The sequence below is a fragment of the Actinacidiphila guanduensis genome, assembly GCF_900103985.1.
GTDB classification, from domain to species: Bacteria; Actinomycetota; Actinomycetes; order Streptomycetales; family Streptomycetaceae; genus Actinacidiphila; species Actinacidiphila guanduensis.
In genome coordinates, this window is record NZ_FNIE01000005.1 from 517,043 (window position 1) to 574,713 (window position 57,671).

General features: G+C 75.5%; 46 protein-coding genes, 1 pseudogene and 1 riboswitch (1 of these 48 cut by a window edge). Of the genes and pseudogenes, 24 read left to right on the forward strand and 23 right to left on the reverse strand.

Annotated elements, in window-relative coordinates:
• The first annotated feature begins 23 nt into the window (after window positions 1–23).
• Window positions 24–548, forward strand: coding sequence for a hypothetical protein (locus tag BLR33_RS13815; protein WP_407639671.1), 525 nt, complete (start codon window positions 24–26; stop codon window positions 546–548).
• A 98-nt stretch (window positions 549–646) separates the two neighbouring features.
• Here BLR33_RS13815 and BLR33_RS13820 read toward each other — a convergent pair whose 3' ends face one another.
• On the reverse strand, window positions 647–1,570 hold the full coding sequence (locus BLR33_RS13820) for a DUF4231 domain-containing protein (RefSeq protein WP_093784690.1): 924 nt from the start codon (window positions 1,568–1,570) through the stop codon (window positions 647–649).
• A gap of 443 nt (window positions 1,571–2,013) precedes the next feature.
• Between BLR33_RS13820 and BLR33_RS13825 the strand changes: the two genes are divergently transcribed.
• Together BLR33_RS13825 and dapD are read left to right on the forward strand one after the other, a co-directional pair.
• Window positions 2,014–3,786, forward strand: coding sequence for a DUF2264 domain-containing protein (locus tag BLR33_RS13825; RefSeq protein ID WP_245771384.1), 1,773 nt, complete (start codon window positions 2,014–2,016; stop codon window positions 3,784–3,786).
• Window positions 3,787–4,136: 350 nt separating this feature from the next.
• Window positions 4,137–5,120 (forward strand): 2,3,4,5-tetrahydropyridine-2,6-dicarboxylate N-succinyltransferase, encoded by a 984-nt coding sequence (gene dapD, locus BLR33_RS13830; RefSeq protein ID WP_093784692.1) that lies wholly within the window; start codon window positions 4,137–4,139, stop codon window positions 5,118–5,120.
• Window positions 5,121–5,322: 202 nt separating this feature from the next.
• Here the strand turns inward: dapD and BLR33_RS13835 are convergent, their stop codons facing one another.
• A complete protein-coding gene (locus tag BLR33_RS13835; protein WP_245771385.1) occupies window positions 5,323–6,609 on the reverse strand; it encodes a hypothetical protein in 1,287 nt (428 codons plus the stop codon).
• Between the two features lie 575 nt (window positions 6,610–7,184).
• On the opposite strand from BLR33_RS13835, the gene BLR33_RS13840 reads away from it, so the two are divergent.
• Complete coding sequence (locus BLR33_RS13840) at window positions 7,185–8,804, forward strand: hypothetical protein (RefSeq protein ID WP_093784694.1); 1,620 nt, start codon at window positions 7,185–7,187, stop codon at window positions 8,802–8,804.
• 660 nt (window positions 8,805–9,464) lie between these two features.
• Window positions 9,465–10,928, forward strand: a complete 1,464-nt coding sequence (locus tag BLR33_RS13845) for an alkaline phosphatase PhoX (protein ID WP_093784695.1) — start codon at window positions 9,465–9,467, stop codon at window positions 10,926–10,928.
• A gap of 84 nt (window positions 10,929–11,012) precedes the next feature.
• Here the strand turns inward: BLR33_RS13845 and BLR33_RS13850 are convergent, their stop codons facing one another.
• The 3 genes from BLR33_RS13850 to BLR33_RS13860 form a co-directional block, all read right to left on the reverse strand.
• A complete protein-coding gene (locus tag BLR33_RS13850; protein ID WP_093784696.1) occupies window positions 11,013–11,657 on the reverse strand; it encodes an HNH endonuclease family protein in 645 nt (214 codons plus the stop codon).
• A 311-nt stretch (window positions 11,658–11,968) separates the two neighbouring features.
• On the reverse strand, window positions 11,969–13,213 hold the full coding sequence (locus tag BLR33_RS13855) for a TerD family protein (RefSeq protein WP_176930257.1): 1,245 nt from the start codon (window positions 13,211–13,213) through the stop codon (window positions 11,969–11,971).
• Between the two features lie 142 nt (window positions 13,214–13,355).
• Window positions 13,356–14,219 carry an NAD-dependent epimerase/dehydratase family protein gene (locus BLR33_RS13860; protein WP_093784698.1) on the reverse strand — a complete coding sequence of 288 codons (864 nt, stop codon included), beginning with the start codon at window positions 14,217–14,219 and terminating at the stop codon, window positions 13,356–13,358.
• Between the two features lie 282 nt (window positions 14,220–14,501).
• On the opposite strand from BLR33_RS13860, the gene BLR33_RS13865 reads away from it, so the two are divergent.
• Together BLR33_RS13865 and BLR33_RS13870 are read left to right on the forward strand one after the other, a co-directional pair.
• Window positions 14,502–15,434: a 5-dehydro-4-deoxyglucarate dehydratase gene (locus BLR33_RS13865; RefSeq protein ID WP_093784699.1), complete on the forward strand. Its 933-nt coding sequence runs from the start codon at window positions 14,502–14,504 to the stop codon at window positions 15,432–15,434.
• Window positions 15,435–15,454: 20 nt separating this feature from the next.
• Window positions 15,455–16,651 (forward strand): hypothetical protein, encoded by a 1,197-nt coding sequence (locus tag BLR33_RS13870; RefSeq protein ID WP_093784700.1) that lies wholly within the window; start codon window positions 15,455–15,457, stop codon window positions 16,649–16,651.
• A gap of 275 nt (window positions 16,652–16,926) precedes the next feature.
• On the opposite strand, the gene BLR33_RS13875 is transcribed toward BLR33_RS13870, so the two are convergent.
• From BLR33_RS13875 to BLR33_RS13890, 4 genes and pseudogenes are all read right to left on the reverse strand, one after another.
• On the reverse strand, window positions 16,927–17,793 hold the full coding sequence (locus BLR33_RS13875) for a hypothetical protein (protein WP_093784701.1): 867 nt from the start codon (window positions 17,791–17,793) through the stop codon (window positions 16,927–16,929).
• Window positions 17,794–18,131: 338 nt separating this feature from the next.
• A pseudogene (locus BLR33_RS13880) lies at window positions 18,132–18,668 on the reverse strand (SigE family RNA polymerase sigma factor); the annotation flags it as partial.
• 94 nt (window positions 18,669–18,762) lie between these two features.
• Window positions 18,763–19,572 carry a class I SAM-dependent methyltransferase gene (locus tag BLR33_RS13885; protein WP_093784702.1) on the reverse strand — a complete coding sequence of 270 codons (810 nt, stop codon included), beginning with the start codon at window positions 19,570–19,572 and terminating at the stop codon, window positions 18,763–18,765.
• Window positions 19,573–19,704: 132 nt separating this feature from the next.
• Complete coding sequence (locus tag BLR33_RS13890; protein WP_093784703.1) at window positions 19,705–20,475, reverse strand: IclR family transcriptional regulator; 771 nt, start codon at window positions 20,473–20,475, stop codon at window positions 19,705–19,707.
• A 129-nt stretch (window positions 20,476–20,604) separates the two neighbouring features.
• On the opposite strand from BLR33_RS13890, the gene BLR33_RS13895 reads away from it, so the two are divergent.
• Window positions 20,605–22,110 (forward strand): aldehyde dehydrogenase (NADP(+)), encoded by a 1,506-nt coding sequence (locus tag BLR33_RS13895; RefSeq protein WP_093784704.1) that lies wholly within the window; start codon window positions 20,605–20,607, stop codon window positions 22,108–22,110.
• A 133-nt stretch (window positions 22,111–22,243) separates the two neighbouring features.
• Here the strand turns inward: BLR33_RS13895 and BLR33_RS13900 are convergent, their stop codons facing one another.
• Complete coding sequence (locus BLR33_RS13900) at window positions 22,244–22,609, reverse strand: DUF488 domain-containing protein (RefSeq protein WP_093784705.1); 366 nt, start codon at window positions 22,607–22,609, stop codon at window positions 22,244–22,246.
• A 349-nt stretch (window positions 22,610–22,958) separates the two neighbouring features.
• Window positions 22,959–24,524 (reverse strand): MFS transporter, encoded by a 1,566-nt coding sequence (locus BLR33_RS13905; RefSeq protein ID WP_093784706.1) that lies wholly within the window; start codon window positions 24,522–24,524, stop codon window positions 22,959–22,961.
• A 256-nt stretch (window positions 24,525–24,780) separates the two neighbouring features.
• Between BLR33_RS13905 and BLR33_RS13910 the strand changes: the two genes are divergently transcribed.
• From BLR33_RS13910 to BLR33_RS36735, 5 genes are all read left to right on the forward strand, one after another.
• A complete protein-coding gene (locus BLR33_RS13910; protein WP_093784811.1) occupies window positions 24,781–25,692 on the forward strand; it encodes a GlxA family transcriptional regulator in 912 nt (303 codons plus the stop codon).
• A gap of 296 nt (window positions 25,693–25,988) precedes the next feature.
• Window positions 25,989–27,341 carry an SGNH/GDSL hydrolase family protein gene (locus BLR33_RS13915; RefSeq protein ID WP_093784707.1) on the forward strand — a complete coding sequence of 451 codons (1,353 nt, stop codon included), beginning with the start codon at window positions 25,989–25,991 and terminating at the stop codon, window positions 27,339–27,341.
• Window positions 27,342–27,498: 157 nt separating this feature from the next.
• A complete protein-coding gene (locus tag BLR33_RS13920; RefSeq protein WP_093784708.1) occupies window positions 27,499–28,581 on the forward strand; it encodes an amidohydrolase family protein in 1,083 nt (360 codons plus the stop codon).
• Window positions 28,582–28,859: 278 nt separating this feature from the next.
• The gene (locus tag BLR33_RS13925; RefSeq protein ID WP_245771386.1) at window positions 28,860–30,035 is read left to right on the forward strand and encodes an SCO1860 family LAETG-anchored protein; all 1,176 of its coding nucleotides are present in this window, start codon (window positions 28,860–28,862) and stop codon (window positions 30,033–30,035) included.
• A 193-nt stretch (window positions 30,036–30,228) separates the two neighbouring features.
• Window positions 30,229–33,327, forward strand: a complete 3,099-nt coding sequence (locus tag BLR33_RS36735; protein WP_093784709.1) for an ABC transporter substrate-binding protein — start codon at window positions 30,229–30,231, stop codon at window positions 33,325–33,327.
• A gap of 147 nt (window positions 33,328–33,474) precedes the next feature.
• Here BLR33_RS36735 and cobC read toward each other — a convergent pair whose 3' ends face one another.
• The 9 genes from cobC to BLR33_RS13970 form a co-directional block, all read right to left on the reverse strand.
• Window positions 33,475–34,527 carry an Rv2231c family pyridoxal phosphate-dependent protein CobC gene (cobC, locus tag BLR33_RS36925; protein WP_176930258.1) on the reverse strand — a complete coding sequence of 351 codons (1,053 nt, stop codon included), beginning with the start codon at window positions 34,525–34,527 and terminating at the stop codon, window positions 33,475–33,477.
• Window positions 34,528–34,761: 234 nt separating this feature from the next.
• A complete protein-coding gene (locus BLR33_RS36930; protein WP_176930259.1) occupies window positions 34,762–35,172 on the reverse strand; it encodes a cobalamin biosynthesis protein in 411 nt (136 codons plus the stop codon).
• Window positions 35,169–36,671 (reverse strand): cobyrinate a,c-diamide synthase, encoded by a 1,503-nt coding sequence (locus tag BLR33_RS13940; protein WP_176930260.1) that lies wholly within the window; start codon window positions 36,669–36,671, stop codon window positions 35,169–35,171. The genes BLR33_RS36930 and BLR33_RS13940 overlap by 4 nt, the downstream gene beginning before the upstream one ends.
• A complete protein-coding gene (gene cobO, locus BLR33_RS13945; RefSeq protein ID WP_093784711.1) occupies window positions 36,665–37,261 on the reverse strand; it encodes a cob(I)yrinic acid a,c-diamide adenosyltransferase in 597 nt (198 codons plus the stop codon). Before cobO ends, BLR33_RS13940 begins: the two co-directional genes overlap by 7 nt.
• Window positions 37,261–39,378, reverse strand: coding sequence for a putative cobaltochelatase (locus tag BLR33_RS13950; RefSeq protein WP_093784712.1), 2,118 nt, complete (start codon window positions 39,376–39,378; stop codon window positions 37,261–37,263). Before BLR33_RS13950 ends, cobO begins: the two co-directional genes overlap by 1 nt.
• A 124-nt stretch (window positions 39,379–39,502) precedes the next feature.
• Entirely contained in the window at window positions 39,503–41,008 is a 1,506-nt protein-coding gene (locus BLR33_RS13955) for a cobyric acid synthase (protein ID WP_093784713.1), read from the reverse strand.
• Window positions 41,005–41,955 (reverse strand): cobalamin biosynthesis protein, encoded by a 951-nt coding sequence (locus BLR33_RS13960; RefSeq protein ID WP_093784714.1) that lies wholly within the window; start codon window positions 41,953–41,955, stop codon window positions 41,005–41,007. Before BLR33_RS13960 ends, BLR33_RS13955 begins: the two co-directional genes overlap by 4 nt.
• Window positions 41,956–42,037: 82 nt before the next feature.
• A riboswitch (cobalamin riboswitch) is annotated at window positions 42,038–42,236 on the reverse strand.
• 139 nt (window positions 42,237–42,375) lie between these two features.
• The gene (locus tag BLR33_RS13965; RefSeq protein ID WP_093784715.1) at window positions 42,376–42,609 is read right to left on the reverse strand and encodes a hypothetical protein; all 234 of its coding nucleotides are present in this window, start codon (window positions 42,607–42,609) and stop codon (window positions 42,376–42,378) included.
• An 11-nt stretch (window positions 42,610–42,620) separates the two neighbouring features.
• The gene (locus tag BLR33_RS13970; RefSeq protein WP_093784716.1) at window positions 42,621–44,033 is read right to left on the reverse strand and encodes an inorganic phosphate transporter; all 1,413 of its coding nucleotides are present in this window, start codon (window positions 44,031–44,033) and stop codon (window positions 42,621–42,623) included.
• 350 nt (window positions 44,034–44,383) lie between these two features.
• On the opposite strand from BLR33_RS13970, the gene BLR33_RS13975 reads away from it, so the two are divergent.
• The 3 genes from BLR33_RS13975 to BLR33_RS13985 all read left to right on the forward strand — a co-directional run bounded on the left by BLR33_RS13975 (window position 44,384) and on the right by BLR33_RS13985 (window position 47,925).
• Window positions 44,384–45,028, forward strand: coding sequence for a class II aldolase/adducin family protein (locus tag BLR33_RS13975; RefSeq protein WP_093784717.1), 645 nt, complete (start codon window positions 44,384–44,386; stop codon window positions 45,026–45,028).
• Window positions 45,029–45,382: 354 nt separating this feature from the next.
• A complete protein-coding gene (locus tag BLR33_RS13980) occupies window positions 45,383–46,498 on the forward strand; it encodes an alpha/beta hydrolase (RefSeq protein WP_093784718.1) in 1,116 nt (371 codons plus the stop codon).
• 53 nt (window positions 46,499–46,551) lie between these two features.
• Entirely contained in the window at window positions 46,552–47,925 is a 1,374-nt protein-coding gene (locus tag BLR33_RS13985) for a hypothetical protein (protein WP_176930261.1), read from the forward strand.
• Between the two features lie 19 nt (window positions 47,926–47,944).
• On the opposite strand, the gene BLR33_RS13990 is transcribed toward BLR33_RS13985, so the two are convergent.
• A complete protein-coding gene (locus tag BLR33_RS13990; protein ID WP_245771387.1) occupies window positions 47,945–48,352 on the reverse strand; it encodes a VOC family protein in 408 nt (135 codons plus the stop codon).
• 386 nt (window positions 48,353–48,738) lie between these two features.
• Between BLR33_RS13990 and BLR33_RS13995 the strand changes: the two genes are divergently transcribed.
• From BLR33_RS13995 to BLR33_RS14005, 3 genes are all read left to right on the forward strand, one after another.
• On the forward strand, window positions 48,739–50,337 hold the full coding sequence (locus tag BLR33_RS13995; RefSeq protein ID WP_093784720.1) for an ABC-F family ATP-binding cassette domain-containing protein: 1,599 nt from the start codon (window positions 48,739–48,741) through the stop codon (window positions 50,335–50,337).
• A 386-nt stretch (window positions 50,338–50,723) separates the two neighbouring features.
• Complete coding sequence (locus tag BLR33_RS14000) at window positions 50,724–50,945, forward strand: helix-turn-helix domain-containing protein (protein WP_037905890.1); 222 nt, start codon at window positions 50,724–50,726, stop codon at window positions 50,943–50,945.
• Between the two features lie 118 nt (window positions 50,946–51,063).
• Window positions 51,064–51,861, forward strand: a complete 798-nt coding sequence (locus BLR33_RS14005) for an enoyl-CoA hydratase/isomerase family protein (RefSeq protein ID WP_093784721.1) — start codon at window positions 51,064–51,066, stop codon at window positions 51,859–51,861.
• Window positions 51,862–52,262: 401 nt separating this feature from the next.
• Here BLR33_RS14005 and BLR33_RS14010 read toward each other — a convergent pair whose 3' ends face one another.
• Window positions 52,263–53,114 (reverse strand): hypothetical protein, encoded by an 852-nt coding sequence (locus tag BLR33_RS14010; protein WP_093784722.1) that lies wholly within the window; start codon window positions 53,112–53,114, stop codon window positions 52,263–52,265.
• Between the two features lie 133 nt (window positions 53,115–53,247).
• Between BLR33_RS14010 and BLR33_RS14015 the strand changes: the two genes are divergently transcribed.
• From BLR33_RS14015 to amaP, 5 genes are all read left to right on the forward strand, one after another.
• A complete protein-coding gene (locus tag BLR33_RS14015; RefSeq protein WP_093784723.1) occupies window positions 53,248–53,742 on the forward strand; it encodes an Asp23/Gls24 family envelope stress response protein in 495 nt (164 codons plus the stop codon).
• A 108-nt stretch (window positions 53,743–53,850) separates the two neighbouring features.
• Entirely contained in the window at window positions 53,851–54,045 is a 195-nt protein-coding gene (locus BLR33_RS14020) for a hypothetical protein (RefSeq protein WP_093784724.1), read from the forward strand.
• Window positions 54,045–54,419: an Asp23/Gls24 family envelope stress response protein gene (locus BLR33_RS14025; protein WP_093784725.1), complete on the forward strand. Its 375-nt coding sequence runs from the start codon at window positions 54,045–54,047 to the stop codon at window positions 54,417–54,419. Before BLR33_RS14020 ends, BLR33_RS14025 begins: the two co-directional genes overlap by 1 nt.
• Window positions 54,416–55,177: a DUF6286 domain-containing protein gene (locus tag BLR33_RS14030; RefSeq protein WP_245771388.1), complete on the forward strand. Its 762-nt coding sequence runs from the start codon at window positions 54,416–54,418 to the stop codon at window positions 55,175–55,177. Before BLR33_RS14025 ends, BLR33_RS14030 begins: the two co-directional genes overlap by 4 nt.
• A gap of 25 nt (window positions 55,178–55,202) precedes the next feature.
• Complete coding sequence (amaP, locus tag BLR33_RS14035) at window positions 55,203–55,799, forward strand: alkaline shock response membrane anchor protein AmaP (protein WP_093784726.1); 597 nt, start codon at window positions 55,203–55,205, stop codon at window positions 55,797–55,799.
• A 126-nt stretch (window positions 55,800–55,925) separates the two neighbouring features.
• On the opposite strand, the gene BLR33_RS14040 is transcribed toward amaP, so the two are convergent.
• Window positions 55,926–57,671: the 3' portion of a glycoside hydrolase family 15 protein gene (locus BLR33_RS14040; RefSeq protein ID WP_093784727.1), read on the reverse strand. Its footprint extends 42 nt past the window's final position; 1,746 of the gene's 1,788 nt are visible here — the last part of the coding sequence; the start codon falls outside the window, past its right edge; the stop codon is at window positions 55,926–55,928.

Here is a 57,671-nt window from a genome sequence, read left to right on the forward strand (position 1 = left end):
CCCCGCGCTGGCAGACTGGCCGCATGTCCCGACCACCAACAGTCGCGGCACGCCGACGCGGTGTGCTGACTGTCGGTGTCACGGGCCACCGCAGCATCCCGGACGAGGCGTATCCCTTGGTGCGTGGCGAGCTCGCGGCCGAACTCGGGAACGCCGCACGGCGGTCGGACACCGTGGAGGCGCTCAGCTCCCTGGCGGTCGGCGCGGACCAGCTCTTCGCCGAACTCGCCCTGGAGTGCGGGGCCCGGCTGACCGCGGTGTCGCCGGGTGCCGACTACGAGGCCACCTTCGCGCCCGAGGAACTCGCCGGTTATCACCGTCTGTTGTGGCGCGCACACGCCCATGTCCGGCTGGACTTCCCGGTGGTGGACGACGACGCCTACTACGCGGCCGGCGCGTACATCGCCGAGCATTCGGACCTGGTGCTGGCCGTCTGGGACGGCCTGCCCGCACGCGGCCGCGGCGGCACCGGCGACATGGTCGCCTACGCCCGCTCGCTGGGTAAGACGGTCGTGGTCATCTGGCAGGCAGGAGTCCGCCGACCGTAGAACCCGGCCCCGAACTCCGCGGCTGCCCAAGGAAGTCGGACCAAGCACCGCGGCGCGCGGGCAGAGCGTGGAGTGAACCTCCGTACGGCGGAAGCGCCTCACCCGTGATGCCGGGCCACCCACGCCGTGTAGTCGGGCGAGACCCTCTCCTCCGCCGCCGCCACGTTCGCCGCCCACACCTGCTCGGTGTCCACGTGCTGCAGCGCCGCCGCCATCGCGCTCAACTCCTGCGCCACCAGCGAGTGCGCGGCCACCAGCGGCTGGTACTGCCGCACCTCGCTCCATGCCACGCTCGCCGCGGCGGCCGAGGACGCGATCCCGACCAGGTCCATCGACGTGCCCCACTCCAGCGCCTTCGCGATGGCCGCCGCCAGTGCCGCCAGAGTTCCCAGCACGGTGACGGCCTCCCACAGCCGCGCCCCGCGCCGGGACTCCACCGCGCGCCTGACGTACCAGTCGTGCTGCTCGGCGACCCGATCGCGCAGGTACACGTCCCGGCGTACGGCGAACGGCTTGGCCCGTAACTCCCGCATGCCCGTGGTGACGAGGAAGGCCGGGCCGGGCCCGCCGGTCAGCGGCGGCTCGCGCCAGCCGATGGTGGCCAGGCGGTGCAGCCCGTCGTGCACGGCGGCTTCCAGCGCGCCGTCCGGGTCGCGCACGTCACGGCCGTAGGGCGCCCCGCACACCGCGTACCGCCAGCAGTGGGACCGTACCAACTCCGCCGCGCTGCGCTGGAGTTGCCAGTCGTCCTTGGGGCGTTGCCGGGCCGTGCGCCAGGTGAACCACAGTGCGCCCACGTACGCGCAGGCGCTCAGCAGCGACAGCACGTCGGCGGGCCCGATCCGCAGCCGCCACGGCAGGCCCGAGCAGGCCGCGGCCACCACCAGCAGCAGCATCTGGCGGCGCAGCCACACCAGGGTCGCGCGCTGGCTGGACAGCGCGGCCGTGTCGGTGCGGTGGAAGAGCGCGGGCAGATCCGGATCGCCGAACAGGAAGCTCCGCTGTACCGCCGTACCGCTCATACCCGCCCCCTCCGCCGTACCCCGGCCGGACCCCCGTCCCCCGTACGGCAGGCAGCGGCCGCAGCGCACGGGAAGGGACAGGGTAACGCCGCGCGGCGCCGTGGCGTAGAGGGCCGCACCACCGGAGCACGCCGGCGCACCAGGGACAACAGCCCCTCGACCACGGGGAGTTCACCGACCGTTCCCGGGCCGTCCCGGACCGTGCCGTCGTCCGCACCTCACCCGCCTCGACGGCACCCGTGCCGCCCGGACGGACGTCCCCGGCCCGCGAAGCCCCCGGTGGGCGCGTTCTCCTTCTTCGCCGCAGTCAACGACCCGCCGGCCCCGGCGCCTTGGCGCCGTACGGAGCCGCGGGCCAGGGGCGTACGGTGCGGCGGCCGTTGACGCCCCGATGCACCGGTTGCGAGGATTCCGGCAACTTCGGAGCGGAGGCGGCAACGCGCATGGCCGGCGGCAGTGATGGCAGCAGGACCCGGATGCAGGCGCAGGTCGTGGAGCTGTGCGAGCCGCTCGTGCGGTACGCGAGCCCCGGCGGCGCGCGCATCCGGCTCGGGGTGAACACCGCGCACCACGACGACGCTGCCGCCGAACTCGAAGGCTACGCACGGCCGTTGTGGGGCCTTGCGCCACTGGCCGCGGGCGGTGGGGAGTTCGCCCACTGGGACCTGTGGGCGCGCGGGCTCGCCGCGGGCACCGACCCCGGACACCCCGAGTTCTGGGGGGAGATCGGCGGCTTCGACCAGCGCCAGGTGGAGACCGCCGCCATCGGCTTCGCCCTCGCGCTGGCGCCCGAACGGTTCTGGGACCCGCTCAGCGGCCGCGAACGCGACCGCGTCGGCCGCTGGCTGGCCTCCTCGCTGGACCGCGAGACGCCCGGCAACAACTGGAACTTCTTCCCCGTCCTGGTCGGCCTCGGCCTGGACCGGGTCGGCTACGCGCACGACCGCGAGGCCCGCCACGCCCGGCTGGACCGCCTGGAGGGCTACGCGCTCGGCGACGGCTGGTACGCCGACGGCGACACCGAGCAGCGCGACTACTACATCCCCTGGGCCATGCACTTCTACGGCCTCATCTACGCGGCCCTCGCCGGTGGGCAGGACCCGCGGCGGGCCGAGCGGTTCCGCGAGCGGGCCGCGCGGTTCGCCATGGACTTCCGCCACTGGTTCGCCGACGACGGCTCCGCCGTGCCCTTCGGCCGCAGCCTCACCTACCGCTTCGCGCAAGGCGCCTTCTGGGGCGCGCTGCCCTACGCCGGGGTGGACGCCGTGCCCTACGGCGAGGCGAGGTCCCTGCTGGTGCGGCACCTGGAGTGGTGGCGGGCGCGGCAGGCGAGCACCGCTCCCGAGGGCGTGCTCAGCATCGGCTACGGCTACCCGCAGCCGCTCGCGGCCGAGCAGTACAACGGGCCGGCCTCGCCGTACTGGGCGCTCAAGGCGTTCCTGCCGCTGGCGCTCGGCCCCGGCCACGCGTTCTGGACCGCGCCCGAGCAGAGCCCACCGGAGCTGCCCGCGGTCAGCGTGCAGCCGCAGGCCGGGGCGGTGCTCATGCGCTCGGGCGGGGACGTCACGCTGCTGTCGGGGCGGCAGCACAATACGTGGGCGCGGGGCGGGGCGGCGAAGTACGCGAAGTTCGCCTACTCGACGCGGTTCGCCTTCAGCGTGCCCTCCGGCGACCTCGGGCTGCTGCACGGGGCCTACGACTCGATGCTCGCCGTCAGCGACGATCCCGGCGACGAGCCGCTGCACTTCCGGGTCCGCGAGACCCCGCTCGACCCGCACATCGATCAGGACGGCACGATCCGCAGCACCTGGCGGCCCTGGCCGGACGTCGAGATCACCACGTGGCTCGCCCCCGCGGGCGCCTGGCACACCCGCACCCACCGGATCACCACGGCCCGGCCTCTCTTCACCGCGGAGGGGGGCTTCGCGATCGACCGCGACGGGGGCCTGCGCGTGCAGGAGTGCGCCCCCGGCAGCGCGCTCGCCGTCTCCGCGGCCGGTGACCTCAGCGGCATCCGCGACCTCGGGGCGCCCCTGCGCGAGGCCCGCATCCTCACCCCGCTCCCCGCCACGAACCTCCTCGCCCCCCGCACCGCCCTCCCCACCCTGACCGCCCCCCTCCCCCCGGGCACCCACACCTTCCACACCGCGGTCCTCGCCGCCTCTCCCGAAACCGCCCCGTCCTGGCAAACCCCGCCACCCCTGCGAGCCCGCTGACCCCCACAGCCGGCTCCCTGTGAAGGCACGCGGGAAGCCGGGCTGCGGGCAGACGGGTGGCCGTGTGTGGGGCGCGGGGAACTGCGCGCTCGACCGATGATGGGCGGGTGGTCCGGCGGCGGCAGTCGCCGTCCCTCCCCTTCGGCGAAGGGTGCCGCAGGCGGAGGGGCCAGTGGCGCCGGGCGGTACGCCGTACAACCCAGGGGCGCGGGGAACTGCGCGCTCAGCAGGTCACCGGCCTGCGGCCGGGAACGATGCCCAACCGTCGCGGCGGGTTGCCGCGCGACCACGGGCCCGCGGCAGCGAACCGTCGCGGCGGGTTGGCGCCGTAAAGAAGATACCGTTGCCCCATGAGTGACAGCCCCAAGGGAGCCGCCGGCGTCGGCCTCGCAACCGTCGGAGACGACGGCACCGTATTGGACACGTGGTACCCCGCCCCCGAGCTGACCGAGGCGAAGCCCGGCGGGGAGGCCGGGAGCGAGCGGCTCAGCGCCGACCGTGCCGCGGAACTCCTGGGGCCGGCGGCCCCGAAGGCCCTCGGTCCGGACCCGCGCCGCGGGGTCGAGGTCGTCGCGGTCCGTACCGTGATCGCCTCGCTGGAGGACAAGCCCCTCGACGCGCACGACGCGTACCTGCGGCTCCACCTGCTCAGCCACCGGCTGGTCCGCCCCAACGGCCAGAACCTCGACGGCATCTTCGGCCTGCTCGCCAACGTCGCCTGGACCTCGCTCGGCCCGGTCCCGGTGCCGCAGCTGGAGGCGGCCCGGCTGGCCGCCCGCGCCGACGGCCAGCACCTCGTCGTGTACGGCGTCGACAAGTTCCCCCGGATGACGGACTACGTCGCCCCGGCCGGCGTCCGGATCGCCGACGCGGGACGGGTCCGGCTGGGCGCCCACCTGGCGGCGGGCACCACCGTGATGCACGAGGGCTTCTGCAACTTCAACGCGGGCACGCTGGGCACCTCCATGGTCGAGGGCCGCATCTCCCAGGGCGTCGTGATCGGCGACGGCTCCGACGTCGGCGGCGGCGCCTCCATCATGGGCACCCTCTCCGGCGGCGGCACCCAGCGGGTGTCGGTGGGCGAGCGCTGCCTGCTGGGCGCGGAGTCCGGCCTGGGCATCGCGCTGGGCGACGACTGCGTGGTGGAGGCGGGCCTCTACGTCACCGCGGGCACCCGCGTCACCCTCCCGGACGGCGAGATCGTCAAGGCCGTGGACCTCTCCGGCGCCGACAACCTCCTCTTCCGCCGCAACTCCACCACCGGCAAGGTCGAGGTACTGCCCCGCACCGGTTCGTGGGGCGGCCTCAACGCGGCTCTGCACAGCCACAACTGATCCACCCGTCACCGCGAGAACGCCACCGGCCCCGGCCCGCACACCCCAACCCCTGTGCGGCCGGGGCCTTTTCGCGTCCGGACCGCCCAAGTGCCCAAGTGCCCAAGAGCACGGGAGCGCGACGGCCCGCGTGCACGGAAGTGCGAGAGCCGAAGAGCCCGAGTGGCGCCGCGAGCCCCCAGCGCCGAGGCACTGGACCGCTTCAGTCCGCCGACCCGCCGCGCAGCGACGAGACCACCAGCCGCCCGTACGGCGTGGTGAGCGCCGCCGCGGTCGCCGCGAGCGACGCCCCGAGCGCGATGAGCAGATCAGCGCCGCTGGAATCACCCAGCACCTGCAGGATCGACAGCGCCGTGGAGACGGGGAGCCCCAGCACCGTGAGCACGCCGAGCGCGGCCGCGATCTGCCCGCTCTCCTGCGTCTGGGCGAGCCGCGCGTAATCCGCCGCCTCGGCGAGGATCTGCGCGAACCGCTCCGGCAGCCGGTGCTTGGACTGGAAGGCCAGCAGCAGGTGGTTCGCCGGGCCGTGCGCGTCCAGGTGCTGGCGCCAGTAGGTGGAGCGGAAGTACGCGATGCGCCTCTCCAGCCGGGCCACCCGCCGGGTCAGGTGCGTGCCGCCGAAGACCCCGGACAGCTCGTCGGTCAGCTCGTCGATCCGGTCCCGCTGGATGGTGCCGAGCAGCAGCGCGTCGAGATACGTGCCGCGGGCGTTGGCGGCGGCGAAGTCGTAGAAGTCGCCCGGGCCGGTGTCGGGGCGGTGGCCGAGGAACGCCGTGCCCTGCCGCAGCACCAGCGCGCTCCAGTCCGCCGAGATCCGCAGCGCGTCGGCCCGGAGGGAGGGCAGGTTCTCGGGCGGCAGCGGGATGTCGGAGGGCGCGGCACGCGACGCGAGGGAGCGCAGCAACAGGTCGGCTTCGGCGGGCAGTTCACCGCTGACGGGGTCGCGAAGCGCCTCGCGGGGCCCGGCGCCGGGCGCGAAGAAGACGACGCTGTACGGGCGGGACAGGGCGAACGGAGCGGCAGGAGCACGGGTGTCGGCGACGCCGGCCAGCAACACCGCGGGGTCCAGGGGCCCTTGCAGCGGGTCGGGCCCGGGGGCCTGCCGCCGTCCGCTCAACGCCCGCAGCAGCGGCAGCATCGGCGTCCCGTCCACGGTGAAGTGCAGGACGGCGAGGGCGCGTCGGGGCTCGCGGGTGCCGGGGGTGCGCAGCAACTCCATGGCGTCGAGCCGCAACGGGCCCTCGGCCACGGCGGTACGGGTGTGCCAGCGCCGGTCGTACAGCGCCCGCCCGGCCGCCGGAGTGAACAGCAGCCGCCGCGCCCGCCCCTCCTCGGCCCCGTCCCGCGCGCCCGTCGGCAGCGGCCCGGCCGGCCACGGCGGGTCCTCCTCCAGCACCACCGGGAGCAGCACAGCCAGCGCCTGCCGGCTGCCCGCCGCCGCGAGAAAACGGCGCGACAACTCCCCTGCGTCCCCCGCCCATCCGCTCACCCGGCCCACCCTGCCGCCCGCACCGGCACCCGCGCAATGCCGCATGCTCCCGTCCACCGCGGCGACTTGAACCCACATGCCGTGGCTCCGCCCCGACCGCGGAGGCGCACTGCTCGACGGGTCCGCCCACTGCCGCGGTTCGCACCTGCCCGCGGACCGCGCGGCAGCGTGCCCCAGGGGCGGGGGAGAGGGGAGGGGCGGGCGTCAAAGCGGCGGGGGTGAACGGTGTCACGCGTACGGATGAACACCTCGGGCGGGTCGGCCCCGCGGACACCGCTCCGGCGGGAGCTGCCGCGCGCAGGCCATACGCTGGTCCGGGTGCCGGGCAGGCGCCGCCGCAGCAGGCTCCACCGCTGCTCTTCGGTGCTTCCGACGGGCTTCCCGCGGGCTTTCCGAGGACCTGCCGGAGGCTTCGCGGGGCTTCCCGGAGGGCCGTTCCGGCGTCCCCGGAGCTTCCCGGGGCTCCTCGGGGGCGCCCTCGGGCGGCGGATCGCCGCGGCCGGTGCCGCCCTGTCCCGCTCGTGCCCGTATCCTTGCCCCTCCCTGCCCCCTCACGCCGATTGGGAGCACGCGCCATGCCCGCTCATCCCCCCGTCCTGCCGCCGGTACGGCTGCTGCCCGCGGACGTCCTGGCCCGGCAGGCGCTCGCCGCGCCCCTGCTCGACCGCGCCCTGCGGCTGGCCCGCTGGACCGGCCCGGCCCGCCGGGTGGACGGCATGGGCGAACTGCTCGGCGACGAACTCCCGCTGGCCGCCGCCGAACTGGACCTGCCGAGCGACGAGGGCCTGCTGGACACCGCGCAGGCGTGGGGCGTCGCGGTGGACATCGGCCTGGTGGCGCTGGAGATCGACGAGGAGGCCGAGGAGTCCACCCCGCCCGGCGAGCCGGCCGGCCGCGCGGTTCGCGTGCACGGGATCCCGCGGCCCCGGGACGGCGCGGACGGGCCGGTCCGGGAGAGCCAGGAAGCCGCGCAGGAAGGGGAGTTCGCCGAGTTCGGCGGCGACCCGCACGACGTGCTCGACCTGTGGCTCGGTGCCGCCGAGACCGCGCTCGCCGACGCCACCGCGCCCGACCTGGACGACCTGCCCGGTGCCTTCGACGGCGACGGCGGCGTGGTGCTGCCCGACGACGCGGACTGGGAGGCCGAGCAGGACGCCGAACTGCTCGACGCCGCCCTGGTGAACCTCTACGCGCTGACCGCCCTCGACGCCGGCCCCGAACCGGCGCCCTCCGGCGCGGGCGTGCGGGTGCCGCTGCCGGTGCTGGCCGCCTCCCTCGTCGTCCCCGACGACACCGCGCACCCGGACGACGCGATGCTGGAGGAGATCACCGCCGTCATGCTCCGGCTGGACGACGCCTTCCGGCTGCTGGAGCCGACCGGCCTGATCGCCTACGAGCCGCTGGACGAGGCGCTGGTGGAGGAGGACGAGGCGGCGCTCGGCGCGGCCGCGGGCCTGCTCGCCGACCACGGACACGAGCACGGGCACGGGGCCGCGATTCCCGCTGCCACGGGCGAACCCGGCGAGCCCGACGAGGAGGAGATCGCCCGCTACGGCGCTGTCCGGCTGACCGCGCTCGGCGTCTACGGCGTCCGCGAGCGGCTGGTGGACGCCGGCGCCCACGCCCCCGTACTCGGCGACCTCGCCGACGCCTCGGCGGCCGACCTGCTCGACGCGCTGCCGGACTACCCGGAGCACGCGCTGCGCGCCGAGGCCGAGTTGTGGACGGCGCAGCGCAAGACGGCCGAGGCCGCACGGGAGCTGCTGGCCGCGAGCCGCGGCGACGACCCTGACGCGCCGAGCCGCCGGCTCGCCTGCCAGCAGGCCCTCACGCTGCTCGGCCCCGAGGCGGAGCCCGCGGTCCGCGAGGTGCTGGACGACCTCGTGCTCGGCGGGCTCGCCCGGGTCTGGCTCAGCGAGGCGGGCGCGGCGGACATCCCCACGCCCACCCCGGAAATGGTCCTGTGGCTCACCATCGACACCCTCGCGGCCCAACTCGCCGCGGACGAGGACCCCGAGGTGCTCATCCCGCTCGTCTCCGATCTGCTCGCGCGCGACGACGCCTTCCTGGAGGCGGCCTGGCGGGTGGACCACCCCGCCACGGCCTCGGTCCTGGAGGCGATGGGCCGTCTCCACCCGGACCGCACCACCGCCAAGCAGGCCCGCAAAGCCGCCTTCAAGGCCCGCTCACGCTGACGGAGACGCCGCCGGGGCCCTCCCGCGGCGGTGCCGCCCGGCACGGGCCCCCTCGTGTACGGACCCGGCGGGCCGAGCGACGGCGCTGCCCCGGGCCCATGCCACGGTCGTTCGCCTGACGGCTGCGGCCAGGTGGGCTGCCGTGGCGCGCCCGCCCGCCGGACAGCCGTCAAAGGCACCGGCCGACGCCCTCGCGCCGCGCCCACCTGTCGCTCACCCCCGCGCCCGGCTCTGCCCCGGCCGCCTGCCCGGCGGTTGGGTCGGCGCCCGGGCATCGGGGCGGCCGTACGGTCTGCCCGTCCCGGCACCGCGTCGGCCGCCGAGCCCCGCCGGCCTCACCCCGGGCCTCGCCCCGCCATCCGGGCGGTCGCAGCCGCGTTCGGACCGGCTCGCCTGCCTCCGGGGCCCCCACGGCGCCGTCCATCCCGCGCCGGGGCAGCACCCCTCCTGCTTCCCGTGCCCGGTCGGCACTCCACCTCCTCGCGGAGCCACCGGCTTGGGTGTTCGTTGGCACGGGCTTTGCGAATTCTTGGGGTTGTGGGGGAGCGGCCGGCGTCGGGTCGCCTGCCGTTCATCCGGAGTTGGCCGCCGGGGTCGAGCGTGGCCGCATGCCGCCCGGGGACGGGCCGCGCCAAGCGTCGTGACGACAAGGAGTGCGCCGTGCCGCTCAGCCGCAGAGACTTCGTCCAGCGTTCCGCCGCCACCGGGGCCGGGGTCGCCCTGGTGGGAGCCGTGGAGGTGCTGGCCACCGCGCCCGGCGCCCTCGCCGCGAGCCCCGCAGCCAAGGACCACCCCGCCCCGCACCAGCCGCACGGGCCCCACCACGGCCCCGGCTACGGGCCGCTCGTGACCGACCCGGCCGGCCTGCTCGCGCTGCCCGCCGGCTTCTCGTACCGCGTCGTCACCCGCACCGGCGTGACCCGGCTCGACACGGGCGAGTCCACCCCCTCCAACCACGACGGCACCGCCGCCTTCGCCGGTCCCCGCGGCAGCACCGTCCTGGTCACCAACCACGAGCTGGCGGGCCCCCGTTCCAACTGGCCGCACCCCGTGCCGCTCGCCGAGCACCTCGTCTACGACCCGGCGGCCTCCGGTGGCTGCACGGTGGTGGAGATCCCCCGGCACTGGCAGCACGAGCCGCACACCGAGTGGGTCGGCATCGCCGGCACCTCCACCAACTGCGCGGGCGGCAGCACCCCTTGGGGCACCTGGCTGACCTGTGAGGAGACCGAGGACCGGGCCGGCAGCAACGGCATGACCAAGGACCACGGCTACGTCTTCGAGGTCGACCCGCACGACCGGAAGGCCAACCGCGGCCCCGAGCCCATCAAGGCGCTGGGCCGTTACGCGCACGAGGCCGTCGTGGTCGACCCCAAGCGCGGCCACCTCTACCTCACCGAGGACGCCTCCGGCCCCAACGGCCTGCTCTACCGCTGGACTCCGCCGCGCGGCTTCGCGCACGGCCGCGGCCGCCTCGCCGGCCTCGGCGCCAGCGCAGGCGTGCTGCAGGCCTTCCGCTGCTTCGACTCCGGCGGCCGGTTCGTGGACGACCTCTCGCGCGCCACCCGCATCGGCACGGTCTACGGCGTGGACTGGGTGGACGTCCCGGACCGGGACGCCCGGACCACCTCCGTGCGCAAGCAGTTCACGGGCGACGAGGTGACGCGCGCCCGCAAACTGGAGGGCATGTGGTGGGCGGACGGCGGCGCCTACGTCGTCTCCTCCTACGCCCGCGAGGAGAGCCCGGGGCGGCACGACGGTGCCATCTGGTTCTACCAGCCCTCCCGGCGCACCCTGACGCTGAAGGTGCTGCTCGGCGTCAACGCGGCGCCGGAGAAGGACGGCGCCTTCGACGGCCCCGACAACATCACCGTCTCGCCCTACGGTGGAGTGGTCGTCGCCGAGGACGGCAACGGCGTCCAGCACCTGTTCGGCGCGCTGGACGACGGCAGCACGTACCCGCTGGCGCGCAACGAGCTGAACATCGGCACCGAACAGGCCCCGGAGTACAGCGAGTTCACCGGTGTCACCTTCTCGCCTGACGGCGCCACCCTCTACGCGAACATCCAGACCCCGGGCATCATGCTGGCCATCACCGGCCCCTGGCGCCGCAACGGCTGCTGACAGGCCGTCGATTTACAGATCCACAGGTGCCGCGGCCGCCCCGGGTGAGGACACCGGGGCGGCCGGGGATCGGGAGGGAACGGTTCAGCAGCCGTTCAGGATCGAGCTGAGCGCCGACTTCTCCGCGCTGTCCACCGTGAGGCCGTAGTAGTGCTTGACCTGCACCCAGGCCCGCGCGTACGTGCAGCGGTAGGACGCCTGCGGCAGCCACTCGGCGGGGTCGTCGTCGCCCTTGGAGCGGTTCGACGAGGCGGAGACCGCGAGGAGTTGGGGCCGGGTGACGTCGTTGGCGAACGCCTGGCGCTGCGCGGTGGTCCACGCCCAGGCGCCGGAGTCCCACGCCTCGGAGAGCGGCACCAGGTGGTCGATGTCGAAGGTCGAGGGGTTCGTGGTGGTCACACCGTCGTACGGGCTGCTCCAACTGCCGGACGTCGCCTTGCACGAGCTGTCGGTGACCACGTCGGAGCCGTCGCGCTTGATGACGTACTCGCGGGTGTCGCAGGTGCCCGAGATGGTGATCCAGGTCGGGAAGAGGTCCCGGTCGTAGCTGGAGGCGTGGGTCTCGGCGGTGGCCGTCATCGAGGAGAGGTACGTGCGGGCGGTGGAGGCGGAGATCGGCGTCGGCAGCGCGGCCTGCGCGGTGCCGCTCCCGGTGAGCAGCGCGGTGGCGGCGAGGAACACGGCGCCGGCCGAGGCACAAAGGGCATGCAGGAGACGGGTTTTGGGCATGGCTGAGCGCTCCCGTGACTAGAGGGCGGGGAGGTGCGGGCTTGCCCGACCAGGGTCCCCGGCTCAGATCTATGCGGGTAGACGCGCAGCGGTAAATTTTGTGTGACCATGACATGTTGCGGATGCAGTCGGCCGCACCCCGGGTGTGTCCCCCCACGCGGTCCCACCCCGGTCCCGGGGGCGTACGCGGCCACAGGCGTACGACATCCGCACACCGGTACGACAGGACTGTGCGGGTGCGGGTACGTACGCGTGCCCGGCCCCGCCGGCACGGGCGGGACCGGGCACGCGCCGGCCGGAGCCGGCGGGAACTACAGGGCCTGGGCGGCCGGCTGGACCATCGCCCGGGCGGTCTTGCCGTCCACGAAGGTGCCCAGGGCCGTCATCTCCCATTCGCCCGAGGGCATCTTGACCATCTTGGCCATCAGGACCCCGGTGCGGGCCTCGCCGTTGGTGAGGTCGAAGCGGACCAGTTCCTCGTCGGTGCCGGCGTCGAAGAGGCGGCAGTACGCCTTGGCGACCTGGTTGAACTTCTGCCCGGAGTAGGAGTTGACGGTGAAGACCAGGCCCGTCGCGTTCGCCGGGAGGGCGCCGAGGTCGATGGAGATCACCTCGTCGTCACCGGCGCCGGCGCCCGTCAGGTTGTCGCCGGAGTGCTTGATCGCGCCCTTGAGGATCTTCAGCTTGCCGAAGTAGCAGGTGGCGATGTGGTCCCGCCGCGGGCCGTAGACCAGCACCGAGGCGTCGAGGTCGATGTCGCGGCCGCCGTAGGCCGGCTCCCAGCCCAGGCCCATGCGGACCAGCGACAGCAGCGGGCGGCCGGCCTTGACCAGGGAGACCGACTCGTTCTTGCGCAGGCTGACCCGGCCCTTGTCCAGGCTGATCTTCCCGGGCGCGGCCGCGGGCGTCGGCGGGGCCGGGGGAGCGGCCGGGGGCGGCGGCAGGTGGGTGGCCGCAGGACCCGAGGGCGGCGGCGCCGCGGTGAAGGGAGCCGTGGGGGGCGCGGGGGGAGCCGGCGGCTGCGGCGGGGCCGGAGGTTGCGCGGCCGGTGCCGCGGGCGCGGCGGACTCCTCCTCCACGCTCACCCCGAAGTCGGTGGCGATGCCCGCCAGCCCGTCGGCATACCCCTGGCCGACCGCGCGCACCTTCCAGGCGCCGCCGCGCCGGTAGATCTCGACGACGACCAGCGCCGTCTCCGGGCCGAGGCCGGTGGGTGCGAAGGTGGCGATCTCCGAGCCGTCGGCGCCGCGGACGGTGGCCGCGGGCGTGGTGCCGGCGAAGGCGCCGCCGCCGTCGATGCTCGCGGTGACCACGATCTTGTCGATCTCCGCGGGCACCGCGGCGGTGTCGACCTCGATCGCGTCGGGCCCGGCCCCGCCGCCGGAGCGGTGGGTCACCCCGGGGCCCTGCGGCTGGTTGTAGAAGACGAAGTCGTCGTCGGAGCGCACCTTGCCGTCGGCGGTCAGGAGCAGACCCGACACGTCGAGCCGCACGGGGGCGGAGACGTCCACCACCACTCGGGGCACGGGGAGCGGCACATTCGAGCCAGGCGTCATTGCGGTCATGCTCTAGGTAACGACAGATCCGGCTTTACGGTTCCATTAACCGCATGCCGGGGCGGCCCGGGGTCCGGGTCGCGCCCGGACGGCGGTACGGCCCCCCGCCGCTCCTTCCGGCTCCTTCCGGTCGCCTCAGTGCTCAGTACGGCCACATCGGCGGATCCGTGCAGAACCGCCCGCCGAGGTTCGACTGCGCCGGGTCCGCCGGGTCCGGCTCGCCGTGGGCGGCCAGCAGGGCGGGGGCGAAGACCTCGGAGTCGTCCTGGGGCGTGTAGCCCAGCGCCCGGGCGGGGCCGAGGTCCCACCACAGGCGGGTGTTGGCCGAGCTGCCGTACACGACGGTGTGGCCCGAGGTGCCCGCGGTCAAAGCGGCGTGGAAGAGGCGGGCGCCGTCGCCGGGGCTCAGCCACAGCGAGAGCATCCGCACGTCCGAGGGCTCGGGGAAGCAGGAGCCGATGCGCACCGAGACGGTGTCGACGCCGTAGCGGTCGGCGTAGAGCTGCGCGAGGTCCTCGCCGAAGCACTTGGACAGGCCGTAGTAGGTGTCGGGGCGGTGCGGGGTGTCCACCGGGATCAGCGCCTCGGGCGGCAGCGGGTAGGGGCCGGTGGGCCTGGGGGTGAAGCCCGCCGCGTGGTTGCTGGAGGCGAAGACGACCCGCGGGGCCGGGCCGCCGGTGCGCTCGCCCTCCGCGCGGACCGCCTCGTACAGGTGGTAGGCGCCCTCGATGTTGGCGGTCAGCACCCGCTCGAAGCTCGCCTCCTGGGAGATGCCGGCCAGGTGGAGCACCGCGTCGGCGCCGTGCAGCGCCTCGCGCAGGGCGTCGCGGTCGGACAGCTCGGCGGTGAAGACCGGGCCCTCCGGGCCGTCCTGCCCGGGAAGCGGCTCGACCGGCCGGGCGTCGAGGAGCCGCAGCGCGTAGCCGTAGGACGGCAGCAGGCCGCGCATCAGGGTGCCCATGCCGCCCGCGGCGCCGGTCAGCAGCAGGGTGGGGGGTGCGGACATGAAGGGCCTCCTCGGTTGCCGGTGACGAGAGCGAGTGTATCCCTGACCATGGTTCATGTATGTGTACGGCTATGGGGCCAGTCGGCCATGGCGGGGAATCGCCGGGCTGCTTGACCCCCGATGGGTGCGTCGCTTAGCGTGGCGGCGTTCATGAATATGGACGCCAGTCATGTGACTGCACAACTGCTGCACACCGGCTGTCCGACTGCTGTCCGATCGCCGCACGACCGCGCCACCAAGACCGTGCACCCGCTGCACATCCCGGCTCCGAGGGGGACCCCGATGACCTCACCCGCACTCGCCGACCGGCTCGACGGCCTGCTCTTCTTCCCCGTCACCGCCTTCGGTCCCGACGGCGGCCTCGACCTCGACGCCTTCCGCGCCCACGTGCGCCGCGGGGTGGACTCCGGCGCGGCCGCCGCCTTCGTCTGCTGCGGCACGGGTGAGTTCCACGCGCTGACCCCCGAGGAGTTCCGGGCCTGCGTGACGGCCGCCGTCGAGGAGGTCGCAGGGCGGGTGCCGGTGGTGGCCGGGGCAGGATACGGGACCGCGCTCGCGCTGCAGTACGCCGCCATCGCCGAACAGGCGGGCGCCGACGGCCTGCTGGCCATGCCGCCCTACCTGGTGGCCGCCGACCAGCAGGGCCTGCTGCGCCACTACACCGCGCTCGCGCGGGGCACCGGCCTGGAGGTGATCGTCTACCAGCGCGACAACGCCGTCTTCACCCCCGAGACCGTCGTCGCCCTCGCCCAGGTGCCCAACATCATCGGCCTGAAGGACGGTTACGGCGACCTGGACCTCATGCAGCGCATCGTCAGCACCGTGCGCACCGAGCTGCCCGGCCGCGACTTCCTCTACTTCAACGGCCTGCCCACCGCCGAACTCACCGGCCTGGCCTACCGCGGCCTCGGCGTCACCCTGTACTCCTCGGCGGTGTACGCCTTCTCGCCCGAGATCGCCCTCGCCTTCCACGCCGCCCTCACCACCGGCGACGACGCCACCGCCAACCGGCTGCTCGACGGCTTCTACCGGCCGCTGGTCAACCTCCGCAACCAGGGCCGCGGTTACGCGGTCTCACTGGTCAAGGCCGGGGTGCGGCTGCGCGGGCTGGACGTCGGCCCGGTCCGGCCGCCGCTGTCCGAGCCCAGCCCCGCGCACGTGACGGAGCTGGCCGCCCTCATCGAGCGCGGCCTGTCCCTCGTGGGCGCCAACTGACGGGCCGGGAGGGCGACTTCGTGAGCACCGCCAAGGTTTCCGTACCGGCCGCCGCCTTCCTCTACCCCTGGGACGTGATCGGCGACCCCGCCGCCGCCGACCGGATCGCCGCGCTCGGCGTCCGCCGGGTGACCCTCGCCTCGGCCTACCACTCCACCCGCGCCCTGACCCCGCGCCACCCCCGGCACCGCGTCGTCACCGCCGAGCACTCCGCCGTGCTCTACCCGCCCTCGGCCGCGCACTGGGCCGGCAGCGCCCTGCGCCCGCGGGCCGCCGGCGACTGGAGCGGCGGCGAGTCCGACGCCTTCGGCGCCGCCGCGGCCGCCCTGCACGCCGCGGGCCTTGAGGTGCACAGCTGGGTGGTCCTCGCGCACAACTCCCTGCTGGGCCGCGAGCACCCGGACACGTGCGTCGTCAACGCCTACGGCGACCGCTACCCCTGGGCGCCCTGCATCGCCCACCCCGACGTGCGCGACTACCTGGTCCGCCTGGCCGCCGAGGCCGCCCCCCGCCCCGGCGCCCGCGGCACCGAACTGGAGTCGCTCGGCTGGTACGGCCTGGCCCATCTGCACGCCCACGACAAGATCGGCGGGGTGCCGCTGGGCGACGCCGCCCAGTACCTGATGTCGCTGTGCTTCTGCCCGCACTGCCGGGCCGGGTACGCCGCCCGCGGCATCGACCCCGAGCACCTGGCCGGCGCCGTACGCCTGGCGCTCGCCCCCGCTTTCGGCGAGGGCAGCGACGAGCACGGCCACGCCGCCGTGGATCGGCTGCTCGGCGCCGACCTCGCGGCCCGCGTCCTCGACTGGCGCACGGCGACGGCCGGTTCGCTCCAGGCCGAGGCCGTGGCCGCCGTACGGGCCGCGGCCGGGCCGGACTTCCGGGTGCTCATGCACGCCGACCCCGCGCCCCACCACTGCGGCGCCAACGCCGGCGTGGACCCCGCGACGATCCTGGACGTGGTGGACGGCCTGGTGCTGCCCTGCACCGGCGGGCCGCGGGCCCGCGAGTCGGTGCTCGGCCCGCTCGCCGCCCACCGCCGTCAGGGCACCGTGCTCGCCGCGAACTTCACCATCGCGGCCGGCATGGGCGGCAGCCCCGAAACCCTCGCCGCCGACGCCGCCCACGCGGTCGCCCTCGGCGCCACGGAACTGCGGCTCTACCACGCCGGGTTGGCCGCCGACTCCGACCTGGCCGCCGTGCGGGCGGTGCTGTAACCGGGATACAGGGGGGCACGTCACCGGGCCGGATGGCTCCGGGGAGCGGCGATCATGGGGGTACCGCCGCGCCCCGGAGCCGCGCCGCCCGGGGGCGGCAGGTTCCGTGCACACCCAAGTCGCCACCGGGACGTAGGAGGTTGCCGTGACGACGCGGTTATTTCCGGCCGATGTCGCCCCTGTTCCGGCCCCCGCGGTGCACGACCGCGCGAACATGCCGCCGGCACAGGACCGTTGGCGCTGTCCGGCGCACGGCGCCGCGCCGAACCGGCTGCTCAGAAGTGTCCTTCCTCCACGGCCTGGCCGTCCGCGCCCTGCGCGGTGATGCGATAGCGGTCCCCGCTGGTGTCGCGGTCGGACGCGGCGTGGTTGAACTGCCCGGCGAAGGTGTACGACCCGGGCGCCAGCGTGCTCCCCGCGTTCAGCGTCCAGCGGTAGACCAGGTAGCCGCCGTCCGAGGAGACCGCCACGGTGGTGCCGGGCGCGGTGGTGTAGGAACTGTTGCTGCTCACCGCCCCTGCCTGCTGCGAGATCCGCAGCTCCACGGTGAGCGAGGTCAGCGGGCTCGTGGCGCCGAGGTGCACATCGCTCTCGGTCCAGTACCGGTTGCTGTTCGGGTCCACCCCGGCAGAGGAGGTGACTCCGCCGTGGCCGGAAGCGCTCGGACCGGCCCCGCCGGTGGCCACCGGGCTGCCCGGGGACGTCACGGGCGCCCGGGTGCCGGTGGGCGGGGCGCCGGAGGCGCGCCCCGGGGAGCCGGCCGCGCCCGTGGGAGTGCTGCCGCTCCTGCCGTGCAGCGCCGAGCGGGGCGCGCCGGTCGTGGCGGCCTGGCCGGGGGGCAGGGCACTGACCGGCGGGGGAGTGGTGGTGCCGGTGCTGCCGGAGGTCGCCGCGCTGTGGCCGCCGGGCGCCCGGTCGCCGGAGACCGCGCCCACCGCGAGCCCGCCCAGGCCGATCGCCCCGGCGACCGCCGCCGCCACCGCGGTCACCCGCAGCCAGGGCGCGGGCGGACGCTCCCGCCGTCCGGTCCCCGCCCCCTGCGGCCCCGCGGCGATCGCGCGCTCCACCCGGGCCAGCATCCGCTCGCGGTCGGGGAGATGGGCGTCGGCCGCGGCCCGCAGCCGGTCCGGCAGTTCGGCCATCACACTCCCCGTCCCGTACGCGTCCGCGGGCGTGCCGCCGCACTCGCCGCCCCCAGTATCCGCGTTCCGGTGTCGGCCGCCTCGGCGGGAGCGCTCCCGTCCGCCGCCGCGTGTCTCTCCTCCTCCGCCCGGCCCCTGCCGGCGGCCTCCGCCGGCAGCGCGGCGGGGCCCGGTTCGGGCGGGGCGCCCGCCGGGGGCGGCGGGGCCTGGGACCAGGCGGGGGCGAGGGCCGCGGGCACCTCGTCGGGGCGCGCAGGCCCGTCCGGCCCGGCAGGGGGAGCGGGGACGGCGCCGGCACGCGGCGCGGCCGCGGCGGTCACCGCCCGCCGGACGTCGGGCCGGCCCCGCGGCGCCGCGTCGCCCTCCGCGGGCGGGCTGAGCAGCCGCTCCAACTCCGCGACCCCGCGCGAGGTCTGGCTCTTCACGGTGCCGACCGAGATGCCGAGCGCCGCCGCGGTGTCCTTCTCCGACAGGTCGAAGGCGTGCCGCAGCACCACGCAGGCCCGCTTGCGGAACGGCAGCCGTTGCAGCGCCTCCCGCAGGTCGAGCACCGCCGGCACGTCCGGCTCCTCGACCCGCTCCGGGCGCTGCGACCAGAAGAGCGCGACCCGGCGGCGCTCGCGCATGGCGCTGCGGATACGGGACCTGGCGAGGTTGGCGACCACCCCGCGGGCGTAGGCGGCCGGGTGCTCGGCGGCGCTGACCCGGTCCCAGCGCCGCCAGATCGCCACCAGGGCGTCGGCCGCGAGGTCGTCGGCCGCGTCCTCCTCGCCGGTCAGCAGGTGGGCCAGGCGGGAGAGTTCGGCGTAGTGCCGCTCGAAGAAGGCGTGGAAGGCGGCGGAGTCGCCGGTGCCGGGCTCGACGGAAGCGCCCACGCCCCACCCCCTCCTGCCCGGACCTCTCCCGCCGGTGTGCTGCGCGAGCGTAGCAGCGCGGTCACGCAGGGGGCAGAGGTCGGGAACGCTCTCTTCACACCCGTGCCGAACGCTCCACGAGGGTGATGAGCGGCAGGTCGAAGGACCCCTCGGCGGTCTCCGGGCGCGAGCGCAGGTAGGCCCGCACCCGTTCCACGTACTCCGCGCGCTCCTTCGGCTCCATGGTCAGGGCGTGCGAGTGGGTGGCGATGGTCTCGATCAGCGAGTCCGCGGTGCGCGTCTGGTGGTGCGGGAACCAGGCGTGCTCCATCGGGGCCAGGCCCGGGTGCGCCCGGATGCCGCGGCTGGGGTCCCAGTCGATGAACGTGGCGCGGCTGCGGGCGACTTCGTCGAGCCCGGCGACCCACGCGACCCGGTCGTCGTCGGAGTTCCACAGCGCGCCCAGCACGCCGCCCGGCCGCAGCACCCGGACGATCTCCGGCAGCGCCCGGCTCTGGTCGAACCAGTGCAGCGCCTGCCCGACCACGACCGCGTCCACCGAGCCGTCCGGCAGCGGGATCTGCTCCGCGCCGCCCTGATGGGCCGCCACCTCGGGCAACTCCCGGCGCAGTTGGGCGAGCATGTCGGCGTCCGGCTCCACCGCGGTGACCCGGTGGCCGAGCCGCGCGGTCACCGCGCTGAGCTTGCCGGTGCCGGCACCGAGGTCCAGCACGTCCAACGTGCCGTCGCCGCGGGCGAGTCCGGCCTCGCGCGCGGGCTCCAGCGCCCACCGTACGGCGTTCACCGGGTAGTCGGGGCGGTGCTCGGCGTAGGCGGTGGCGGCGGCGCCGAAGGAGGAGGCGCGGCGGGCGATCTCGGCGGCGAGCTGCTCGGAGTCGAGGGCCTTGAAGGCGTCGGGGTCCATGCCGCCGACCCTACGCGGACCGGCCCGCGCCACGAGGACCGGGCGGTCCCGCGCGAGCGGGACGGCGGCGCCCCGACATCCGACGGTCTCGGCCCGCTACTGCCGGGGCGCCCACGGGCCGGAGCGGGCGGCTCAGAGCCGGCGGGTGGCCAGTAGCAGGCGGTCGCGGGCGTCGAAGAGGGTGTCCTTGATCATCTGCTCGTGGCCGGGGGTGAGCCGGGCCACCGGCACCGAGCAGCTGACCGCGTCGCGGGCCGGCGTGCGGTACGGGATCGCGACGCCGAAGCAGCGCAGCCCCAGCGTGTTCTCCTCGCGGTCCACCGCGTAGCCCTGCTCGCGGATCTGCGCCAGTTCGGCGATGAGCTTCTCGCGGTCGGTGTGGGTGTGCTCGGTGAGCTGTTCCAGCGTCTCGGGCAGCAGCTTGCGCACCTGCTCGTCGGTGTACGTGGCCAGCAGCGCCTTGCCGAGCGAGGTGGAGTGGGCCGGCAGCCGGCGGCCGACCCGGGTGAAGGGCCGCAGGTAGTGCTGGGACTGGCGGGTGGCGAGGTAGACCACGTTGGTGCCGTCCAGGCGGGCCATGTGGATGGTCTCGCTGGTGTCGTCGGCGAGCCGGTCCAGGGTGGGCCGGGCGGCGGCCACCACCTCGTCGCCGTCGATGTAGGAGGTGCCCACCAGCAGGGCGCGCACCCCGATGCCGTACCGCGTGCCGGTGGCGTCGGTCTCGATCCAGCCCAGCTCCACCAGGGTGCGCAGCAGCATGTAGAGGCTGGACTTGGGGTAGCCGACGGCTTCCTGGACCGCGGCGAGGCTGTGCATGCCGGGCCGGCCGGCGAAGAACTCGAGCAGCTCCACCGTGCGGACCGCGGACTTGACCTGGGAACCGGCTCCCTCGGCAGCAGCCATCGCGTCTGACCCCTCTTGTTCGCCCCGGAGGCGTGGACGTAGGCTCCGAGGATAGATTCACATCTGAAGACTCTGTTCAGCATATCGAACAGCGGCGAGCGCAGTACGGCGAATGTGGAGGTTCTTCCGGTGGCAGTACCAGTCTGGAGCGTCGACCCCCGAACCGGGAAGCAGCGCGAGCAGGTCGGCCACGAGGCCACGGCCGCGGACGTCGACGCCGCGGTCCGTGCCGCGGCCGCCGCGCTCCCCGCGCTCGCCGACCGTAGCGCACGGGCCGGGCTGCTGCGCGGGGCCGCCGCACTCCTGGAGGAGCACGCCGACGAGGTGGTCGCCGCCGCCGACGCCGAGACCGCGCTCGGCACCGGCCGGCTCGGCGGCGAGCTGGCCCGCACCGCCTTCCAACTGCGCACCTTCGCCGATGTGGTGGACGAGGGCGCGTACCTCGATGTGATCATCGACCACGCCGACCCCGACGCGAAGCCCATTCCGCGGCCCGACCTGCGCCGCTACAAGGTGCCGCTCGGGGTCGTCGCCGTCTACGCGGCCAGCAACTTCCCGCTCGCCTTCTCCGTGCCCGGCGGCGACACCGCGAGCGCGCTGGCGGCCGGCTGCCCCGTCGTCGTCAAGGCGCACCCGGACCACCCGGCCACCTCCGCGCTCTGCGCGCGCCTGCTCCAGCGGGCCGCGGTGGAGGCGGGGCTGCCCGCCGGGACCGTCGGGCTCGTCTTCGGCTTCGAGGCCGGCACCGAACTGGTCCGGCACCCGCTGGTGTCCGCCGCGGGCTTCACCGGCTCCGTGGCCGGCGGCCGCGCGCTCTTCGACGCCGCCGCGGCCCGGCCCCGGCCGATCCCCTTCCACGGCGAACTCGGCAGCCTCAACCCGGTCGTGGTGACCGAGGCGGCCGCCGCCGAGCGGGCCGAGCAGATCGCCGCCGGCCTGACGGCCTCCTTCACGCTCGGGGTCGGGCAGTTCTGCACCAAGCCGGGCCTGGTGCTGGTGCCCGCGGGCGGCCCGGGTGACCGGCTGGTGGCCGAACTCGCCCGCGCGGCCGGCGAGGTGGCGCCCGGCGTGCTGCTCGACGGCCGGATGCGCGAGAACTTCCTCAAGGGCGCCGCCGCCCGGGCCGCGCTGCCCGGTGTCGAGGTGCCGGTCGCCGCGGGCGACGGCGGGGGGCTGACCGTACGGCCCGGCGTCGTCGTCGCCGAGGCCGCCGCCTTCGACGAGCCCGGGGCGTACGACCTGCTGCTCGACGAGTGCTTCGGGCCGCTCGTGGTGGTGGTGCGCTACGACGGCGCCGACGCGCTGGAGTCCGTGCTCGGCCGGCTGCCCGGCAACCTCACCGCCGCCGCGCACATCGGCGCGGACGAGGCCGCCGCGGCGGCGGGGCTGCTCGCCCGGCTCAGCGCGCTCGCCGGGCGGGTCCTGGTCGACGGCTGGCCGACCGGCGTCGCGGTCACCGCGGCCCAGCAGCACGGCGGCCCCTACCCCGCGACGACCTCCACGTCCACATCCGTCGGCGCCACCGCGATCGAACGCTGGCTCCGCCCCGTCGCCTACCAGGACGTCCCCGAAGCGGCCCTCCCCCCGGAGCTCCAGGAGTCCAACCCTCTCGGCCTCCCCCGCCGCGTCAGCTAGTCACGGGGCGGCTCCCTGCCGCGGGGCCTCTACGGTGCCGAGTGCCGCCCGCACGTGGCTTGTCGCAACCGGCCACCGGGCGGCAGGCGGCGACGGGACAGGAACCCGAGCGGCGAGGAGCCGCCTCGCGCGCCTACGGAGTCTGCAAGTGCTCCAGCAGGACCGGGACGTGGCTGGTGTCCGGGTTCTTGACGGCTGTCAGGAGGGTGACCGTGTGGTCGCGGGCTTCTTCGCGGAGGTGGGCGGCAGCTTCTTCGGCGGCCGGCGCTGCCAGCTCCTCACGGTAGCGGGCGGCGAACTCCTCGTAGCGGGAGGCGTCCTTGTGGAGGAAGCGGCGCAACTCGTCGGAGGGGGTGACCTCCTTGGCCCACTCGTCCACCGCCGCGCGGTCCTTGGCCAGGCCGCGCGGCCAGAGGCGGTCCACCAGGACCCGTACCCCGTCGTCGGGCGACGCCTGATCGTAGACCCGGCGCACATGGAAACCGTTCGGTGCGGCCATGGCAGCCTCCCTCTTTTCGGGGCGGGGGAATGTGCCCTCACGCTCCAGCGTGCCACCCGCTTTCCTACGGGGCGGCTTCTCGCCGTTCGGGTTCGCCGCCGTTGCCGCCCGCCGCGGCGGTTCGGCTACGGGGCGGCTTCTCGCCATCGGAGTTCGCCGCCGTTGCCGACTGCCGCGCCGTCGTGGCTGTGGGGGTGCCCCCTCTGGGGGAGCAGTTCCTCCCCCAGCGCCCCTTTCGGGTTCCCGTCTGCCCCACGGGGTCCGATGCCGTCGCAAGGCCGGTGGTCGGTTGCTCGCGCAGTTCCCCGCGCCCCTGAAAACCTTGCCCTTCGCGCGCAAGGCGAGCCCCCTACGGGGCGGGGCGAGGTGGGTGGGAAGAAGCGCGCAGGGCGAAACCCGCGGTCAGGGCGAGGAGCAGCGCGGCGGCGGCGAACCCTTCGTGGAGGCCGGCGAGGCGGAAGCCGTGGGGGGTGCCGGAGACCAGGGAGCCGAAGACGGCCACGCTCAGGCCCGCCGCCACCTGGCGGCACGCGTTGAGCAGACCCGCCGCCATCCCCGCCCGCTCCGCGGCGACCGCCCCCATCGCGGCAGCGGTGAGCGCGGGCACCGCGAAGGCCGCCCCGGCTCCGAAGGGGATCATCGCGAGCGCGACCAGCACCGAGGGCGTGCCCGCGCCCGCGGTGAGCAGGAGCAGCAGGCCGCCCGCGGCCACCGCCTGGCCGACGGCCATGGGCGCCCTGGGCCCGTAGCGGTCGGCGGCCTTGCCCGAGATGACGTTCACCGAGGAGATCAGCATCGTCATCGGCAGGAACAGCAGACCGGTGGTGAGCGCCGACTCCCCGCGCACCTGCTGGAAGTACAGGCTCAGCGCGAAGAACGCCCCGAAGAAGGCGAAGCTGACCGCCGCGCCCGCGGCGAGCGACACCGTCAGCGCCCGCTCGCCGAAGAGGCCCAGCGGTACGACCGGATGCGGGTGGCGGGACTCGATCCGCAGGAAGCCCGCGAACGCCACCGCGGCCACCGCCCCGGCGAGCAGCCCGGCCCGACCGCCCTCGATCACCGCGTACGTCAGCGCGGCCAGCGCCACCACCGCGGTCGCCTGCCCCGGCAGGTCCAGCGGGGTGCGGCGGCGTGGCGAGCGGCCGGTGCGGGCGGCGAGCAGCAGGGCCACCGCGCCCACCGGAAGGTTGACGAAGAAGATGCCGCGCCAGCTCCACGCCGAGGTGAGCGCGCCGCCCGCGACCGGCCCGAGCGCCACCGCCACCGAGCCGCCCGCGGCCCACAGCGAGATGGCCCGGCCCCGCCCGGCCGCGTCGGGGAACGCCTGCCGTACCAGGGCGAGCGAGGACGGCAGCACCACCGCGGCCGCCGCCCCCTGCACCACCCGCGCGCCGACCAGCACCGCGAGGCCGGGCGCGAGCCCGCAGGCGGCCGAGGCGGCGGTGAAGAGCACCACCCCGCCGCAGAAGGCCCGGCCCGCGCCGACCCGGTCCGAAAGCGCCCCGGTGGAGAGCATCAGCGCGGCCAGCGCCAGCGTGTAGCCGTCCACCACCCACTGCAGCGCCGTCAGCCCGCCGTGCAGCTCGCCGCCGATCGCGGGCAGCGCCACGCTCACGATCGAGGCGTCCAGGCTCACCACGAAGAAGCCGAGCAGGGCGGCGACGAGCGCGAGGGCGGGCGAGCCGTGGGGTGCGCCGGCGGCTTCGCCGAGGCGGACGCCCGTACGGTCGGCGGTCTCCGCACCGAGGGCGCTGCCCGTACGGCCGGCGACACCTGTACGGAAGGGGCTGGCTGTACGGCTGGTGCGGCCCGTGCGGGCATCGCTCCTGCCGCTGCTCCCGGCCGATGGTTCCGGCGTCAACTCCCGTTCAGGGCAAGGCGGTTGGGGTTCAGGTGTGATGAGGTCCCGTGCCATGGTCCCAGCGTGCCGCCCGCCGACGGCGTACAGTAGCGGCCAGAATGCCACCCTCCCGGAGGTTTTGGCCATGACGGTCCCCCTCGCTCCCGAGCAGACCCCCGAGCCCGCCCTTGAGGCCGTTTCTGCCCCGAGCCTTGAGTCGGCCCCCGGTTCGGCCGCCGAGCCCGCCCCCACCGCGCCCGGTCCCGTCCCGGCCCCCTTCGTCTGCTCCCGCCCGCACCGCGTCGCCGTCGTCGCCGCCCGGCCGGTGTCGATGTTCAACCTCGGGATCTGCGAGATGCTGTTCAGCAAGGTCGAGGTGGACGGCGGCCCCGGGTACGAGGTCCAGCTGTGCACGGCGGAGCCCGGCACGGTGGCCACCAGCGGCGGCGCCGGCATCGTCATCGGCGGCGGGCTGGACGTCGTCGCGTGGGCGGACACCGTGATCGTGGCCGGAACGGGCGCCAGGATGGACGTGGACCCGCGGGTGCTGACGGCGCTGCGGGCCGCCGCCCGGGACGGCAAGCGGATCGCCTCCATCTGCACCGGCGCCTTCGCGCTCGCCGAGGCGGGGCTGCTCGACGGCCGCCGGGCCACCACGTACTGGGCCTACACCGAGGAACTGGCCGGCCGGTACCCGGAGGTGGCGCTGGAGCCCGACGTGCTCTTCGTCCAGGACGGCCAGGTGCTCACCGCCTCCGGGTACGCAGCCGGCATCGACCTGTGCCTGCACCTGATCCGTACCGACTACGGGGCCGCCGTCGCGAACACCGTCGCCCGGCTGGCGCTCGTCGCCCCGGTGCGCCACGGCGGGCAGGCGCAGTTCACCGACACCCCGCTGCCCGCCGAGAGCGGCAGCTCGCTCGCCGGCACCCGGGCCTGGGCGATGACCCGGCTCGACCAGCCGCTCACCCTTGCCGACCTGGCCCGCCACGCGGCCGTCAGCGTCCGTACCCTCAGCCGCCGCTTCCACGCCGAGACGGGCCTGAGCCCCTTGCAGTGGCTGCTCCACCAGCGGCTGGAGCGGGCCCGCGAGCTGCTGGAGACCACCACCCTGCCGGTCGACCAGGTGGCCCGCGCCAGCGGCCTCGGCACCGCCGACTCGCTGCGCGCGCACCTGACCCGCCGGGTCGGCCTGACCCCCTCCGACTACCGCGCGACCTTCACCCGGCTCCCGGTCACGTGAGGCCGCGGCCCGAACGACACGCGGGCCCGCCGCCGGCCGAAAACGCGACCCCGCGCGCCCGCCCGGCACCGCGGCCGAGGTGACGCGCGCAACTCCTTGGCCCTTGCAGGCAACCGATTCCGCCGCGGCGACGTCTGACGGCGTGAGCGGGGCAAGCCGTCCCGAATGCCCGGGATGATGCAGAATCAACCCGGCTTCCGCATACTGTGAAGCCCCGGCCACGCGGATGGCGGAACACGCGGGCCCCGGATCGCCGGGGGTCCGCACGGGAAGACCACGAAAGAGGGGGAGGTCGCGTGACACGCACCTCGGGTCGCTCGGCCGCCGCCGCGGTCGTCGCCGCCGTGCTGGCGGTGCTCGTCGTGGCGGCCGTGCTGGTGGCCGTGCGCAGCGGCGGACCGCGCCAGGCGGCGGCCGCCGCGCGGGCCGGCGGCGCGGGTGGGACGGCGGGCGGCAGCCTGGTGGCGGCCGGCGGCGACACGCACGTGGACCTCGCGGGCAATCGGGACCGCGGCCCGGCCGCGTCCGGGCGGATCGGGATCTGGTCGGCCGCGCTCACCCGCGGCGGCCCGACCTTCACCGGCACCACGCTGCGGATGGTGGTGCACACCAGCGCGGGCGGCTCACGGCTGCGCATCCGGCTCTCCGACGTCCTGGGCGGCAGCCCGCTGCGGGTGGGCGCCGCCGACGTCGCCGAGCAGGAGTACGGCGCCACGGCCTTCCCCGGCACGCACCACACCGTCACCTTCGGCGGCTCCGGCTCCACCGTGATCGCCGAGGGCACCGAGCGGGCCAGCGACGTGATCCCGATGCGGGTCGCGGCCGGACGCAACCTGCTGGTCAGCCTCTACCTGCCGGGCATCAACGGCCCGGCCGCCTTCCACCGCGAGGCGTACCAGACCTCGTACCTGTCGGCCGACGGGCGGGACCACGCGGGCGACAGCGCCGCCGGCGCCTTCCGGCAGACCACCACCTCCTGGTACTACCTGACCGGCCTCGACGTCGTCTCGCCCACCGTCCGCGGCACCGTCGTCGCTTTCGGCGACTCGATCACCGACGGCTACCACTCCACGGCGGGCGCGAACCGCCGCTGGCCGGACCAGCTCGCCCGGCGGCTGGCCGCCCAGCCCGGCGGGCAGCGGCTCGGCGTGGTGGACGCGGGCATCGCGGGCAACCGGCTGCTCAGCAGCGCCCCGCAGATCTACCGGGGCACCCCGGGCGTGCAGCGCTTCGCGCAGGACGCGCTCGACCAGCCCGGCGTCCGGGACGTCATTGTGCTCGAAGGCGTCAACGACCTCAGCAACGACGTGGACGGCAGCGGCCGCCCGCTCACCGCGCAGGACCTGATCGCCGGCTACCGAACGGTCATCGCCGAGTCGCACGCGGCCGGCGTGCGCGTCATCGGCGCCACGATCCTGCCCTACAGCCGGCTCGACCCGGCGATGCAGGCGGTGCGGACCGAGGTCAACACCTGGATCCGCACCTCGCACGCCTTCGACGCCGTCGCCGACTTCGACCGGGCCGTCCGCGACCCCGCGCACCCCACCGCGATGCTGCCCCGCTACGACTCCGGCGACCACCTGCACCCCGACGACGCGGGCATGCTGGCCATGGCCGACACCGTGGACCTGGCCGCGCTCGCCTCCTGACCGCCGGGCGGGGGACCCCCCCTCCAGGTCCTCCGCCCGGCACCTCCCCCCGCACCGGCCCGCAGGTGCCGAAGCCCCCGGGGCCCGCGAAGCCTCCGGCGGCCGGGACGGTCCCGGGCCCCTCCGCCGCCGCCCGCCCGGTGCGTACAGTGCGGGTATGGCAGAAGTGCTGCACGTCAAGGGGCGGGTCCTGGCCGGACCCGAGGACGTACGCGACGAGTTGTGGGTGGTCGGCGGCCGGATCACCTACCGGCGGCCCGCCGCCGAGGCCACCGCGAGCGCGACCGGCTGGGTGCTGCCGGGGCTGGTGGACGCGCACTGCCACGTCGGGCTCGACTCCCACGGCGCGGTGGACGAGGCCACCTCGGAGAAGCAGGCGCTCACCGACCGCGACGCCGGCGCGCTGCTGCTGCGCGACGCCGGCTCGCCCGCCGACACCCGCTGGATCGACGACCGCCCCGACCTGCCGCGGCTGATCAGGGCCGGCCGGCACCTGGCCCGCCCGCGCCGCTACATCCGCAACTACGCCCACGAGATCGAGCCGGGCGACCTGACCGCCTACGTCCGCCGGGAGGCCCGCCGCGGTGACGGCTGGGTGAAGCTGGTGGGCGACTGGATCGACCGCTCGGTGGGCGACCTCGCGCCCTGCTGGCCGAAGGACGCGCTCGCCGAGGCCATCGCCGCCGCCCACGAGGAGGGCGCCCGGGTCACCGCGCACTGCTTCGCCGAGGACTCGCTGGCCGACCTGGTCGAGGCGGGCATCGACTGCGTCGAGCACGCCACCGGGCTCACCGCGGACACCGTGCCGCTCTTCGCCGCCCGCGGCACCGCGATCGTGCCGACCCTGGTCAACATCGCCACCTTCCCGCAATTGGCGGCCGGCGGCGAGGACCGCTACCCGCGCTGGGCGGCCCACCTGCGGCAGTTGCACGCGCGCCGCTACCGGACCGTCCGCGACGCCTACGACGCCGGCATCCCCGTCTACGCCGGCACCGACGCGGGCGGCGGCCTCGCGCACGGCCTGGTCGCCGCGGAGGTGGCCGAACTCGCCGCCGCCGGGCTGCCCGTGACGGCCGCGCTGTCGGCGGCGACCTGGGGCGCGCGGGCCTGGCTCGGCCGCCCCGGTCTGGAGGAGGGCGCCTCCGCCGACCTCGTCGTCTACGGCGAGGACCCGCGCGCGGACGTCCGCGTGCTGGCCGCGCCCCGCCGGATCGTGCTGCGGGGGCGCGTTGTCGGGTGAGCGCCGGATCAGCGCCGGACGACCGCGCCGGACGAGCGGGGATGAGCGCGCGCGGTGAGTGCCGGACCGGCGGTGGGCACGGGCGGGTGACACCTTTCCGACAGCTGTGCCCCTCAATTCGAAGAAACGGGCGGAAACCACCCTTCCGAGTGAACTAGCTCCGTGTAGCGGTCAATTCACCCTCAGTGCGTAAACATTACCGGGTCGATGTCCCCGGCGGGCTGTCCCCAATCAGCGCGCGCCGGGGGCGCCATCCCACCCGTGGGGGTTCTTCCACCGTGTACCGCACCATCAACTTCCGCCTGCCCGCACGCCGTTCGGCCGCCGCTCTCGGCGCCGCGGCCGCGCTCGCCGCCGGGGCCGGGCTTGCCCTGGCGCCCGCCGCGCAGGCGGCACCCGCGCACTCCGGGACGACCGGCACGGCCACCGCCACCGTCCTGCGCGCGGGCCTGGACGTGTCGCTGCTGAACAAAACCGTCGACGTCCCCGTGGACGTGTCCCTGAACGACGTCAAGGCTCCCGCCGAGGCCAAGGAGACCGCGCTCACCGTCACCGTCGGCCACGGCGTCGAGGCCGGCCGCCCGGTGGACATCCTGCGCGCCTCGGCGGCCACCGCGAACGCCACCGCCGACCGGCACAAGGCCGAGGGGTACGCGAACGTGGCCGCCGCCCGGGTGCACGTGCCCGGCCTGCCGCTGCTGTCCCTGGTCGCGGTGGACGCCGTGACCTCCAAGGCCACCTGCGAGGCGGGCCACCACCCCACCGCCTCCTCGCACCTGGCCGGCGTCACCGTGCTCGGGCGCCGGATCGCGCTCAATGCCGTGGGCACCACCCACGTCGCCGTCCCCGGCGTCGGCCAGGTCGACCTCGACCTGACCAGCACGACCACCACGTCGGACTTCGCGGCGGCGACCGCGCTCCAACTCAAGGTCCACGTCAACCCGTTGAACCTGGGCGTGGCCGACGTCAGCGGCAGCGTCACCCTCGCGCAAGCCACCTGCCACACCCCGAAGGGCGGCACCGGCGGCTCCGGCGGGACGTCCGGCGGTGGCGCCAACGGCGGCTCGACCAACGGCGGTTCGACCAGCGGGAGCGGTGGGACCAATGGCGGCTCCACGAGCGGCAGTTCCGGCGGCTCCACCTCCGGCGGCAGCGCGGGCAGCACGTCCGGCGCGTCGAACGGGGGGACCAGCGGCGGCGGTTCGAGCTCAGGTTCGGGCGGCACGGGCAGCAGCGGTTCCACCGGCGCCTCGGGCTCCTCCGGTTCGGGAGGCAACGCCCAGACCGTCGCCGACTCCTCGCACACCGGCGACCTCGCCGAGACCGGCGCCTCCTCCGCCACGCCCTACCTCGCGGCCGGCGCCGCCGCCCTGGTGGCCGCGGGAGCCCTGGTGTTCGTGGTGACCGGACGCCGCCGCAAGGCCGCGCGGGGCGCGGGCGAGGCCGACGTGTGATCGCCACAAGGCGGTAACAAGCCACGGGGGGCGGCATCGGCGGTGGTGCCGCCCCCCGTACCCTGGTGCCTGCGCACGGCGGCGACCGGGCGGTTCCGAACACGGGTCCGCCGGCCCCGGCGTGCTGCTGTCTGAGCCCGGCTGCGGGGGAGCAGACACGTATTCGCGCGGTGGGGCACGAGGGCGGGCGGGAATGAGCGACGGGCTGTTCGCGGGCAGGTACGACCTCGCGGAGCTGCTCGGCTCCGGCGGAATGGCACGGGTGCACAAGGCCCGCGACACCCGCATGGGCCGTACCGTCGCCATCAAGACGCTGCTGGCCGACCTCGCCCAGGACCCCGACGCGCGCCGCCGGTTCGCCCGCGAGGCGCACGCGGCCGGCGCCCTCAACCACCCCGGTATCGTCACCGTCCACGACCAGGACGAGGTCCACGACGGCGACACCATCGTGCCGTTCCTCGTCATGGAGTACGTCAGCGGCCGCACCCTGGCCCAACTCGTCCGCGAGCAGGCCCCGTTGGACCCCGCGCGGGCGGTGCGCATCACCTGCGACATCCTGGACGCGCTGGCCCACGCGCACGCGCACGGCACAGTCCACCGCGACGTGAAACCCGCCAACGTGATGATCACCGACGCGGGCCACCTCAAGGTCACCGACTTCGGCATCGCCCGCGTGCTGGACACCGACACCCGCCTGACCACCGCGGGCTCCTCCATCGGCACCCCCAGCTACATGTCGCCCGAGCAGATCAACGGCGGCGACGTGGACGCCCGCAGCGACATCTACGCGGTGGGCTGCGTGCTGACCGAACTCCTCACCGGGCACCCGCCGTTCCACGACGGCAACCCGCTGAACCTGATGTACCGGCACGTGCACACCGCGCCCCCGGCCCCTTCCGCCGCCAACCCCCGGGTGCCCGCACAGCTCGACGCCCTCGTGCTCGCCGCGCTCGCCAAGGACCCGGGCGAACGGCCCGCGGACGCCGGGGTGTTCCGGTCCTCGCTGTGGGCCTGGCTGACCGCCACCGACGCGCGGACGCTGACCGGCCCGGCCGCCGTCCTGCCCGCCGAGCCCGCCGACCGGCTCCCGCTAGGCAAGCAGACCCCGGCCGCCGACCCCCGCGCCACCTACGGCGTGGGCACCGCGCTGCCCTCGCTGCCGGCCCAGCCGGCCGCGCCCGAGTCGCCGGCGCAACCCGCCCCGCCCGTACCGTCCATACCCTCCGCCTCCTCCGCCCCCTCGGCCCCCGCCGCCCCTTCCACGGCGCCGCCGCCCTCGGCCTACGCCCACCCCGGCCCCTACGCGCCGCAGCACACCCCGCCGCCGAACGGGCCCCGCGCTCCCGAGCACCCCGCCTACTCGCGCAGCCCCCACGTGCCGCTGCCCCCGCCCTACCAGCCCGCCACCCCGCCGCCGGTGAACCTCGGCCACGCCGCGGCCGTGCCGCCCGTGCCCCCGGCCCGGGGCTGGAGCACCCGCCGCAAGGTGCTCACCGGCGTGGCCGGGGTGGCGGTGGCCGGGATCACCGTGTCAGTGGTGCTCGCCACCGGCGCCCTCAGCGGCGGCGGCCACCCGCACCACGACCCCACGCCGGGCCCCACGCACGCCGTCTCGGACGCGCTGGCCCGGCACGGCGGGGTCGCCGGCAGCGGCTACAACGGCGGGGTGAACGGCGTGGTCCGCGCCTCCAGCCGCAAGGGCGGCACCGTGCGGATCGCCGCGGCCTACCTCGACACGAGCATGCTGGACCCCGCGGACACCTACAACACCTCCGACTGGAACATCCAGCGGCTGCTGCTGCGCAAGCTCGTGGACTACGCCCCCGCGCCCGGCGACAAGGGCCGCAAGCTGCTGCCCGACCTCGCCACGAACACCGGCGAGGTCGGCCCGGACGGCCTGACCTGGACGTACCACCTCAAATCCGGGCTGCGCTTCCAGGACGGCTCGCCGATCACCTCCAAGGACATCAAGTACGGCGTCGAGCGCACCTTCGACCGCAGCGTGCACCCGGGCGGCCCCTCGTACTTCCCCGACCTGCTGGACGAGGGCCAGAACTACCCGGGCCCGTACAAGGACCCCGATCCGTCCAAGCTGGGGCTGCACTCGGTGACCACCCCCGACGACTCCACCATCGTCTTCAAACTCGCCAAGCCGGACAGCGACTTCCCCTACATCCTGGCCATGTCGATCGGCGCGCCCGTGCCGCAGGCCGCCGACACCGACGGCGGCCGGGGCTTCGAGACCCACCTGGTGGCCAGCGGCCCCTACGAGGTGGGCAGTTACGACCCGGGCAAGTCCCTGCACCTGGTGCGCAACCCCGAGTGGAGCCAGGCCACCGACCCCATCCGCACCCAACTGCCCTACGCCTTCGACGTGAAGGTCTACGCCACCCAGGACGAGGTCGAGCAGGCGCTCCTCGACGGCAACGCCGACCTGGACTTCGCCGCCTCGCTGCTCAGCAGCGGTACCCAGCAGGAGATCGTCGACGACCCGCGGAAGAAGGCGGACACCGACGCCGCCTACAGCGGCGCGACCCGCTTCCTGAGCCTGCAGACCGACGTGGCCCCCTTCTCGAACGCGGACTGCCGCAAGGCCGTGGAGTTCGCCGTGGACCGCTCGGCGGTGCGGACCGCGCTCGGCGGCCAGTACGCGGGCGGCGACGTGGCCACCACCATGCTGCCGCCCACCGACGACAGCTACGACCCGTCCGCCGCCCCCTACACCGGGCACGACGGCACGCCGGACATCGCCGCCGCCAAGACGCACTTGGCCGCCTGCGGCAAACCGGGGGGCTTCTCCGTCACCCTCGCCTCGGTCTCCAGCACCACCTCGCGCAGCGACGCCGCCGTGGAGGCCATCGCCGACTCCCTGGCGAGGGCCGGCATCACCGTGAAGCTCAAGAAGCTGAGCGCCACGGACTTCTACGACACCCTGCTCGACCCCGCCAAGCTGAAGAAGTCCGGCTGGGGCATCGCCTACACCTCCTGGGCCGCCGACTGGCCCACTGGCGGCGGCTTCCTGCGCGAACTCGTGGAGCCGGGCGGCGCCGCCAACTACCCCGGCCTGCGCGACACCCAGCTCACCGGCATGGTCGACCAGGCCGACGACCAGACCAGCCCGGCCGCCGCGGCCCAGGAGTGGACGAAGATCGACGCGCGTCTGATGCAGGACGCGGTGTACGTCCCGCTGGTCTACGACCGCCACTTGGTCTACCGCGGCCCCCACCTCACCAACGTCTACCAGCACCAGGTGATCGGGGGCATCGACCTGAGCGCGCTGGGAGCGGCGTGAGGGGTGCCGCTTCGTGCCCGGGGCCGCGGATGCGTGCGGCGGCTGGCGGGACCGACGCCGGCGGGCCGGGTGCGGCATGCGGGCCGGGCTCGGCGGCGACGGTGGGGGCCGTACGCCTGCTGTGTGCGGCGGGCGGTGGGGCCGGGCTCAGCGGGCCGGGCGCGGGGGCATCGCTGCGGCGAGGGCCGCGGTGAAGGCGTCGGTTGTGGGGCGGTCACGGACGGCGATCCGCAGCCACTGCGGGCCGAGGCCGGGGAAGGTGTCCGCACGGCGTACCGCGTAGCCCGCCGTCCGCAGCCGTTCCCGGACGTCGAGCGCGTCCGGCACCCGGACCAGGACGAAGGGCCCGGCGGGCGCCGCGACGGCGGACTCGACGCCCGGGACGTCCGCCAACCGCCGCAGCAGGTAGGCGCGGTCCGCCGCGATCCGCTCGGCCGCCCGTGCCGCCTCGGCCAGCGCGTGCGGCGCCATGCACGCCTCGGCCGCGACCAGTGCCGGGGTCGAGACCGGCCACAGCGGCTGGGCCGCGGCGAGCGCGGTCACCGTCCCGGCACCGGCGAGCACGTAGCCGACCCGCAGCCCCGCCAGGCCCCACGTCTTGGTGAGGCTGCGGAGCACCACCAGCCCAGGGACCTCGCGGGCGTCCGCCAGCGACTCCTTCTCGCCCGGCACCGCGTCCATGAACGCCTCGTCCACCACCAGGGTCCGGCCCGGACGGGCCAACTTCCTTATCAGCGCGGCCGGGTGGAGCACAGAGGTGGGGTTCGTGGGGTTGCCCAGCACGACGAGGTCCGCGTCCTGCGGGATGCGGGCCGGGTCGAGCCGGAAGCCCTCGGCGGGGTCGAGCAGGACGCGGTCCACCGCGTGGCCCGCCGCGAGCAGGGCGGCTTCCGGCTCGGTGAACTGCGGGTGGACCATGACCGCGTGCCGCGGGCGCAGGGTCCGGGCGAGCAGGACGAATGCCTCCGCGGCTCCCGCCGTGAGCAGGACCTCCTCGCTCGGCCTGCCGTGGCGCGCGGCCACCGCGCTGCGGGCCGCTGTGCCGTCCGGGTAGGCGGCGAGTCCCGCCACCGCGGCGGTGAGGCGTTCGGCGAGCCACGAAGGGGGCGTCCCCGTACGGACGTTCACCGCGAGGTCGGTCAGGCCGTCGGCGATCTCCGCGTCACCGTGGTGCCGCAGATCGGGCTCTTCGGGGGCCACGGGGTTGCTCCTCTCGGGTCACGGGGGCTACGGGGGTGGCGGGTCCTCTCCGTCCCCGGCCGCCGGGTCGGTCCTCAGCTGGGCGCGCAGTTCCCCGCGCCCCTCGGGGTGCGGGGTGCCCGTTGCGCGTCGTTGCCGGCTGCCGGCCTGCTCCCGGCCGGGCGCGCAGTTCCCCGCGCCCCTTGCGGGGTCCCGTCTGCCTGGCGGGGCTCTGTGCCGTGCTGAGGCCGGTGGTCACTTCTGGGGCTCCTCTGGCGGAGCAGTTCCTCGCGTCCCTTCGGGGGGTTCGGGGGTGGCTATGGCCAGCGTGGTGTGGGGGCCTTTTTGTTTGGGGAGGGCGAGGTGGGGGGTGGGGGCGGCGGCCAGGAGGGCGGCGGCTTCGGCTACCGAGGGGGTGGCGAGGTGGGGGAGGGCGGCCGGGGTGGGGACCGCGATCGCGGCGAGGGCCGCGGCGGGGTACGTGAGGATCGGGACCCTCAGGGCGCGGGCCGTCGCGGCGATGGCGGGGTGGGTCTCCTTGCCGGCCAGGGTGGCCAACGCGGCGACCTCGCCCGGGACTCGGGCGAGGGCCGTACGGAGGAGGGTGGCGAGCTCCTCGGGGGTGGCCGAACTGCTCGCGCCCACACCGACGTAGAGCGTGGTCACCGTGGGGTCCGGGCGATGGCGCAGGCGGTCACGAAGCGGTGGGGGAGGGATGGGTCGGCGGCCCAGTGCGTGTGCAGATAGGACGCGTGCAGGCGGGCCTGGACGAAGCCCTCGGTACGGCGTTCCGGCCGTACCAGGCCCCACGCCGGGTCCGGGCCCGCGCCCGGCTCGACCCGCGTGCGGTGGAACTCGTGGCCCCTCATACGGGTGCCCGCGGCGGCGAGCACGCTGCCGGTCACGGCGACCGCCTCGCGGTAGCCGAGGGTGAGCCGTTCGGTCATCGCGGCCTTCGCGGGCACCACCCCGCACATCGGGTGTCCGTCCAACTCCCGTACGAGGTAGAGCAGTCCGGCGCACTCGGCGGCGATCGGACCGGTGAACGCGGCGACGTGGCGGCGCAGCGAGGCATTGGCCGACAACTGCGGCCCGTACACCTCGGGGAAGCCGCCGCCGATCACCAACCCGGCGGTGCCCTCGGGGAGTTCCTCGTCGTCCAGCGGGTCGAAGCCCACGACCTCAGCGCCCGAGGCGGCGAGCAGTTCCTCGTGCTCGGCGTAGGCGAAGGTGAAGGCCGCGCCCCGCGCCACAGCGACGACAGGACGCGCGAGCCGGCGGCTGGGCTCCGCGAATTCCGGCTCCACGAGGGGTGCTCGTGCGGCCACCGCCGCGAACGCCGCTTCCGTGGATCCTGCCGCGGTGGGGGGTGCTCCCGGGGAGCCCGCGTTCGCGGTTCCTGCCCCCGCGGAGGCCGCCCGGGCCATCGCCGCCTCGGCTGCCGGGTCCCACGGGGTGGCGGTCAGGGGCGGGGCCGAGCGGGCCAGGGAGAGCAGCGCGGGGAGGTCGCAGGCCGCGGAGACGCGGTCGCCTACTGCTCGTGTCCAGGCTGCTGCCTCGGTGGCGCGTTCGGTGGCCGGGATCAGTCCCAGGTGGCGGGCGGGGACGCCGAGGACGTCGTCGCGGCGCAGGACGCCGAGGACGGGGACGCCGGACTCCTCCAGGGCCTTGCGCAGGATCGCCTCGTGGCGGTCGGAGCCGACCTTGTTGAGGATCACCCCGCCGAGGCGGACGGCGGTGTCGAAGGAGGCGAAGCCGTGCACGAGGGCGGCCACCGAACGCGCCTGCGCGGAGGCGTCGACCACCAGCACGACGGGCGCCCGCAGCAGCTTGGCCACGTGCGCGGTGGAAGCGGTCTCGCCCAGGCCGGCCGCACCGTCGAAGAGCCCCATCACGCCCTCGACCACGGCGAGTTCGCAGCCGCGGGCGCCGTGCAGGAAGAGCGGGGCGATCCGCTCGGGCCCGCACAGGTAGGGGTCGAGGTTGCGGCCGGGGCGGCCGGTGGCGAGCGCGTGGTAGCCGGGGTCGATGTAGTCGGGGCCCACCTTGTGCGGGGAGACCGCCAGGCCGCGCGCGGCGAAGGCGGCCATCAGCCCGGTGGCCACCGTGGTCTTGCCGCTGCGCGAGGAGGGCGCGGCCACCACCAGCCGCGGCACGCTCACCACTCGATCCCCCGCTGCCCCTTCTGGCCGGTGTCCATCGGGTGCTTCACCTTGCCCATCTCGGTCACCAGGTCGGCGGCGTCGAGGAGTTCGGCGGGTGCGTTGCGCCCGGTGACCACCACGTGCTGGGTCCCCGGCCGCTCGCGCAGCACCTCGACGACCTCGGCGACCGGCACCCAGCCCCAGTGCATCGGGTAGGCGAACTCGTCGAGCACGTAGAGCCGGTAGGTCTCGGCGGCCAGATCCCGCTTGACCTGCTCCCAGCCCTCGCGGGCGGCCTCCTCGCTGGAGGCGAGGTCGCGCTGCACCCACGACCAGCCCTCGCCCATCTTGTGCCAGGCCACGCTGCCGCCCTCGCCGGAGGCGCCCAGCACCCGCAGCGCCCGCTCCTCGCCCACCTTCCACTTCGCGGACTTCACGAACTGGAACACCCCCACCGGCCAGCCCTGGTTCCAGGCCCGCAGCGCGAGCCCGAAGGCGGCCGTCGACTTGCCCTTGCCCGGCCCGGTGTGCACGATCACCAGCGGCCGGTTCCGCCGCTGACGGGTCGTCAGCCCGTCCTCCGGCACCACGCTCGGCTTCCCCTGCGGCATCAGGCGGCCCTCCGTACGTTCTTCACCAGTGCGGACACCGTGTCGGCCCGCAGCTCCCGCAGGGCCACCGTGACCCCGCCCAACTCGCCCGCGAGCGCGCCCGCCAGGCCCAGCCGCACCGGACCCGTCTCGCAGTCCACGACCACCGACGCGACCCCGGAGGCGGCCAGCAGCCGGGCCGCCCTGGCCGCGCGCGCCACCGGCTCGGGCCCGCCCGTCGCCCGCCCGTCGGTCACCACCACCAGCAGCGCCCGGCGCGCGGGGTCGCGCAGCCGCTCCACCCGCAGCACCTCGTGCGCCCGCAGCAGCCCGGCGGCCAGCGGGGTGCGGCCGCCGGTCGGCAGCCGCTCCAGCCGGGCCGCCCCGGTGTCCACCGACGACGTCGGCGGAAGGGCCACCTCGGCGCGGCTGCCACGGAAGGTGACCAGGCCGACCTTGTCCCGCCGCTGGTAGGCGTCCAGCAGCAGAGAGAGCACCGCGCCCTTGACCGCGCCCATCCGCTGCCGGGCGGCCATCGAACCGGAGGCGTCCACGACGAAGAGCACGAGGTTGCCCTCGCGGCCCTCGCGGACGGCCTCGCGCAGGTCGTCCCGGCGCAGCACGAGGCCGGGCCCGCGCCGGCCGCGCGCCCGCTGGTGCGGCGCCGCCGCCCGTACGGTGGCGGCCAGGTGCAGCGCGCCCAGCCGCCCGCGCGGCCGCTCTGCCCCCGTCGTGCGCCCGCTCGCCGTCCGCGCCCGCGACCTGCGCCCGTCCGCGCCCTGGCCGACACCGGGAACGGTGAGCATACGGGTCCGGTACGGTTCGCCGGCCGCGGCGGGCGGCTGCTCGGCGGCGCCGCCAGGAGCCGAAGGGGCGGGGCCGGGCTCGGCGGGCTCGGAGGAGGGCCCGGCCTGGTCGTGCTCGGACGACGTTGCTCCGGACGGGGCGGGCTCGGGCGCGCGCTGGGGCGGCAGACCGCCGCCAGGACCGCGGTCCGGGCCGTCGGGACCTCCCTCAGGCCCGCCGTCGGGACCGTCCGGATCGTCGCCCGGCTCCTCGCCCTCCGTCGACTGCGGTTGCGACTGCGCCTGCTCCCGTTCCCGCGCCTGCTCCTGCTCGGCCTCGCGCCGGGCCTGCTCCAGCACCTCGTCCAGCCGCTGCTCGTCCAGTCCGGGCGCGTCGAAGGGGTTGCGGCGGCGCCGGTGCGGCAGGGCGAGCAACGCGGCCCGGCGCACGTCCTGTTCGGCGGCCTCGTCCCGGCCGTCCCAGGCGGCGAGCGCCACCGCGGTACGGGCCATGACGATGTCCGCGCGCATCCCGTCCACCTCGAAGGCCGCGCACGTGGCCGCGATCTGCCGCAGTTCGGTGTCGCCCAGCCGCACTTTCGGCAGCAACGCCCGTGCGGCCACGATGCGTTCGCGCAGCTCCCGCTCCTGCTCGGCCCAACGGGCGGCGAACGCCGCGGGATCGGCGTCGTAGGCGAGCCGGCGCCGCACCACCTCCACCCGCGGCCCCGTCTCGCGGGCGGCGGCGACCTCCACGGTCAGGCCGAAGCGGTCGAGCAACTGCGGCCGCAGCTCGCCCTCTTCGGGGTTCATCGTGCCCACCAGCAGGAAGCGGGCCGCGTGCCGGACGGACACCCCCTCGCGCTCGACATAGCTCGCACCCGTGGCGGCCGCGTCCAGCAGGGCGTCCACGAGGTGGTCGCCGAGCAGGTTCACCTCGTCGACGTAGAGGACACCGCGGTGGGCGTCGGCGAGCAGCCCCGGCTCGAAGGCGCGCACGCCCTCGGCCAGGGCCCGTTCGATGTCGAGCGCGCCCACGAGCCGGTCCTCCGAGGCGCCCACGGGCAGTTCGACCAGCCGCGCCGGGCGCCGCTCGGCGCCCGCCCCCGGCGGGTGCGGGCCGTCCGGGCAGGCCGGGTCGGGCGCGGCCGGGTCGCAGCAGAACCGGCAGCCCGGCACCACGTCCACCGCCGGCAGCAGCGACGCCAGCGCCCGCACGGTCGTGGTCTTGGCGGTGCCCTTCTCGCCGCGGACCAGGATGCCGCCCACCGCGGGGCTGACGGCGTTGAGCACCAGCCCCAGCCGCAGGTCGTCCTGACCGACGACGGCCGAGAACGGGTAGGGGGCGCTCATGGGGCGATCACTCCTCGGGAGACGGGGGCAACGGCGGGTGCGGGCAGGGCGGTCGGCGCGGCCGCGCGGTCAGCGGGCCGAAGGCGGCCCCCAACAGTCGCCCCCAGCAGGGCACATGGCGTGTTCACGGTGCCCCCGGCGGCAGGAACGGCAGATCCTGCGGCGGTCCCTGCTCGATCAGCCGCAGCAGCGCATCGGTGTCCGCGTGCTCCTCGACCAGATCGGCCAGCCGCTCCAACTGGGCCTCGCGCAGGGCCGCGAACCTGGTGCCGGGGGCGGGCTCGAAGCGGCGGCCCGCGGCCGCGGCGACCCGGCGCAGGAACTCGCGCCGGAAGCCGTCGCTCTCCAGCGAGCCGTGCCAGTGGGTGCCCCACACCGCGCCCACCCGGCACCCGTCGAGGAACGGCTCCTCGCCGCCGAGGAGTTCGGCCACCCCGTGGTGGATCTCGTAGCCGGCCACCGGCTCGCCGTACTGCGTGCCCTCCGGCCGGGCCAGGGTCTTCTCGCGGGCGAACCGCACCCGCAGCGGCAGCAGGCCCAGGCCCTTGACGACGCCCGCACCCGACTCCACGTCGTCGTCCACGAGTTCGCCGAGCAGCTGGAAGCCGCCGCAGATGCCGAGCACAGGCCGCCCCTCGGCCGCCCGGCGCGCCACCGCCTCGGCCAGGCCGCGCTCGCGCAGCCACCGCAGCGCCCGCACGGTCCCGCGGGTGCCGGGCAGAACCACGAGGTCGGCGTCCGCCAGCTCCTCCGGCCGGTCCACGAACCGGACGAGCACGCCCGGTTCGGCGGCCAGCGCGTCCACGTCCGTGAAGTTCGACATCAGCGGCACCGCGGCCACCGCCACCCGCAGCACCTCCTCGCCGTGCGGAGGTTCGGCCGGCGACTCGCGTACGGCGCCGCGCAGGGAGACCCGCAGGCCGTCCTCCTCGTCGATGCCGAGGCCGTGCGCGAAGGGCAGCACGCCGAGCGTGGGCCGGCCGGTCAGCCCCCGCAGCATGTCCAACCCCGGCTGCAGCAGGGAGACATCACCGCGGAACTTGTTGACGAGGTAGCCGGCGACCAGCCGCTGGTCGGCCGCCGACAGCAGGGCGGTGGTGCCGTAGAAGGCGGCGAACACCCCGCCGCGGTCGATGTCGCCGACGACCACGACCGGCAGCCCGGCCCGCCCGGCGACGGCCATGTTGACGATGTCGGTGCGGCGCAGGTTGATCTCGGCCGGGCTGCCCGCGCCCTCGCAGATCACAGCGTCGTGGGTGCGCCCCAGCTCCTCCAGGCACTCCACCACCGTGTCCAGCAGCGCCGCCTGGCGCCCCCCGTGGTAGCCGCGCGCGCTCAACTCGCCCACGGGCTTGCCGAGGACGATCACCTGGCTGCTGCGCTCGCCGCCCGGCTTGAGCAGCACCGGGTTCATCAGCGCGGACGGCTCCACCCGTGCGGCGGCGGCCTGCATCGCCTGCGCCCGGCCGATCTCGGCGCCCTCCCTGGTGACGAAGGAGTTGAGCGACATGTTCTGGCCCTTGAAGGGCGCCACCCGCACGCCCTGCCGGGCCAGCCAGCGGCAGATGCCCGCCGTCACCACGCTCTTGCCGGTGTCCGAGCCGGTCCCGGCGACCAGCAGCCCCTTCACGCACGCCTCCTGGCAGCTCCGCGGGCGAGGCGGACGGCGACCGCCGTGCCCAGCGCGAGCGCGCACACCCGGCGGGAGAGCCGGATCGCGCGCGGGATGTCGGCGGCGGCCGGCGGGCGGAACTCCCGCCCCAGCACGGCCCGGTGCTCGGCCCGGCCGCCGTAGGAGAGCGGGCCGCCCAGCCGCAGCCGCAGCGCCCCGGCGAAAGCGGCCTCCACCGGCCCGGCGTTGGGGCTCGGGTGGCCGCCGGCGTCCCGCCGCCACACGGCCAGCGCGCTGCCCGGACACGGCCCCGCGGCCACCGCGAGCAGCGCGGTGAGCCGGGCGCCGGGCCAGCCGGCCGCGTCGTCCAGCCGGGCCGCCGCCCAGCCGAAGCGGAGGAAGCGCGGCGAGCGGTGGCCCACCATCGCGTCCAGAGTGTTGACCGCGCGGAAGCCGATCAGGCCCGGCACACCGGCCAGCGCGCCCCACACCAGGGCGCCCACCACCGCGTCGGAGGTGTTCTCGGCCACGGACTCCACCACGGCCCGGGCGATCCCGTCGGCGTCCAGCTGCTGCGGGTCGCGCCCGCACAGGTGCGGCAGCCGGTCCCGGGCCGCCGCGAGGTCGCCCGCCTCCAGCGCGGCCCCGACCGCCCGGGCCTCGCGGGCCAGCGAGGTGCCGCCCAGCACCGACCAGGTGGCCGCCGCCGTCAGCGCCACACCGAGCACGGGGGAGCGGCGGGCCGCCCGCTCGGCCAGCGCGGCCGCGCCTGCGGCGGCGCCCACGCACAGCGCGGTGTGCAGGGCCCCGGCGGCGCGGTCGTCGCGCCACAGCCGCCGTTCCAGCGCGGCCGCGGCCCGGCCGAACCCGGCCACCGGGTGACCGCGGCGGGGGTCGCCGGCCAGCAGGTCGCAGGCGAAGCCGAGGGCGGCGCCGTACGCGAAGACGCGGTCGGCACGCCTCATGGGCGGGTCATTTCGGCGGCCGGGAAGGCCGCGTGGGCGTGCCGGGCATCGACGGGTCCTCACTCAGGGTCCGCGCCCTGGATCGACGTGACCGGCGGTGAGAGTCTCCTGGCTCCCGGATCAACGCACTCCCGGCCTTCCAGCCGGACCGATCCGGCCGTGACGTACGGATGTTGGGAGTGCACTCCCCGGTGACAGTGGCGGGACCGCGCCGGATTCGCACCGGACTTCCTCTCCTGCCGCCGTATGGCTCCCGGCAGTTCACCACGGACCGCAAATGCCGTCAACTCGCCCTTGACCTGCGGCGGAGGAGTGTGGCGGGCCCCACACGGGCCTGGCGCGCGGCCGGAACCCGTTGCGCGCGGGGCCCGTACGCGGACGGCGTACGGGCCCCGCGCGCCGGTCGGGCGCGGCCGTGGGTCAGCCGGCGATGAGCGAGATGCCGTAGGCGACGGCGGCCGCGCAGGCGGCGAAGCACAGGCAGGCGCCCGTACGGCCGAGTGCGACGGCTCCGCCGCGGGCGGGCGCGGCGCTCTCGCCCCCGCCGCGGCGGGACATGCCGAGGATGCCGAGGGTGAAGATCCCGACGAGGCCCACCGTGGACAGGAGGGTGACGGCGAAGACGGTGCCGAGCGCGTGCCAGTCGATGCTCATGGAAGTGCCCTTCAGGCCGTGGTGGGAGCGGGCGGCGGGGTGACGGCGGCGACGGCCGCGGGCGCGACGGGCGCCCGCACGGGGTCGAGGACCGCGGGGAGTTCGGCTCCGGCGGCACCGGTGGCATCGGCGGTACCGGGGACACGCGCGGCGTCGGCGGGCCCTGCCGTGGACGCGGCGAGCGCGGCCGCCTCGGCCGCGGACGGCCGGACGGCGGCAGGCGCGGGCGCCGCGCCCGTTTCGGCCGCCTCCGGTACGGCGCCTGCCGCCGGAACCTGCTGCGGCGCCGTCACCGGGGTCGCCGCCGGCTCGGCCGGCAGGCCGACGCTGTTGACGTTCGCGTGGGTGACCGGGCGGCGGCGGGAGATCGTACGGGCCGCCGCGCAGGCGGCCAGGCCGATGGCGCCGACCACCGTGACGCCCCAGGTGCCCCGGTCGGTGAGGAGGGTGGCGGCGCCGGCGACCAGGCCCGCGGCCGGCAGCGTGAGCGCCCAGGCGGCGACCATGCGGCCCGCGGTGCCCCAGCGGATCGCGGCACCCTTGCGGCCCAGGCCCGCGCCCAGCACCGAGCCGGTGCAGACCTGCGTGGTGGACAGCGCGAAGCCCAGGTGCGAGGAGGCGAGGATGGTGGCCGCGGCGCCGGTCTGGGCGGCGAAGCCCTGCTGCGGCTGGATGTCGGTGATGCCGTGCCCGACGGTGCGGATGATCCGCCAGCCGCCGATGTACGTGCCGAGCGCGATGGCCGTGCCCGCGCTGACGATCACCCACAGCGGCGGGTTGGAGCCGGGCGCGATGACGCCGCCGGTGATGAGGGTCAGGGTGATGACGCCCATGGTCTTCTGCGCGTCGTTGGTGCCGTGGGCGAGCGAGACGAGCCCGGCCGAGGCGATCTGCCCGGCCCGGTAGCCCAGCGAGGTGGCCGCGGGGTCGGTGTTGCGGCCCAGCCGGTAGGTGAGCCGGGTGGCGAGCATGGCGGCGAGCCCGGCGACGAAGGGCGCGGCGACCGCGGGGACGATCACCTTGGTGACCACCGCGTCCCCGTGCACCCCGTGCGTGCCCACCGAGACGAGCGTGGCGCCGATCAGGCCGCCGAAGAGCGCGTGCGAGGAGCTGGAGGGGAGCCCGGCGAGCCAGGTCACCAGGTTCCAGACGATGGCGCCGACCAGCGCGGCGAAGATCATCGCGGGTCTGATCCCCGCCGACTCGTCCACGATGCCGCCGGAGATCGTCTTGGCGACCTCCACCGAGAGGAAGGCGCCGACGAGGTTGAGCACGGCCGACATGGCCACCGCGATCCGCGGCGCCAGCGCCCCGGTCGAGATGGTGGTCGCCATCGCGTTGGCGGTGTCGTGGAAGCCGTTGGTGAAGTCGAAGACGAGGGCGGTGGCGATCACGATTCCGATCAGGAGCGTGATGTGTTCCATGGACCCGGCATTCGTTCGGTGGGGCAGAGGCGAGGCGAACGTACGGAGCGATGATGAACGGAAGGTGAACTGAGAGCGGCTTCGGAGTGCCGACATGAATCATGGGTGAACGGGGGTCGATCGGAAAGGGTTGCGGCGCCACTCCTACCCGCAGTGACCAGGCGCTACGGGCCGCAGTACCGTGCGTCGTACGGCGGCACGCTCCTCGGCGGCGGACGACCGCGGGCCCGGCTGCCGTCCGGAGCGAGCCGGTCCGAGCCGGCGGGGGAGCCGACCGGGCACCGGCGGGACACTGACCGGACGCCGACCGAAGACCGGCGGGAGCCGGCGAGGACGAAGGGGAGCCCGCGATGGACGACGAGCAGCGGACCTGGGCCGAGGTGGTCGCCACCGCCCGCCGCAGCGTCGCCGACGGCCTGGTCGTCGGCACCTCGGGCAACGTCTCGGCCCGCGTCGGCGACCTCGTCCTCGTCACCCCCACCGGAGTGCCGTACGACCGGCTCGGCCCGGGCGACGCCGTCGCCGTCGAGCTGGCCACCGGGCGGCAGGTGCGCGGCACGCTGCGCCCCACCAGCGAACTGCCGCTGCACCTGGCCGTCTACCGCGCCACCACGGCCCGCGCGATCGTCCACACCCACGCGCCCCACGCCACCGCCGCCTCCACGCTCGTGGCCGAACTGCCCGCCGTCCACTACATGACCGCCGCCCTCGGCGGCCCCGTCCGCACCGCCGACTACGCCCTGTACGGCACGCAGGAGCTCGCGGACGCCGTGCTGCGAGCCCTGCGCGAGCACCGCACGGGCTGCCTGATGCGCAACCACGGCATGCTCACCCACGGCGACACCCTGGACGCTGCATACGATCGCACCGCGCAGCTGGAGTGGATGTGCCGCGTCTGGCTGCTGGCCCGCGCCACCGGCGAGCAGCCCGCCCTGCTCTCCCCTGCGCAGCTCGCGGAAGCCGCCGCGAAGTTCGCCGGCTACGGCCAGGGCTGAGCCCGCTCGCCCGGTCCGGCTGCCCGGACGCACCCGCAGCCGCTGCTGCGACCCGCCGCCCGGCCCACCCGCACCCAGCGGCCCCGAGATGCCGCTCCGGCCGCGCCGCCCGGCCCACCCGCACCCGGCGGTCCGGACATGCTGCTCGGCCCCGCCGTCCCGACCCGCTCGTGCCCGGACGCCGTCCGTACCTGCCGCTCCGGCCGCGCCACCCCGGCCCACTCGCGCCCGGACGCCGTCCGGGCATGCCGGTGCCGGGCCGGGGTAGCCGCTCCCGTTGGTGGGCCGCGGGGGCTCACCCGCTCGCACCGGTCTTGGTGCGGGCCCGGTCGACCCGGCACAGACTGGACAGCGATGCGCCTTCGATACGCGGTGGCCGCTGCGGCCACGACAGTGGTGGGTGCCGGTACGGCCGCGCTGGCGGCCGGCCGGTACGGGTCCGGTTTCGCCCTGAAGCCCTCGATCGCGGGACCGGCCCCCGAGGGCCTGGTCACCGTCCACCGCGCCACCGCCGACACCGTGGTGCTCACCCGCACCCCCGCGTCCGCCCGCCCCGGCATCTGGGGTCTGACCGGGCCGGGCGTGCACGCCACCATCGGCGAGGTGACGGAGCGCACCGGCCACTCGGTCACCCGGCGGCTGCTGCGGGTGGACCGCGGCACCCTGGACGCTGGCGCCTTCGTACGGTTCACCCCGCAGGCCTACCGCGGCGACCCGCGCAGCGCGTTCGGCCTGGACTTCACCGAGGTGCAGGTCACCGGCGAACTCGGGCTCATCCCCGCCTGGATGCTGCCCGGCGCCCGCGGCACCTGGGTGATCGCCGTGCACGGCGTCGGCGCCACCCGCGAGCAGGCGCTGCCGATCCTGCCCATGCTGCACCGCTACCGGCTGCCGGTCCTGGTGCCCGCCTACCGCAACGACCCCGGCGCCCCCGCCTCGCCGGACGGCCTCGGCCACCTCGGCGACACCGAATGGCGCGACCTGGACGCCGCCATGCGGTACGCGGTCGAGCACGGCGCCGCCCGGCTGGTCCTGCTCGGCTGGTCCACCGGCGCCACCATGGCGCTGCGGGCGCTGCACCAGTCGCCGGCCAGTGACCACGTCGGCGGCCTGGTGCTGGACTCCCCGGTGCTGGACTGGCGCTCCACCGTCACCGCCGCCGTACGCACCCGCGGCATGCCCAAGGCGCTCACCCCGCTGGCGGTCCGCGCCGCCGAGGGCCGCACCGGCCTGCACACCGGCCGCCACTCCGACGCCGCCGCGCCCGCCAGGATCACCGTGCCCACCCTGATCCTGCACGGCCCCGACGACCGCTTCGCGCCCTGGGACGCCTCCCGCGCACTGGCCGAGCGGCGCCCCGACAAGGTCGCCCTGCACCCGATCTCCGGCGCCCCCCACGCCGGCATGTGGAACGCCGGTCCGGAGGAGTACGAGGAGGCGCTGCGCCGCTTCCTGACCCCGCTCATGTGAGCACGTTCACACGCGGGTTTGGGATCTGGGCGCCGAACGGCGAGACTGATCCGGTGACGTCCCGTATCCCGCGAGACACTCCGCTCCGACTCGTCCCCCGCCGGCCGCTGAGCGCGGCCGGCAGGACCGCCACGACGCGCAGGTCCCGCCCTGCGCGCCCGCCCGAGGGCACGCCCTCGGTGCCCGCCCTGGCCCGCCTGGCCCGGGCCGAACTCGCCGACGCCGCCCGGCTCGCCCGCTGGGTGGGCGACCGCCCCGGCGGCGCAGGACCGGAGGGGACGCCGAACCGGGAGCTGCCCGCCGCGCTCCTCGCCGAGGCCGCCGCCGAACTCGGCCTGACGGCCGGCCAGATCCGCACCGCCTGGGACCGCGCCCGGCTGTCCGGGCTGATCGAGATCCACCACGGCACCGCCCGTCCCGGCTGGCGGCTGCGCGCCTGGGACGGCGACGACACCGCGGTGCTGCGCGGCTGGGTCGCGCTCTTCGACGCCTGGTCCCTGGCCCACCCGTTCCTGCCGGGCCCGGGCGGGCCCGACCCCGCCCTGGTCGCAGAAGTCATCGAGGCCGCGCCCCAGTTGCTCGCCCTGCTGCACCTCTCGCAGGGGCCGGTGCAGATCGACGCGCTGCTGGACCTGCTGCGCCAGCGGGTCGCCGAGCTGCGCACCGAGCGGCACGAGCCGCCGGCCGCGGGCGACCCGCTGCCCGCGCTGCTCACCTGGGCGCTGCAGGCCGCCACCGACGTGGGCGCGCTGCGCCCGCGCGACCCCGAGCGGCCCGACGAGGTGGCGCTGACCGCCCTGGGCAGCTGGGCGGTGTGGGTGAAGCTGGAGCAGATCTGCGTGGCCGCGCAGGGCCCGGCCGGCCACATGGAGCACTCCGCCGAGACGATGCTGCGGGCCAGTGCCGGCCTCTCGCCGGGCCCCGCCCGTGCCGAGTACCGGGCCTGGCTCGCCGCCCGCCCGGTCGGCTCCGCCGTGGCCGAGCTGCTGGAGGTCGCGCGCGGCGAGGACGCGCTGCTGCGCGGGCTGGCCTTCGAGGCACTGCGGGTGGTCGGTGCGCCGGCCGAGCCCGCCGTCGCCGAGGTCGTCAACGAGCCGGTGCTGCGCCCCTACGCGGTGCTCTGGCTGGCCGAGCTCGACGGCGGCGACGCGGAGACCGCGGCCGAACTGCTCACCCGCGAGGAGGCCACCTGGCTGTGGGTGGACACCGCGGCGGCCGTCGCCGACCACGGCGACGACCACCTGCTGGTCAGCCACCTGGAAGCGGCCGTGCAGGGCTCGGTGCGGGCCCTGCTGCAGGAGGTCCGCGAGGTCGGCCACCCGCGTACGGTGCAGGTGCTGGTCGCCCTTGCGGCGGCCCACCCGGACCCGGCGACGGCCAAGGCGATGCGCCGGGCCGCCTTCCAGGTCCACACCGGCGAGACCTGACCTCCCGAGCCCCGGGGGGTCAGGAGCCGGGCAGGTCGGGCGCGTAGGTGCCGAAGGACCACAGGTTGCCCTCCGGGTCGCGGGCGGTGTACTCCCGCGACCCGTAGTCCTGGTCGGTCGGCGGCCGCAGGATGTGCACCGCGCTGTGGGTGGCCGCGCGGTCGTGGTGGGCGTCCGGGTCGTCCACCACGACGTAGACGGACGAGGGGCCCAGGCCCGTGCCCGGGCGCCCCGGCTCGTCCTGCGGGCGGGCCGTGCCGAGCATCACCACGCCGTTGCCGTAGGCGAGTTCGGCGTGGGCGACGGTGCCGTCCTCGTTCTCGTACACGGCGATCTCCGTGAAGCCGAACGCCTCCTTCAGCAGCGCGATCGCCGCCTTGGCGTCCTCGTAGCGCAGGGCCGGGAAGACGGTGGGCCGGTGGGACATGGGCGCGCTCCCTCGTCGAAGGCCGCCGACCGGGTGTCGGCGGGACCGGGGCCGGCCGGCGACGGGCCGCAGCGGGCGCCGGCCGATGGTGCTTCTGCCCAAGTATGGGTGATTCCCGCCGCATTCGGGCGGCGGCGGACCGGCACCGGCCCGCGGGGGCGGCAAACCGCTTGCCCGGCCCCCGTAGACTGGTGCCATGGCAGTCCTGCTCCTCGATTAGCCCGGCCGCGTCCCGATCCGGCGCCGTCCCGGCGCCCGCCGACGCCTGCCCGACCGCCGTCCCGCGGTGCGCTGCGCCCGCCGCAGCCCGCGTCCCCAGCACGTCGCCTGCCGATCGCCCATCAGCCGCCTGCCAGTCGTCTGCCAACCGCCCTGGAGCTTCTCCCGTGATCACCGCCACCGGCATCGAGCTGCGCGCCGGCGCCCGCGTCCTGCTCGAATCCGCCTCCTTCCGTGTCGCCAAGGGCGACCGCATCGGCCTGGTCGGCCGCAACGGAGCCGGCAAGACCACCCTGACCAAGGTGCTGGCCGGCGAGGGCCAGCCCGCCGCCGGCAGCGTCACCGTCTCCGGCGAGGTCGGCTACCTGCCGCAGGACCCGCGCACCGGGGACCTCGACACCCTGGCCAGTGACCGCATCCTGGCCGCCCGCGGCCTCGACACGGTGCTGCGCAAAATGCGCGAGAACGAGGAGCGGATGGCGAACGGAAAAGGCGCCACCCGCGACAACGCGATGAAGAAATACGCCCGCCTGGAAACGGAATTCCTCACCAAGGGCGGATACGCCGCCGAGGCCGAGGCGGCCACCATCGCGGCCGCGCTCGGCCTGCCCGACCGCATCCTCGGCCAGCCGCTGCACACCCTGTCCGGCGGCCAGCGGCGCCGCGTGGAGCTGGCCCGCATCCTCTTCTCCGACGCCGACACCCTGCTGCTCGACGAGCCGACCAACCACCTCGACGCCGACTCCATCTCCTGGCTGCGGGACTACCTGAAGACCTACCGCGGCGGATTCATCGTCATCTCCCACGACGTGAACCTCATCGAGACGGTCGTCAACAAGGTCTTCTACCTCGACGCCAACCGCTCCCGCATCGACGTCTACAACATGGGCTGGAAGCTCTACCAGCAGCAGCGCGAGGCCGACGAGAAACGGCGCAGGCGCGAGCGGGCGAACGCCGAGAAGAAAGCCGCGGCGCTCAATTCCCAGGCCGACAAGATGCGCGCGAAAGCCACCAAGACGGTGGCCGCGCAGAACATGGCCCGCCGCGCCGAGAAGCTGCTCTCCGGCCTCGAGGAGGTGCGGCAGTCCGACAAGGTGGCCAAGCTGCGCTTCCCCGAGCCCGCGCCCTGCGGCAAGACCCCCCTGATGGCCCGCGGGCTGTCCAAGTCCTACGGCTCGCTGGAGATCTTCACCGACGTCGACCTCGCGGTGGACCGCGGCTCGCGGGTGGTCATCCTCGGCCTCAACGGCGCCGGCAAGACCACCCTGCTGCGCCTGCTGGCCGGCGTGGAGCAGCCCGACACCGGCGAGGTCACCCCCGGCCACGGCCTCAAGCTGGGCTACTACGCCCAGGAGCACGAGACGCTGGACCCCGAGCGGACCGTGCTGGAGAACATGCGCTCCTCGGCCCCCGACACCGACCTGGTCGAGATCCGCAAGATCCTGGGCTCCTTCCTGTTCTCCGGCGACGACGTGGACAAGCCCGCCGGTGTGCTCTCCGGCGGCGAGAAGACCCGCCTGGCGCTGGCCTCCCTCGTCGTCTCCAGCGCCAACGTGCTGCTGCTCGACGAGCCGACCAACAACCTCGACCCGGCCAGCCGCGCCGAGATCCTCAGCGCCCTGCACACCTTCACCGGCGCGGTCGTGCTGGTCACGCACGACGAGGGCGCGGTCGAGGCGCTGCAGCCGGAGCGGATCATCCTGCTGCCCGACGGGGTCGAGGACCTGTGGGGCCAGGACTACGCGGACCTGGTGGCGCTGGCCTGAGCCCGGCCGCTGCGCTGCGACGATGGGCCGATGGGCCGGATGATCATGTCGAATCGATCATTCGGCCCATCGTTGATCCTTCATCTGTATGAGGCGGCCTGGTACCGCCCCCCGACGCCCGGCCACCCGCCCGCCGCGGCCGCGGCAGGGCCGTGACGTCGGAAAACTCCTTACCGGAAGCGGCTGACCTGCCCATTTCCCGCGAGTGCCGTTCCGCCCCGGGAATTCATCCGCCGGAAATACCTCCGGCGCCGCGTTCCGGGCGGTCTATCCACCGCATTCGACTGGTGAATGTCCGGTGATGGACCTCGTCGAACGGGTGGCCAGGAACGCGTGCAGGGGTGATCATGAGAGTCCATAAGCGCACTTCCCTGGAGGAGGCACGGGTGGCCGAGACTCTGAAGAAGGGCAGCCGGGTGACCGGCGCCGCGCGCGAGAAGCTCGCGGCAGACCTGAAGAAGAAGTACGACTCCGGTGCGAGCATCCGGGCCCTGGCCGAGGAGACCGGCCGGTCCTACGGATTCGTCCACCGGATGCTCAGCGAGTCGGGCGTGACCCTGCGCGGTCGCGGCGGCGCCACACGCGGCAAGAAGGCCGACGCGGCCTGACCTCCGGCCGCCGGGCGGCCCAGCATGCTCCGGGCATCTCCCGCTCCCCGGCGGTCCGGTGCCGCGGCGAAGTGGTTACTCTTCGGTAATCATGTCCGCGGCCGCACGGAGGTGCCCGATGTCCGACGCCCCGCCCCTGCTCGAACGCGACGGGGTCCGGCTCACGCTGGACGCCGCCGGCACCGTCGCCCGGGTGGCCCTGTGCAACCCGGCCAAGCGCAACGCGCAGTCGCCGGCGCTGTGGCGGGCGCTCGCCGAGGCCGGCCGGCTGCTGCCGGGGACGGTGCGGGTCGTGGTGCTGACCGGGGAGGGCGTCTCCTTCTCCGCGGGCCTCGACCGGCAGGCGTTCACCCCCGACGGCTTCGACGGGGAGCCGTCCTTCCTCGACCTGGCCCGCGGCCCCCGGCCGGAACTGGACCGGACCATCGCCGGATACCAGGAGGCGTTCACCTGGTGGCGGCGCACCGACCTGGTCACGGTCGCCGCCGTCCAGGGCCACGCGATCGGCGCCGGCTTCCAACTCGCCCTCGCCTGCGACCTGCGGGTGTGCGCGGACGACGCGCAGTTCGCCATGCGCGAGACCTCGCTCGGCCTCGTCCCCGACCTCACCGGCACCAAGCCGCTGACCGAACTGGTCGGCTACGGGCGGGCCCTGGAGATCTGCGTGACCGGCCGCTTCGTGCACGCCGAGGAGGCCGTCCGGATCGGCCTGGCCAACCTGGTGGTGCCCGCCGCCGAACTCGCCGCGGCGGTGGACGACCTGGTCGCCGCCCTGCTCGCCCCGCCCCGCTCGGCGGTCAACGAGACCAAGGCCCTGCTGCGTTCCGCCCTCGTCCACGACGAGCCGGCCCAGTACGCGGCCGAGCGCGCCGCCCAGGGCCGCAGACTCCAGGACCTGGCGGGACTGGGCGAGTAGACGGCTCACGTCGCGCGAGCCGGCAGCGTGGCGGACCCTTACGGCGGCCCCTCCGTTCGCCAATGGCCCGCGCCCCGTGCCTCTTTCGGGGGACGCCCGGATGGGTCGTCGTTCGCCGCGCCACCACCCGTTCGCCAGTGCCCGCGCCCCGTTCGGGGGACGCCCGACCGGGCCCTCGGTTCGCCGCGCCACCGCACGTTCGGCCGCGGCTAGTACCCCCCTCGGCCCGCCGCGGCCCGCCGTGGCGGCCCGGTTCGGCGGGGCACGTCCTCGGGACTGCCGATGGGCGTGCCCACTGCCCGCCCGGCAATGAGCCGTGCCCCGCTCGGGACGCCGCGGCTACGGCCTGCCCGTCGAGGGCCCCGCTCGGGCCGCCGCCGCGTCCTCCGTACGGCGGAACGTCAGCCCACCGCCGTCACCACCACCGCGGCCGTCACCGGGCCCCGGGCGCCGTCTTGCGCGGCGCTCACGGCGGCGGCCGCGGCCCGGCGGGCGACATCGAGCGGGGGGAAACCGGGGGCCGTTGCCAACTGGATCTGCACCCGGCGGGCGGGCTCCTGCGGCGGCCGGGCGTCGCGGACGCGCAGCCCGGCGATCCCGGCCAGCTCCCGCGTCAGCCGCAGCACCCCCGGTACGGCTGCCACCGCGGCCCTGAGCGGCTCCGCGCGGTCCGCGGCGAGCGTGGGGCCCGGCACCGGACCCGCGGCCCGCACGGGGTCGTCCAGCGGCTCGCCCGCCGGACCCTCCTGGCCTTGCGCGCCTTCCTCGGCGTCCGCACCCGCCGCGTCCTGTGCGTCGTCCCCGCCGTCGAGCAGCCCCGTCACCCGCAGGTCCACCCGGGCCACCGGCAGCCCCACCCCGTCCGCGGCGGCCGCGAACAGCGCCTCGCGCAGCCGCTCGGCGCTGACCGGCAGCGGCTCGTCCGGGGCCGCGTCGAAGGCCGCCTCGATCCGCAGCGGCTGGTGCGGCAGCGCGCCCAGCGGTGCCGCTGCGGGGAGCTGACGGTCCGCCGGCCAGGCCTCCTCGCCGACAGGGACGTCGGCGCCGTCGGGGTCGTCGGGCCGGTCGGGTCCGTCCGGACCGGCCGCCAGGGTGCGCAGCCGCACCCCCGGCACGCCCGCGCAGGCCCGGCGCAGCGCCCGCACCGCCGCCCGCTCGGTGATCCACACCGCGTCCCCGGGCCCGCCCAGCGGCAGCAGCCGCCCCAGCGCGACCTGTTCCCGTACGGTGTCGGCAAGTCGGTCCACGGTCACCCGGCATCCTCCCGACGGCCGACCACTCGAACGGGGGGTCGGCGGAACCCTTCTCGCCGCATCCCCCAAGCGCGAAGGGGCATGCGCACATAGTGTGGGGCACGGAGCAGCCCAGACGGAGGGACGACTCGCGATGACGGACAGCGTGCAGCAGGCAGGGGGTGAGCGGGACGGCTCCCCGCTCACCGAGGGCAGGACCCTGGACAAGGGCAGTTCGAACCGCAGGGTGCTGGGCGACCCCGCCACCCGCGGGCGGACCACGATCGCCGACGGCGTGGTGGAGAAGATCGCCGGCCTCGCGGCCCGCGACGTGCTGGGCGTGCACGCGATGGGCACCGGCCTGTCCCGCACCTTCGGCGCCGTGCGCGACCGGGTGCCCGGCGGCGGCCGCTCGGTGACCCGCGGCGTCAAGGCCGAAGTGGGCGAGGTGCAGACGGCGCTCGACCTGGACATCGTCGTGGAGTACGGCGTCTCCATCGTCGAGGTCGCCCGCGCCGTGCGGGAGAACGTGATCGCCGCCGTGGAGCGGATGACCGGCCTGGAGGTCGTCGAGGTCAACGTCGCGGTCGGCGATGTCAAGCTGCCCGACGAGGAGGACGAGGACGACCGTGAGCAGCGGGTCCAGTAGCGCGTCCGGGCCGCCGGGCACCGGGCCTGACGGTCCGGCAGCCGGGCGGCCCGGGCAGCTGGGGCAGCCGGTGCGGCGGCCGGTCGGCGAGGGGATGGAGAGCGCGTGATGAGCATGGCGGTGATCGGCCTGGCGGCGGGGATGGCCCTCGGGTTCGCCGGGTACTTCGGCGGGTTCGGAGCCTTCCTCCTGGTGGCGGCGCTCGGCGTGATCGGCTTCGTGGTGGGCAAGTTCCTGGACGGCGACATCGAGCCGGGGGAGTTCTTCCGGTCGCGCGACCGTGACCGGAACCGGCGGCGCTGATGCCGCGGGCCGACACCGCCGGCCTGCTGCCGGCCACCGAGCGAGGGGCGCTGCGGATCGCGGACCGAGTGGTGGCGAAGATCGCCGCCCAGGCCGCGGGTGAGGCGCTCACCGGCGCCCAGGGCGCCGAGCTGGTGCCCCGTGACGCCCGCCCGCACGCCTCCGTGTCGGTCCGCAGGAACGCCGCCCGGCTCCGGCTCGGTCTCGAACTGGGCTACCCCGCCGACATCGGCGCCGTGTGCGGCAGCGTGCGCCGCCATGTGGCCGAGCGGGTCGAGGCACTGACCGGCATGGCAGTACCCGAGGTCGCCGTTGAGGTCGAGCGGCTGCACTCGGCGGCCAGCCTGCGCAAGGACGAGGGGAGGGTCACGTGAGCGACCCCGCTGCCGGGCCGGGCCAGGAGCCCGAACCCACACTGCGGCTGCCGGTGTCCGTGGGCGCCGAGGAGGTGCCCGCGAAGGAGCGCGCGGGGGAGGGCGGCGACGGCCGGGAAGGCGGCGGCCCGCCGGCGCCCGGCGGGCGCCAGGGTCCCGGCGCGTCCGGCGCGGACCGCTGGGAGCCGGGCCCCGGCGAGCCGGGCGGCGGCCGGGCCCGCCGGTTCTGGTCCAGCCGGCGCATCCCCGCCGCGCTGACCGCCGCCGGCTGCCTGGCCCTGAGCGGCCTGTTCCTCTACGACGTGGCCGCCGTGCGCGCCGGCCGCAAGGCGATGGCCTGGCGCCGCACGCTGGCGAACGAACTGGCCACCCGGCACCTGGACAACGTCTGGATCATCGTCGGCGCCGCCGTGGCCGCCGCCCTCGGCCTGTGGCTGATCGTGCTGGCGGCCACCCCGGGCGAGCGCCAGGTGCTGCCGATGGCCCGGCGCGGCCCGGACGGGGTGCGGGCCGGGCTGGACCGGCACGCGGCCGAACTGGTGCTGCGCGACCGGGCGATGGAGGTCGCCGGCGTGCGCTGGTCGAAGGTGTCGGTCGGCCGCCGCCGGATCAGGACCAGCGCCGGCTCGCACTTCCGCGAACTGGACGATGTGCGGCGCGACCTGACGGCGGCCATGGAGTCGGCCGTCGCCCAGCTCGGCCTGGCCCGGCCGCCCGCGCTGCGCGTCCACGTCCAGCGGGCGGACCGCAAGGCGTGACACCGGACGTGAGAGGAGACAGCCGATGCGCACCACGCTCAACCGGGTCCTGCTCGGCCTGATCGGCCTGGTGCTGCTGGTGGTGGGCCTGTCGGTGCTCGTCGGCAGCCTGGACCTGCAGCGGCACTGGAACTTCACCGTGCCCGGCTGGTGGCCCTTCACCGGCCCCAAGGACGTCCTGCTCACCGCGCACGACCGCACCCGCTACCGCTCGGACGGCTGGTGGTGGCCGGTGGTGATCGCGGTGCTCGCCGTGCTGCTGCTGATCGCCCTGTGGTGGCTGCTCGCCCAGGTCCGCACCGGGCGGCTGCGCCAGCTGCGGATCGACAGCGGCGACGGCCAGGGCGCCCTGGTGCGCGGCCGCGCCGTGGAGCACGTGCTGGCCGCCGAGTCCGAGGCGTACGACGGCGTGGATTGGGCGGGCGCCCGCCTGGTCTCCCGGCGCGGCACCCCGCAGGCCCACCTCGTGCTGGGTCTCGAGCCCTACGCCACCCCGCGCGAGGTCGTGGACGGCCTGGACGCCGACGTGCTGGAGCAGGCCCGCGCCTCGGCCGGCCTCGCCGAACTCCCCGCCGAGGCCCGCCTGCGCGCGGTGCGCCACCGGGCCCGCCGGGTCAGCTGAGCCCGGCGGGGCGGGAGTTCGCAGGGCAGCCGGGCAGGGACACGTGCGGTCCGGCCGGTCGGCGAGCGACCGGCCATCGGGCGGCCCGAGGCGCCGCCCGCATCCCGGCAGGGCGGGAGTGGTGAGTCAGTCCGCCGGCTCCTGCCGCCGCGCCAGCCCCAGCGCGCTGTTGACCAGACCGATGTGGCTGAACGCCTGCGGGAAGTTGCCCAACTGGCGGCCCGCCACCGGGTCCCACTCCTCGGCGAGCAGCCCGACATCGTTGCGCAGCGCCAGCAGCCGCTCGAACAGCTCCTTTGCCTCCGGCCGCCGCCCGGTGGCCCGCAGCGCGTCCACCATCCAGAACGAGCAGGCCAGGAAGGCCCCTTCGGAGCCGGGCAGCCCGTCCACACCGGCCGCCTCGGGGCTGTAGCGGCGCACGAAGCCGCCGAGGTCCAGCTCCTTGCGCACCGCGGCCACCGTGCCCACCACCCGCGGGTCGTCCGCGGGCAGGAAGCCCACCTGCGGGATGAGCAGGGTGGCCGCGTCCAGCTCCCGCGAACCGTAGGACTGCGTGAAGGTGTTGCGCACCGGGTCGTAGCCGCGCTCGCACACCTCGGCGTGCACCTGGTCGCGCATGGCCCGCCAGCGGTCGATGTCGCCGCGCCACTTGGGCTGCGCCTCCAGGGTGCGCACCGCGCGGTCGGCGGCGACCCAGGCCATCACCTTGGAGTGCACGAAGTGCCGGCGTGCGCCGCGCACCTCCCACAGCCCCTCGTCCGGCTGCCGCCAGTTGCCCTCCAGGAAGTCCATCAGGGCGCGCTGCAGGTTCCAGGCGTAGGTCTCGGTGGGCAGGCCGCTCTCGCGGGCGAGGAAGAGGGAGTCCATCACCTCGCCGTAGACGTCGAGTTGGAGCTGGCCGGCGGCCGCGTTGCCGATCCGCACCGGCGCCGAGCCCTCGTAGCCGGCCAGCCACGGCACCTCGTACTCCGGCAGCCGGCGCTCGCCCGCGATGCCGTACATGATCTGCAGGTCGGCCGGGTTGCCGGCCACCGCGCGCAGCAGCCAGTCCCGCCAGGCATGCGCCTCCTCCAGGTAGCCGCCGGCGATCAGGGCGTTGAGGGTCAGGGCCGCGTCGCGCAGCCAGCAGAAGCGGTAGTCCCAGTTGCGGATCCCGCCGATCTCCTCGGGCAGCGAGGTGGTGGCGGCCGCGGCTATGCCGCCGCTGGGCGCGTAGGTGAGCGCCTTCAGGGTGATCAGGGAACGCAGCACCGCGTCGCGCCAGGGGCCCTCGTAGCGGCACTGCGAGGACCACGACTCCCAGTCCTTCAGGGACAGTTCGAGGGCGGCGAAGGGGTCGATCCGGCGCAGCCGGCGTGCGTGCGAGGCGTTCCAGGTGAGCACGAAGCCGATCCGCTCGCCGGCCGAGACGGTGAAGTCGGCGTAGGTGCGCATGTCCTGGCCGTACATCGGCAGGGTGGGGGTGCTGCGCAGCCACACCGAGTCGGGTCCGGCGATCGCCACCCGGTGGCCGTCGATCCGGCGCATCCAGGGCACCACGCTGCCGTAGTCGAACCGCAGCACCAGCTCGCTGCGCATGGACACCTCGCCGGAGACGCCCTCCACGACGCGGATCACGTCGGGCGCCTTGTCGCGCTGCGGCATGAAGTCGGTGACCTTCACGGTGCCGCTCGGCGTCTCCCAGAAGGTGTCCAGCACCAGGGTGTCGCCGCGGTACGAACGGCTCGCGCAGTGGCCGGAGTTGACGGGCGCGATCCGCCAGCGGCCGTTGTCGCGGTCGCCGAGCAGCGCGGCGAAGCAGGCCGCGGAGTCGAAGCGGGGCAGGCACAACCAGTCGATGGAGCCGTCCCGGCCGACGAGCGCGGCGGTCTG

Coding starts and splice junctions, on each gene's coding strand:
- BLR33_RS13815 (WP_407639671.1), top strand. CDS start 24: ATGTCCCGACCACCAACAGTCGCGGCACGCCGACGCGGTGTGCTGACT.
- BLR33_RS13820 (WP_093784690.1), bottom strand. CDS start 1,570: ATGAGCGGTACGGCGGTACAGCGGAGCTTCCTGTTCGGCGATCCGGAT.
- BLR33_RS13825 (WP_245771384.1), top strand. CDS start 2,014: ATGGCCGGCGGCAGTGATGGCAGCAGGACCCGGATGCAGGCGCAGGTC.
- dapD (WP_093784692.1), top strand. CDS start 4,137: ATGAGTGACAGCCCCAAGGGAGCCGCCGGCGTCGGCCTCGCAACCGTC.
- BLR33_RS13840 (WP_093784694.1), top strand. CDS start 7,185: ATGCCCGCTCATCCCCCCGTCCTGCCGCCGGTACGGCTGCTGCCCGCG.
- BLR33_RS13850 (WP_093784696.1), bottom strand. CDS start 11,657: ATGCCCAAAACCCGTCTCCTGCATGCCCTTTGTGCCTCGGCCGGCGCC.
- BLR33_RS13855 (WP_176930257.1), bottom strand. CDS start 13,213: ATGACGCCTGGCTCGAATGTGCCGCTCCCCGTGCCCCGAGTGGTGGTG.
- BLR33_RS13860 (WP_093784698.1), bottom strand. CDS start 14,219: ATGTCCGCACCCCCCACCCTGCTGCTGACCGGCGCCGCGGGCGGCATG.
- BLR33_RS13865 (WP_093784699.1), top strand. CDS start 14,502: ATGACCTCACCCGCACTCGCCGACCGGCTCGACGGCCTGCTCTTCTTC.
- BLR33_RS13875 (WP_093784701.1), bottom strand. CDS start 17,793: ATGGCCGAACTGCCGGACCGGCTGCGGGCCGCGGCCGACGCCCATCTC.
- BLR33_RS13885 (WP_093784702.1), bottom strand. CDS start 19,572: ATGGACCCCGACGCCTTCAAGGCCCTCGACTCCGAGCAGCTCGCCGCC.
- BLR33_RS13890 (WP_093784703.1), bottom strand. CDS start 20,475: ATGGCTGCTGCCGAGGGAGCCGGTTCCCAGGTCAAGTCCGCGGTCCGC.
- BLR33_RS13900 (WP_093784705.1), bottom strand. CDS start 22,609: ATGGCCGCACCGAACGGTTTCCATGTGCGCCGGGTCTACGATCAGGCG.
- BLR33_RS13905 (WP_093784706.1), bottom strand. CDS start 24,524: ATGGCACGGGACCTCATCACACCTGAACCCCAACCGCCTTGCCCTGAA.
- BLR33_RS13910 (WP_093784811.1), top strand. CDS start 24,781: ATGTTCAACCTCGGGATCTGCGAGATGCTGTTCAGCAAGGTCGAGGTG.
- BLR33_RS13920 (WP_093784708.1), top strand. CDS start 27,499: ATGGCAGAAGTGCTGCACGTCAAGGGGCGGGTCCTGGCCGGACCCGAG.
- BLR33_RS36735 (WP_093784709.1), top strand. CDS start 30,229: ATGAGCGACGGGCTGTTCGCGGGCAGGTACGACCTCGCGGAGCTGCTC.
- cobO (WP_093784711.1), bottom strand. CDS start 37,261: ATGCCGCAGGGGAAGCCGAGCGTGGTGCCGGAGGACGGGCTGACGACC.
- BLR33_RS13950 (WP_093784712.1), bottom strand. CDS start 39,378: ATGAGCGCCCCCTACCCGTTCTCGGCCGTCGTCGGTCAGGACGACCTG.
- BLR33_RS13960 (WP_093784714.1), bottom strand. CDS start 41,955: ATGAGGCGTGCCGACCGCGTCTTCGCGTACGGCGCCGCCCTCGGCTTC.
- BLR33_RS13965 (WP_093784715.1), bottom strand. CDS start 42,609: ATGAGCATCGACTGGCACGCGCTCGGCACCGTCTTCGCCGTCACCCTC.
- BLR33_RS13970 (WP_093784716.1), bottom strand. CDS start 44,033: ATGGAACACATCACGCTCCTGATCGGAATCGTGATCGCCACCGCCCTC.
- BLR33_RS13975 (WP_093784717.1), top strand. CDS start 44,384: ATGGACGACGAGCAGCGGACCTGGGCCGAGGTGGTCGCCACCGCCCGC.
- BLR33_RS13980 (WP_093784718.1), top strand. CDS start 45,383: ATGCGCCTTCGATACGCGGTGGCCGCTGCGGCCACGACAGTGGTGGGT.
- BLR33_RS13990 (WP_245771387.1), bottom strand. CDS start 48,352: ATGTCCCACCGGCCCACCGTCTTCCCGGCCCTGCGCTACGAGGACGCC.
- BLR33_RS14005 (WP_093784721.1), top strand. CDS start 51,064: ATGTCCGACGCCCCGCCCCTGCTCGAACGCGACGGGGTCCGGCTCACG.
- BLR33_RS14015 (WP_093784723.1), top strand. CDS start 53,248: ATGACGGACAGCGTGCAGCAGGCAGGGGGTGAGCGGGACGGCTCCCCG.
- BLR33_RS14020 (WP_093784724.1), top strand. CDS start 53,851: ATGAGCATGGCGGTGATCGGCCTGGCGGCGGGGATGGCCCTCGGGTTC.
- BLR33_RS14025 (WP_093784725.1), top strand. CDS start 54,045: ATGCCGCGGGCCGACACCGCCGGCCTGCTGCCGGCCACCGAGCGAGGG.
- amaP (WP_093784726.1), top strand. CDS start 55,203: ATGCGCACCACGCTCAACCGGGTCCTGCTCGGCCTGATCGGCCTGGTG.